Annotated in this window: 51 protein-coding genes (1 of these 51 only partly in view); 28 read left to right on the forward strand and 23 right to left on the reverse strand. The window is 59.2% G+C overall.

Going from position 1 to position 57671, the window contains the following annotated elements; genetic code table 11:
• Positions 1–161: 161 nt before the first annotated feature.
• The 9 genes from aqpZ (at position 162) to ligA (ending at position 12578) form a co-directional block, all read left to right on the forward strand.
• Complete coding sequence (gene aqpZ / locus AAE029_RS24595; RefSeq protein WP_371075531.1) at positions 162–848, forward strand: aquaporin Z; 687 nt, start codon at positions 162–164, stop codon at positions 846–848.
• A gap of 293 nt (positions 849–1141) precedes the next feature.
• Entirely contained in the window at positions 1142–2068 is a 927-nt protein-coding gene (locus AAE029_RS24600; RefSeq protein WP_371075532.1) for a D-alanine--D-alanine ligase, read from the forward strand.
• Entirely contained in the window at positions 2056–2988 is a 933-nt protein-coding gene (locus AAE029_RS24605) for a cell division protein FtsQ/DivIB (protein WP_371075533.1), read from the forward strand. The genes AAE029_RS24600 and AAE029_RS24605 overlap by 13 nt, the downstream gene beginning before the upstream one ends.
• Positions 2985–4316: a cell division protein FtsA gene (ftsA, locus tag AAE029_RS24610; protein ID WP_371075534.1), complete on the forward strand. Its 1332-nt coding sequence runs from the start codon at positions 2985–2987 to the stop codon at positions 4314–4316. Before AAE029_RS24605 ends, ftsA begins: the two co-directional genes overlap by 4 nt.
• Before the next feature lie 104 nt (positions 4317–4420).
• Positions 4421–6145 (forward strand): cell division protein FtsZ, encoded by a 1725-nt coding sequence (gene ftsZ / locus AAE029_RS24615; protein ID WP_371075535.1) that lies wholly within the window; start codon positions 4421–4423, stop codon positions 6143–6145.
• 302 nt (positions 6146–6447) lie between these two features.
• Complete coding sequence (lpxC, locus tag AAE029_RS24620) at positions 6448–7404, forward strand: UDP-3-O-acyl-N-acetylglucosamine deacetylase (RefSeq protein ID WP_371075536.1); 957 nt, start codon at positions 6448–6450, stop codon at positions 7402–7404.
• 296 nt (positions 7405–7700) lie between these two features.
• Positions 7701–8546, forward strand: coding sequence for an outer membrane protein assembly factor BamD (locus AAE029_RS24625; RefSeq protein WP_371075537.1), 846 nt, complete (start codon positions 7701–7703; stop codon positions 8544–8546).
• Positions 8547–8559: 13 nt separating this feature from the next.
• Complete coding sequence (gene recN / locus AAE029_RS24630) at positions 8560–10233, forward strand: DNA repair protein RecN (protein WP_371075538.1); 1674 nt, start codon at positions 8560–8562, stop codon at positions 10231–10233.
• 182 nt (positions 10234–10415) lie between these two features.
• The gene (gene ligA, locus AAE029_RS24635) at positions 10416–12578 is read left to right on the forward strand and encodes an NAD-dependent DNA ligase LigA (RefSeq protein ID WP_371075539.1); all 2163 of its coding nucleotides are present in this window, start codon (positions 10416–10418) and stop codon (positions 12576–12578) included.
• Between the two features lie 62 nt (positions 12579–12640).
• Here ligA and AAE029_RS24640 read toward each other — a convergent pair whose 3' ends face one another.
• The gene (locus tag AAE029_RS24640; protein ID WP_371075540.1) at positions 12641–13174 is read right to left on the reverse strand and encodes a GNAT family N-acetyltransferase; all 534 of its coding nucleotides are present in this window, start codon (positions 13172–13174) and stop codon (positions 12641–12643) included.
• A gap of 276 nt (positions 13175–13450) precedes the next feature.
• On the opposite strand from AAE029_RS24640, the gene AAE029_RS24645 reads away from it, so the two are divergent.
• The gene (locus AAE029_RS24645) at positions 13451–14041 is read left to right on the forward strand and encodes a 3'-5' exonuclease (protein ID WP_371075541.1); all 591 of its coding nucleotides are present in this window, start codon (positions 13451–13453) and stop codon (positions 14039–14041) included.
• Positions 14042–14129: 88 nt separating this feature from the next.
• Positions 14130–14621, forward strand: coding sequence for a CreA family protein (locus AAE029_RS24650; protein ID WP_371075542.1), 492 nt, complete (start codon positions 14130–14132; stop codon positions 14619–14621).
• A 390-nt stretch (positions 14622–15011) separates the two neighbouring features.
• Here AAE029_RS24650 and AAE029_RS24655 read toward each other — a convergent pair whose 3' ends face one another.
• Together AAE029_RS24655 and AAE029_RS24660 are read right to left on the reverse strand one after the other, a co-directional pair.
• Positions 15012–15476, reverse strand: a complete 465-nt coding sequence (locus tag AAE029_RS24655; RefSeq protein WP_371075543.1) for a chemotaxis protein CheW — start codon at positions 15474–15476, stop codon at positions 15012–15014.
• A 2-nt stretch (positions 15477–15478) separates the two neighbouring features.
• Entirely contained in the window at positions 15479–17443 is a 1965-nt protein-coding gene (locus tag AAE029_RS24660; protein ID WP_371075544.1) for a methyl-accepting chemotaxis protein, read from the reverse strand.
• A 355-nt stretch (positions 17444–17798) separates the two neighbouring features.
• On the opposite strand from AAE029_RS24660, the gene AAE029_RS24665 reads away from it, so the two are divergent.
• The 3 genes from AAE029_RS24665 to AAE029_RS24675 are packed head-to-tail and all read left to right on the forward strand — an operon-like array spanning position 17799 to position 20437.
• Positions 17799–18401 (forward strand): SCO family protein, encoded by a 603-nt coding sequence (locus AAE029_RS24665; protein WP_371075545.1) that lies wholly within the window; start codon positions 17799–17801, stop codon positions 18399–18401.
• Between the two features lie 7 nt (positions 18402–18408).
• Positions 18409–19536, forward strand: coding sequence for an FAD-dependent oxidoreductase (locus tag AAE029_RS24670; protein ID WP_371075546.1), 1128 nt, complete (start codon positions 18409–18411; stop codon positions 19534–19536).
• A gap of 22 nt (positions 19537–19558) precedes the next feature.
• The gene (locus AAE029_RS24675; protein ID WP_371075547.1) at positions 19559–20437 is read left to right on the forward strand and encodes a 50S ribosomal protein L11 methyltransferase; all 879 of its coding nucleotides are present in this window, start codon (positions 19559–19561) and stop codon (positions 20435–20437) included.
• Between the two features lie 284 nt (positions 20438–20721).
• On the opposite strand, the gene AAE029_RS24680 is transcribed toward AAE029_RS24675, so the two are convergent.
• Positions 20722–20895, reverse strand: coding sequence for a hypothetical protein (locus AAE029_RS24680; protein ID WP_371075548.1), 174 nt, complete (start codon positions 20893–20895; stop codon positions 20722–20724).
• 276 nt (positions 20896–21171) lie between these two features.
• Between AAE029_RS24680 and AAE029_RS24685 the strand changes: the two genes are divergently transcribed.
• Positions 21172–23007: an aminopeptidase P family protein gene (locus tag AAE029_RS24685; RefSeq protein ID WP_371075549.1), complete on the forward strand. Its 1836-nt coding sequence runs from the start codon at positions 21172–21174 to the stop codon at positions 23005–23007.
• A gap of 57 nt (positions 23008–23064) precedes the next feature.
• Here AAE029_RS24685 and AAE029_RS24690 read toward each other — a convergent pair whose 3' ends face one another.
• Together AAE029_RS24690 and AAE029_RS24695 are read right to left on the reverse strand one after the other, a co-directional pair.
• Positions 23065–23376, reverse strand: a complete 312-nt coding sequence (locus tag AAE029_RS24690) for an AzlD family protein (protein WP_371075651.1) — start codon at positions 23374–23376, stop codon at positions 23065–23067.
• Positions 23377–23378: 2 nt separating this feature from the next.
• Positions 23379–24101, reverse strand: coding sequence for an AzlC family ABC transporter permease (locus tag AAE029_RS24695; protein WP_371075550.1), 723 nt, complete (start codon positions 24099–24101; stop codon positions 23379–23381).
• Between the two features lie 133 nt (positions 24102–24234).
• On the opposite strand from AAE029_RS24695, the gene AAE029_RS24700 reads away from it, so the two are divergent.
• Both AAE029_RS24700 and AAE029_RS24705 read left to right on the forward strand, forming a co-directional pair.
• The gene (locus AAE029_RS24700) at positions 24235–24486 is read left to right on the forward strand and encodes a DUF2164 domain-containing protein (protein ID WP_371075652.1); all 252 of its coding nucleotides are present in this window, start codon (positions 24235–24237) and stop codon (positions 24484–24486) included.
• A gap of 190 nt (positions 24487–24676) precedes the next feature.
• On the forward strand, positions 24677–28420 hold the full coding sequence (locus AAE029_RS24705; protein WP_371075551.1) for a PAS domain-containing protein: 3744 nt from the start codon (positions 24677–24679) through the stop codon (positions 28418–28420).
• Here the strand turns inward: AAE029_RS24705 and panB are convergent, their stop codons facing one another.
• From panB to pncA, 3 genes are all read right to left on the reverse strand, one after another.
• Positions 28421–29248, reverse strand: coding sequence for a 3-methyl-2-oxobutanoate hydroxymethyltransferase (panB, locus tag AAE029_RS24710; protein WP_371075552.1), 828 nt, complete (start codon positions 29246–29248; stop codon positions 28421–28423). It abuts the gene before it with no gap.
• Between the two features lies 1 nt (position 29249).
• On the reverse strand, positions 29250–30125 hold the full coding sequence (gene panC, locus AAE029_RS24715; protein WP_371075553.1) for a pantoate--beta-alanine ligase: 876 nt from the start codon (positions 30123–30125) through the stop codon (positions 29250–29252).
• Between the two features lie 78 nt (positions 30126–30203).
• Complete coding sequence (gene pncA / locus AAE029_RS24720; RefSeq protein ID WP_371075554.1) at positions 30204–30848, reverse strand: bifunctional nicotinamidase/pyrazinamidase; 645 nt, start codon at positions 30846–30848, stop codon at positions 30204–30206.
• Positions 30849–31254: 406 nt separating this feature from the next.
• On the opposite strand from pncA, the gene AAE029_RS24725 reads away from it, so the two are divergent.
• The 3 genes from AAE029_RS24725 to AAE029_RS24735 all read left to right on the forward strand — a co-directional run bounded on the left by AAE029_RS24725 (position 31255) and on the right by AAE029_RS24735 (position 32816).
• Positions 31255–31575, forward strand: a complete 321-nt coding sequence (locus AAE029_RS24725) for a hypothetical protein (RefSeq protein ID WP_371075555.1) — start codon at positions 31255–31257, stop codon at positions 31573–31575.
• 151 nt (positions 31576–31726) lie between these two features.
• Positions 31727–32113, forward strand: a complete 387-nt coding sequence (locus tag AAE029_RS24730; protein ID WP_371075556.1) for a DUF488 domain-containing protein — start codon at positions 31727–31729, stop codon at positions 32111–32113.
• Between the two features lie 55 nt (positions 32114–32168).
• Positions 32169–32816 carry a cysteine hydrolase family protein gene (locus tag AAE029_RS24735; protein ID WP_371075557.1) on the forward strand — a complete coding sequence of 216 codons (648 nt, stop codon included), beginning with the start codon at positions 32169–32171 and terminating at the stop codon, positions 32814–32816.
• A gap of 32 nt (positions 32817–32848) precedes the next feature.
• Here AAE029_RS24735 and AAE029_RS24740 read toward each other — a convergent pair whose 3' ends face one another.
• Positions 32849–35314: an ATP-dependent helicase gene (locus tag AAE029_RS24740; protein ID WP_371075558.1), complete on the reverse strand. Its 2466-nt coding sequence runs from the start codon at positions 35312–35314 to the stop codon at positions 32849–32851.
• Between the two features lie 305 nt (positions 35315–35619).
• On the opposite strand from AAE029_RS24740, the gene AAE029_RS24745 reads away from it, so the two are divergent.
• The 3 genes from AAE029_RS24745 to AAE029_RS24755 all read left to right on the forward strand — a co-directional run bounded on the left by AAE029_RS24745 (position 35620) and on the right by AAE029_RS24755 (position 41315).
• The gene (locus AAE029_RS24745; RefSeq protein WP_371075559.1) at positions 35620–36786 is read left to right on the forward strand and encodes an efflux RND transporter periplasmic adaptor subunit; all 1167 of its coding nucleotides are present in this window, start codon (positions 35620–35622) and stop codon (positions 36784–36786) included.
• Positions 36783–39941 (forward strand): efflux RND transporter permease subunit, encoded by a 3159-nt coding sequence (locus AAE029_RS24750; protein ID WP_371075560.1) that lies wholly within the window; start codon positions 36783–36785, stop codon positions 39939–39941. The genes AAE029_RS24745 and AAE029_RS24750 overlap by 4 nt, the downstream gene beginning before the upstream one ends.
• 375 nt (positions 39942–40316) lie before the next feature.
• Positions 40317–41315, forward strand: coding sequence for a flagellin (locus AAE029_RS24755; RefSeq protein WP_371075561.1), 999 nt, complete (start codon positions 40317–40319; stop codon positions 41313–41315).
• A 29-nt stretch (positions 41316–41344) separates the two neighbouring features.
• On the opposite strand, the gene AAE029_RS24760 is transcribed toward AAE029_RS24755, so the two are convergent.
• The 3 genes from AAE029_RS24760 to AAE029_RS24770 all read right to left on the reverse strand — a co-directional run bounded on the left by AAE029_RS24760 (position 41345) and on the right by AAE029_RS24770 (position 43203).
• Complete coding sequence (locus AAE029_RS24760) at positions 41345–41680, reverse strand: PilZ domain-containing protein (protein WP_371075562.1); 336 nt, start codon at positions 41678–41680, stop codon at positions 41345–41347.
• 88 nt (positions 41681–41768) lie between these two features.
• Entirely contained in the window at positions 41769–42653 is an 885-nt protein-coding gene (locus AAE029_RS24765) for a DMT family transporter (RefSeq protein ID WP_371075563.1), read from the reverse strand.
• Positions 42654–42741: 88 nt separating this feature from the next.
• Complete coding sequence (locus AAE029_RS24770; protein WP_371075564.1) at positions 42742–43203, reverse strand: Lrp/AsnC family transcriptional regulator; 462 nt, start codon at positions 43201–43203, stop codon at positions 42742–42744.
• A 154-nt stretch (positions 43204–43357) separates the two neighbouring features.
• Here AAE029_RS24770 and ald point away from each other — a divergent pair, with 154 nt between their 5' ends.
• Entirely contained in the window at positions 43358–44476 is a 1119-nt protein-coding gene (gene ald, locus AAE029_RS24775; protein ID WP_371075565.1) for an alanine dehydrogenase, read from the forward strand.
• A gap of 35 nt (positions 44477–44511) precedes the next feature.
• Here ald and AAE029_RS24780 read toward each other — a convergent pair whose 3' ends face one another.
• From AAE029_RS24780 to AAE029_RS24800, 5 genes are all read right to left on the reverse strand, one after another.
• Positions 44512–45000, reverse strand: coding sequence for a DUF1203 domain-containing protein (locus AAE029_RS24780; RefSeq protein WP_371075566.1), 489 nt, complete (start codon positions 44998–45000; stop codon positions 44512–44514).
• A gap of 91 nt (positions 45001–45091) precedes the next feature.
• Complete coding sequence (locus tag AAE029_RS24785) at positions 45092–45655, reverse strand: GNAT family N-acetyltransferase (protein WP_371075567.1); 564 nt, start codon at positions 45653–45655, stop codon at positions 45092–45094.
• A gap of 4 nt (positions 45656–45659) precedes the next feature.
• A complete protein-coding gene (sseA, locus tag AAE029_RS24790) occupies positions 45660–46529 on the reverse strand; it encodes a 3-mercaptopyruvate sulfurtransferase (RefSeq protein ID WP_371075568.1) in 870 nt (289 codons plus the stop codon).
• 23 nt (positions 46530–46552) lie between these two features.
• Entirely contained in the window at positions 46553–47290 is a 738-nt protein-coding gene (locus AAE029_RS24795; protein WP_371075569.1) for an alanyl-tRNA editing protein, read from the reverse strand.
• Between the two features lie 6 nt (positions 47291–47296).
• Positions 47297–48337, reverse strand: a complete 1041-nt coding sequence (locus AAE029_RS24800) for a cysteine synthase A (RefSeq protein ID WP_371075570.1) — start codon at positions 48335–48337, stop codon at positions 47297–47299.
• A 303-nt stretch (positions 48338–48640) separates the two neighbouring features.
• On the opposite strand from AAE029_RS24800, the gene AAE029_RS24805 reads away from it, so the two are divergent.
• On the forward strand, positions 48641–49468 hold the full coding sequence (locus AAE029_RS24805) for an SDR family NAD(P)-dependent oxidoreductase (RefSeq protein ID WP_371075571.1): 828 nt from the start codon (positions 48641–48643) through the stop codon (positions 49466–49468).
• 65 nt (positions 49469–49533) lie between these two features.
• Here the strand turns inward: AAE029_RS24805 and AAE029_RS24810 are convergent, their stop codons facing one another.
• On the reverse strand, positions 49534–50184 hold the full coding sequence (locus AAE029_RS24810; RefSeq protein ID WP_371075572.1) for a class I SAM-dependent methyltransferase: 651 nt from the start codon (positions 50182–50184) through the stop codon (positions 49534–49536).
• 201 nt (positions 50185–50385) lie between these two features.
• Between AAE029_RS24810 and AAE029_RS24815 the strand changes: the two genes are divergently transcribed.
• On the forward strand, positions 50386–51498 hold the full coding sequence (locus AAE029_RS24815) for a sn-glycerol-3-phosphate import ATP-binding protein UgpC (protein WP_371075573.1): 1113 nt from the start codon (positions 50386–50388) through the stop codon (positions 51496–51498).
• A 126-nt stretch (positions 51499–51624) separates the two neighbouring features.
• On the opposite strand, the gene AAE029_RS24820 is transcribed toward AAE029_RS24815, so the two are convergent.
• The 4 genes from AAE029_RS24820 to AAE029_RS24835 form a co-directional block, all read right to left on the reverse strand.
• Entirely contained in the window at positions 51625–52182 is a 558-nt protein-coding gene (locus tag AAE029_RS24820; protein ID WP_371075574.1) for a chloramphenicol phosphotransferase CPT family protein, read from the reverse strand.
• Between the two features lie 67 nt (positions 52183–52249).
• On the reverse strand, positions 52250–53164 hold the full coding sequence (locus AAE029_RS24825; protein ID WP_371075575.1) for an ABC transporter permease subunit: 915 nt from the start codon (positions 53162–53164) through the stop codon (positions 52250–52252).
• 7 nt (positions 53165–53171) lie between these two features.
• The gene (locus tag AAE029_RS24830; RefSeq protein WP_371075576.1) at positions 53172–54056 is read right to left on the reverse strand and encodes an ABC transporter permease subunit; all 885 of its coding nucleotides are present in this window, start codon (positions 54054–54056) and stop codon (positions 53172–53174) included.
• 103 nt (positions 54057–54159) lie between these two features.
• Positions 54160–55512 (reverse strand): extracellular solute-binding protein, encoded by a 1353-nt coding sequence (locus AAE029_RS24835; RefSeq protein WP_371075577.1) that lies wholly within the window; start codon positions 55510–55512, stop codon positions 54160–54162.
• A 281-nt stretch (positions 55513–55793) separates the two neighbouring features.
• Between AAE029_RS24835 and AAE029_RS24840 the strand changes: the two genes are divergently transcribed.
• Together AAE029_RS24840 and AAE029_RS24845 are read left to right on the forward strand one after the other, a co-directional pair.
• Positions 55794–56711 (forward strand): helix-turn-helix domain-containing protein, encoded by a 918-nt coding sequence (locus AAE029_RS24840; RefSeq protein ID WP_371075578.1) that lies wholly within the window; start codon positions 55794–55796, stop codon positions 56709–56711.
• 277 nt (positions 56712–56988) lie between these two features.
• Positions 56989–57671, forward strand: the 5' portion of a protein-coding gene (locus tag AAE029_RS24845) for an NAD(P)-dependent alcohol dehydrogenase (protein WP_371075579.1). 403 nt of this gene lie beyond the right edge of the window; the window shows 683 of its 1086 coding nt (coding positions 1–683); its start codon is at positions 56989–56991; its stop codon lies beyond the right edge, outside the window.

A 57671-nucleotide genomic window follows, 5' to 3' on the forward strand; every position in this document is an offset into this window, starting at 1 on the left:
CGTCCTTTTCTTGGAAGGGCAACGATAACGCGAAAGGATGATGGTAGCGTTGCATCTATTTTCTATCTTAATTTGCAGATGTCGGATGGTCTTGGCCTTGACCGGAATCGCTTTGTGATGAACTTCTGAGCGATCATTTTGATCGCAGAGGGGCAAATACCATGCAAAAGAGTCTTGTTGCCGAATTTTTCGGAACGTTCTGGCTGGTCTTCGGCGGTTGCGGCAGCGCTGTTCTTGCAGCGGCTTTTCCGCAACTCGGGATTGGATTCGTTGGTGTTGCTCTGGCGTTCGGCCTGACCGTATTGACGATGGCCTATGCCGTGGGCGGCATTTCGGGCGGACATTTTAATCCCGCAGTGTCGGTCGGCCTCGCCGTGGCCGGCAAATTCCGCGCGTCACGGCTTATTCCTTACGTCGCGGTACAGGTGCTTGGCGCCATTGTCGCTGCGGCTCTGCTTTATCTCGTCGCAAGCGGCAAAGCCGGCTTCGAGCTCGGCGGGTTTGCCGCAAACGGTTATGGCGAGCATTCGCCGGGGGGCTATTCCCTGACTTCTGCCCTGGTGATCGAAATCGTGCTGACGATGTTTTTTCTCATCGTCATTCTCGGCTCTACGAGCAGCCGCGTACCTGCGGGATTTGCTCCGATTGCCATCGGCTTGGCTCTCACGCTTATCCATCTTATCTCGATCCCTGTGACGAATACCTCGGTCAATCCGGCGCGCTCGACCGGTCAGGCCCTCTTTGTCGGCGGCTGGGCCCTTCAGCAGCTTTGGCTGTTTTGGGCAGCACCCCTCGTTGGCGGTGCCCTCGGCGGCCTCATCGGGAAATTATTGGATAAGGAATCCTGAGCTCCGGATATTTCGGCTTTTGAGCCGAACCGCGCCGAGCTCTCGGCGCGGTTTTTTGATTCCTCAAGGTGCAAAAATTCTTGCGATCACCGCAACTCTCTGATTCCAAGGCGGAATCCGGCCGGTCATCTGATTCGATATGCGAAAAGTCCTGAACGGCTGCTGCGGTTAACCAAAGTAAACACTTCATTAACCATAATGTTGTTCTAATGCGCGTGACCTGTATTCGGCCGGAATCGTCGGTCGGGGATGGCAAAATCGAATGGCAGATCTCTGCGCGTTTGGGGGTATGAATGAGTGGCAAGCATGTAGCCGTCTTGATGGGCGGATTTTCCTCGGAGAGGCCGGTCAGCCTCTCGTCGGGAAAGGCTTGCGCGGATGCCCTCGAAGCGGAAGGTTTCAAGGTAACCCGTGTCGATGTGGGGCGTGATGTCTCGGCGCGTCTCGCGGAGTTGCGGCCGGATGTCGTCTTCAATGCATTGCACGGTCCTTACGGTGAAGACGGTACGATCCAGGGCATCCTCGAATATCTGCAGATCCCCTATACGCATTCCGGCGTGCTCGCCTCTGCGCTGGCAATGGACAAGTCGCGCGCCAAGCTGGTTGCCGAAAAGGTGGGTGTTCCGGTGGCTGAATCGCTGGTGATGAACCGCTTTGCTTTCACCAGCGAGCATCCGATAAGGCCGCCCTATGTGGTCAAGCCCGTCAAGGAAGGGTCGAGCTTCGGAGTTGTGATCGTACAGGAAGATCAGGCGCACCCGCCGCAGATCGTCACCTCTTCGGACTGGCGCTATGGGGATGAGGTCATTGTCGAGCGCTATGTCTATGGGCGCGAGCTGACCTGTGGGATCATGGGTGATGTCGCGCTCGGCGTTACGGAAGTCGTGCCGCAAGGACACAGTTTTTATGATTATGACTCCAAATATGCGGCAGGTGGCTCAAAACACGTCATTCCTGCGAAAATTTCACCGAATATTTACCAGAAAATACAAACATTGGCGTTAAGGGCGCATCAAGCAATTGGTTGCCGTGGTGTCAGTCGGTCTGACTTTCGCTACGATGATCGTTTCTCCGAAGATGGCGAAGTTATCTGGCTGGAGGTCAATACTCAGCCAGGCATGACCCCGACCTCCCTTGTGCCTGAAATGGCCGCGCATGCCGGCTATTCCTTTGGTGAGTTTCTCCGTTGGACGGTGGAGGACGCTTCGTGTTTGCGTTGATGGTCAAGAGGATGAGGCGGTCCCGCCATCGCGCGTCCATCGCCCTTGATGAGGTGGATAATCTATTCGTGTTGCCGCGCCCACTGCGTCGCGTCGTGCGTTTCCTTGTCAGTCTCGGGACGGGCCGCATCCAGATCCCTGCACACACCGGAACGCTTTCCGCGATCGGGTTCCTTGCTGCAACCGGCCTTTATGGCATGTCGCTCGGCGGTCATACCGATAGCGTCGCGCAGGCGACGACGACTGCTGCCGGTTTTGCCATCGAGGATGTGAAAGTCTCCGGCAACAACGAAACGTCCGAGATCGAGATCCTTCAACTGATCGGTCTCGATGGAACAACGTCGCTCGTGTCGCTCGATGTCGATGCCGCGCGTCAGAAAATCGCCAAGCTTCCCTGGGTCGAGAGCGTCGAAGTGCGGAAGGTCTATCCGAAGACGATCGAGGTCAATCTCAAGGAGCGCCAGGCATACGGCATCTGGCAGCATGGCTCTGAGCTCTCTCTGATCGAGAGGAACGGCAGCGTGATCGCGCCGCTGCGCGACAACAAGTTTGCTGCTCTGCCGCTGTTCGTCGGTCTCAATGCTGAGACCGCCGCTGCTTCCGTCGATGATGAGCTTGCCGCCTGGCCCGAGATCAAGAGCCACGTGAAGGCCTATGTCCGGATCGCCGGGCGCCGCTGGGATCTCTATCTCGACAACGGCATCGTCGTGAAGCTGCCGGAAGAGAACATCGACAAGGCTCTCGTCCGCCTGTCGGACTTCGACAAGAAGGAGCAGCTTCTCGAGCGTGATATCGCGGCCGTCGATCTTCGCCTGGATGACCGTACGGCGATCCAGTTGACGCCGGGAGCCGTGGTTCGCCGTCAGGCGATGCTGGATGCGAGAACGAAGGCCTTGAAGAAGGCGGGGCAGGATTCATGAATTTCTTTGGTTCTTCACATTTTGGATTGCCCCGTTTGAAACCGCTTTCGTCGAAGCGGTCGCACATCGTTTCGGTGCTCGATATCGGTTCGACCAAAGTCGTCTGCATGATCGGCCGGCTGACGCCCCGCGGCGAAAGCCAGGTTCTTCCGGGGCGCACGCACAATATCGAGATCATCGGCATCGGGCATCAGCGTTCCCGCGGCATCAAGACCGGCGTGATCGCAGATCTGGATGCCGTCGAAGGTGTCATCCGCCTGGCGGTTGATGCAGCCGAACGCATGGCGGGGCTGACGGTTGAAAGCCTGATCGTCAATGTTTCCGCCGGCCGCCTCGGCAGCGATGTCTATACCGCAACGATCGATCTCGGCGGTCAGGAAGTCGAGAGTAACGATTTGCGCAAGGTTCTGACGGCCGCCTGCCAGCAGTCGCTGCGTCAGGACCGTGCCGTCCTGCATTCGCTTGCGACCGGCTATTCGCTCGATGGTGAGCGCGGTATCCGCGATCCGCTTTCCATGTTCGGCGACGTGCTCGGTGTCGACATGCATGTGGTGACGGCCGAACGCGCGGCACTGCGAAACCTGGAGCTTAGCGTCAATCGCGCGCATCTGTCGGTCGAAGGCATGGTGGCGACGCCCTATGCCAGCGGACTTGCCGCCCTCGTCGACGACGAGGTCGAGCTCGGCTGTGCGGCCATCGACATGGGGGGCGGCACGACGACCATCTCCGTCTTTGCCGAGGGCAAGCTCGTGCACACCGATGCCGTCGGCCTCGGCGGCCATCACGTGACCACGGATCTGGCACGCGGTCTTTCGACGCGTATCGAGGATGCGGAACGCCTTAAGGTCGTTCATGCCACGGCGTTGCCGAATTCGTCCGACGAGCGCGAGCTGATTTCCATTCCGCCGATCGGCGAGGATGAGCGCGACCAGCCGACTCAGGTGCCGAAGGCGCTTGTTTCGCGCATCGTAAGAGCGCGCATCGAGGAAACCCTGGAGCTCATCCGTGACCGCATCCAGCGCTCGGGTTTCAGCCCGATTGTCGGCAAGCGTGTCGTGCTGACGGGGGGCGCCAGCCAGTTGACCGGTCTTTCGGAAATGGCGCGCCGCATTCTGGCGCGCAACGTGCGCGTCGGTCGTCCGATGGGCGTCTCCGGCTTGCCGACGGCGGCCAAGGGACCAGCTTTTTCGACCGCGGTCGGCCTGATGATTTATCCGCAGGTCGCGGACATGGAGACACATGCGGCGGGAAGCGGTCTGCTCTCGGCGCTTGGGGGCAATGACAGCCGCATCGCCCGGGTCGGGCAGTGGCTGAAGGAGAGTTTTTGATCGCATCGGCGTCGGAGCGCATGCCGCGCCCGAAACCAGGTGCAGGGAAATGAGTGAATTGGCCGGGCGTGGCGATGCGGCCATAAAGAGAAGGAACGAGTACCATGACTATCAAGCTGCAGAAGCCAGATATCACCGAGCTTAAGCCGCGGATCACCGTATTCGGTGTTGGCGGCGGCGGTGGCAACGCGGTCAACAACATGATCTCCGCGGGCCTCCAGGGCGTCGATTTCGTCGTCGCCAACACGGACGCCCAGGCGCTCACGATGACGAAGGCGGAGCGTATCATCCAGCTCGGTGTGAATGTGACCGAGGGACTCGGCGCGGGCTCGCAGCCGGAAGTCGGCCGGGCTGCGGCTGAGGAATGCATCGACGAGATCGTCGATCACCTGAGCGGCACGCATATGTGCTTCGTCACCGCCGGCATGGGCGGCGGCACAGGCACGGGTGCTGCTCCGGTCGTTGCTCAAGCTGCGCGCAACAAGGGCATCCTGACGGTCGGCGTCGTTACCAAGCCGTTCCATTTCGAAGGTGGCCGGCGCATGCGCCTTGCCGAATCCGGTATCGAGGAACTGCAGAAGTCCGTCGATACGCTGATCGTCATACCGAACCAGAACCTCTTCCGTATCGCCAATGACAAGACGACTTTCGCCGACGCCTTTGCCATGGCCGACCAGGTTCTGTATTCGGGTGTCGCCTGCATCACGGATCTGATGGTGAAGGAAGGTCTCATCAACCTCGACTTTGCCGACGTCCGCTCCGTCATGCGCGAAATGGGCCGCGCCATGATGGGAACCGGTGAAGCCTCGGGTCAGGGTCGCGCGATGCAGGCTGCAGAGGCTGCAATCGCCAATCCGCTGCTCGACGAGACCTCCATGAAGGGCGCACAGGGCCTGCTGATCTCCATTACCGGCGGTCGCGATCTGACGCTCTTCGAAGTGGATGAAGCTGCCACCCGCATCCGCGAGGAAGTCGATCCGGACGCCAATATCATCCTCGGCGCCACCTTCGACGAATCGCTGGAAGGCATCATCCGCGTGTCGGTCGTCGCGACCGGCATCGACCGTGGCGCAAGCACATCCGCAGACAGGACCATGGAATTCCGGCCTGCCGCAAAGCCGGTGGTCCGTCCCTCCGCGGCCGCTGCACCGTCGGCGGCCGCAGTTCATCCTGCTCCCATCGCGCAGGCGCCAAGGGCTGTGGATCCGATTGCCCAGACGATCCGCATGGCAGAAGCCGAGATGGAACGCGAGTTGGAAATCCCGCACGCGCGGCCTGCCGCTCCGGTTCAGCAGCAGCCGATGCGTGACGATGGGTTCCGTCCGCAGAGCCGGATTTTTGCAGGAGCTCCGGCCGAAGCTCCGGCTCCGCGTCCGGCGCCCGTCCATGCACCGGCTCCGGCCATGAGCCAGCCTGCGCAGCCGATGATAAGTCAGCCGATCGCTCCGGCGCCGCAGCCGATGATTCGTCAGTCGGTCGAACAGGTCCGCATGCCGAAGGTCGAGGATTTTCCGCCGGTGGTCCAGGCGGAGCTTGATCATCGCGCGCAGCCGGCTCCCCATGCCGAAGAGCGTGGTCCAATGGGCCTTCTCAAGCGAATCACCAATTCGCTCGGTCGCCGCGAGGAAGAGGGTGTTGCCGCAGACATGACTGCTGCGGCTCCGAATGCAGCTTCACAGCAGCGCCGTCCGCTTTCGCCCGAAGCAAGCCTCTATGCACCGCGGCGCGGCCAGCTCGACGATCACGGCCGCACGGTGCCTCAGGCCCGCATGACACAGGAAGACGACCAGCTCGAAATTCCTGCATTCCTGCGCCGCCAATCGAACTGAAAAAGCGAGTCGGATCAAAACTGTGGATGCCCGGGATGACAATCCCGGGCATTTTTGTTTCAGAACCCGTTTCTGATTGGAAAATCATAAGAAAATTCAATGGCATGGCTTCGTAACAATGCGAAAAAAACAGTGATTTGGAATGTGGCTGGAGCGCACGTATGAATGGAGCATGGTTACCGCCATAACGCTTGAAAAATTAAGTGCTTCCGGTGGTGAGGCAATGGCTGCAAACGGCATGCCGGCGAGATTGTTTTAATCGCTCGGCGCGAATGCAGCAGAAATATGAAGGCAGAATTTGAATGGCAATTGGATTGCTCAGTTTTCAGACCACGATCGCAAACCCTGTCACGCTTACAGGGATAGGAGTCCATTCGGGTGCGGATGTTTCAGTTACCTTTCATCCCGCGGAAACCGGAAGTGGCGTTATTTTTCAGCGCGTATTCGAAGATGGTGAAGTAGCGGAATTCAGAGCTGTTTCCTCGCAAGTCGGCAATACCGATCTTTGCACGGTGCTGGGTTTTTCGCCGGCGCGTTCCGTTGCGACCGTCGAGCATGTCATGGCTGCGATCTATGCCATGGGTCTCGACAACGTCCTCGTCGAAGTCAGCGGCGCGGAAATGCCGATCATGGATGGCAGCTCTCTGCCTTTCATTGAGGCGATTGAGCAGGCTGGTATCGTCTCGCTCGGGGTCAAGCGTCGCTATATCCGGGTCACCAAGCCGGTGCGCGTCGAAGCCGGCGGTTCCTGGAGCGAGTTCCGTCCCTATGATGGCACGCGCTTCGAGGTCGAGATCGATTTCGACTGCCCGCTCATCGGACGCCAGAAATGGGAAGGCGATCTGACGGCTGCGACCTTCAAGAAGGAACTGTCGCGTGCCCGTACCTTCGGCTTCATGCGCGATGTCGAGCGTCTCTGGGCATCCGGACACGCTCTCGGGTCCTCGCTGGAAAATTCGGTCGTCATCTCCGACGACAACACGGTCATCAACGTCGAAGGTCTGCGTTACGCTGGCGATGAATTCGTCCGCCACAAGGCGCTCGACGCCGTTGGTGACCTGGCGCTGGCCGGCGCGCAGTTCATCGGTTGCTACCGTTCCTATCGCGGTGGTCACCGGATGAATGCCACCGCCCTCAAAGCGCTCCTCGGCGATCCGACGGCCTATGAAGTTGTCGAAACCTCCACACCGCGCCAGCGTGTTGGAACTCGCGAGTTCATTGCTGTCGCGGCTTCGGAATTTGCCCCCTGGTCGGCATGACCTCCAGACTGAATTCAGGCCAGGACCGCCTCCTTCAGGAGGCGGTTTTTTTATGAGGCGGCGCGAACCGCGTCGCGGATGTCGGCAGCGTACTGATTGAAAAAACGGCAGAATCCCGTGGTGATATCTGTGAAAAGACCGTCTATCTGCTCCAGGCGCCACAAAAATGCGTTAATGCCTCATCATTGCGTTGCTCTGATGATGCATTTGTGGCTAGAAACGCCAGCGAGGGGTGCGGCCGATCAGTATATGGGGCGGCCGGAATCGGTTCCGATGAATATGCAAGGTCTGAAGGTATGATGAAAACAGCGCGGGCGCTGCTCGCATCGCTTATGTTGGTCAGCGTGGGCGCCTTGGTTTCCGCCTGCCAGTCGGATCCCGATATCGATATCAGCAAGCTTGGTCTGGAAACCGATCCGCCGGATGTGCTCTACACCCAGGGTCTGGCAAATATGAAGGCCGGCAATATGGCCGAAGCGGGCCGCAAGTTCGATGCCATCGACCGTGAGCACCCCTTTTCCGATTGGAGCCGCAAGGCGCTCGTCATGAGCACTTTCGTGAAGTACCGGCAGGGTCGCTACGACGATGCGCTTGCCGTCGGTAATCGCTTCATGAAGCAATATCCTCACTCAGAGGATTCCGACTACGTGCAGTATCTGATCGGTCTTTCCTATTCAAAGCAGATCACGGATGTGACGCAGGACCAGCGGGCGGCTTCGCGTACAGTCGAGGCCATGCAGAAGGTCGTCGATGAGTACCCCGATTCTGAATATGTCGATGATGCCCAGGCCCAGATGCGCTTTGCCCGTGACCAACTCGCCGGCAAGGAGATGCAGATCGGCCGCTACTATCTGGAGCGCAAGGAATATCTCGCCGCGATTTCCCGCTTCCGCGTCGTCGTGGAAAAATATCCGAACACGAATCAGATCGAAGAAGCTCTGGCGCGACTCGTCGAAGCCTATTATGCGATGGGCATTGTCGAGGAGGCTCAGACGGCAGCCGCCGTGCTGGGACACAATTACCCCGACAGCCAGTGGTATGCCGATTCCTATAAGCTGTTGCAGTCGGGCGGCACCGAACCGCGCGAAAACAAGGGCTCCTGGATTGCGCAGGCTGGCAGGAAACTTCTTCTTGGCTCGTGAGGCCTGAACGCCGATGCTGATCCAGCTTTCGATCCGCGATATCGTTCTGATCGAGCGGCTGGATCTTGCTTTTGAAGCCGGTCTTTCGGTCCTGACCGGAGAGACCGGTGCGGGCAAATCCATTCTGCTCGACAGCCTTTCGCTGGCGCTCGGGGGGCGCGGTGACGGCGGTCTTGTGCGTCACGGCGAGGAACGGGGACAGGTAACCGCGGTCTTCGATGTTGGCATGGATCATGCCGTCCGTAAGCTTCTGCGCGAGAACGGCATCGACGACGACGGTGATCTCATCTTCCGCCGCGTGCAGTCGGCTGACGGCCGCACCAAGGCCTATATCAACGATCAGCCTCTCAGCGTACAGCTCATGCGCCAGGCGGGCCAGTTGCTCGTGGAAATCCATGGCCAGCACGATGATCGCGCGCTCGTTGACACCAATGCCCACAGGACGCTGCTGGACGCCTTTGCCGGGCTTGGCCAGGAGGTGCAGGCGGTTTCTCATCTCTATCGCAGCTGGCGCGACAGCGAGCGTGCGTTGAAGAAGCATCGTGAGAAGGTGGAGAACGCCGCGCGTGAGGCAGACTATCTGCGCTCTTCCGTCGAGGAGCTGGAAAGGCTGTCGCCGCAGGATGGCGAGGAAGAGGATCTTGCCGAACGCCGCGCCAGGATGATGAAGGCCGAGCGCATCGCCGGCGACATTTCCGAGGCGGCCGAATTCCTGAACGGCAATGCATCGCCGGTGCCCCACATCGCCTCGCTGGTGCGCCGCCTCGAGCGCAAGAGCCACGAGGCACCGGGCTTGCTGGAAGATACCGTCGCATTGCTGGACGCGGCCCTGGATCATCTTTCAAATGCGCAGATGGAGGTCGAGGCCGCGCTGCGCAGGACGGAATACGACCCGAAGGAATTGGAGCGTGTCGAAGAGCGCCTGTTTGCCCTGCGCGCTGCCTCGCGCAAATATTCCGTTCCCGTCGCCGAACTTCCGGCACTTGCGGTGAGGATGATCGCCGATCTCGCCGACCTGGATGCCGGTGAGGAGAGGCTCGTCAGGCTGGATGCCGAGGTGGCGGCCGCCAAGGCGAGCTTTGATGCTGCCGCCCGTTCGCTTTCGGATAAGCGCCATCACGCCGGCGCAGCGCTCGCCGCGGCCGTCATGGCCGAACTGCCGGCGCTGAGATTGGAGCGCGCCCGCTTCATGGTGGAAATCACCAGCGACGCCGAGGAGGCGACGGCGGACGGCATAGACGTCGTCGAGTTCCATGTGCAGACCAATCCGGGCACACGTCCCGGACCGATCATGAAGGTGGCCTCCGGTGGTGAACTTTCTCGCTTTCTGCTGGCGCTGAAGGTTGCGCTTGCCGATCGCGGCTCGGCACCGACTCTCGTTTTCGACGAAATCGATACCGGCGTTGGCGGTGCGGTTGCCGATGCAATCGGCCAGCGGCTGAAGCGGCTTTCCGAACGCGTGCAGGTGCTCTCTGTCACGCATGCGCCGCAAGTGGCGGCGCGTGCTGAAACACATCTCCTGATTTCCAAAGGACCGCTGGCCGAAGGATCGGAAAAAATTGCGACCAGGGTTGCGACCATGGCGCCGAAGGACCGCACGGAAGAAATCGCCCGCATGCTCGCCGGAGCGTCTGTAACCGACGAGGCGAGGGCGGCCGCGGTCAGGTTGTTGGCAGGGGGCGGCTAGAAGCAATTCCAGGAAAAGTGCGAAGCGCTTTTCCCCTCGGCATTGCGTTAAGACAAAAGAGAAGAGGGATGCCGAAAGGTGTGCGCGGTTTTCGGACGACATCCCGCTCTAACCCCGCGGCCCCGTTTTCCATCACCGAAAATTGCTCTAAAACGACTCCGGAATCTGGAGAGTGAGCCCCTATGTCCGTTGAACCGATCACCATCGAGAACTTGACCATGGAAGAAGCCGCGGCCGAGCTGGAGCGGCTGGCAAAGGAGATTGCGTACCACGACGCGCTCTATCACGGTAAGGATCAGCCGGAGATCTCCGACGCGGAGTACGATGCGCTGAAGCGGCGCAACGACGCGCTCGAGGCACGCTTTCCGGAACTGATTCGCGAGGACAGTCCTTCGCGCAGGGTGGGAGCGGAGCCGTCCGTGACCTTCGCGCCGGTTGTTCATGCCCGGCCGATGCTCTCCCTCGACAATACGTTTTCGCAGGAAGACGTTCAGGACTTCGTTGCCGGCGTCTATCGGTTCCTCGGGCGTCTGCCGGATCAATCCATCGCTTTCACGGCTGAGCCGAAAATCGACGGGCTGTCGATGTCGATCCGCTACGAGAACCGCAGGCTGGTGACGGCTGCAACACGGGGTGACGGCACGACCGGCGAAAACGTCACCGCCAATATCCGCACCATCAAGGAAATCCCCAACCAGCTTCCCGCCGATGCGCCCTCCATCGTTGAAATACGCGGTGAGGTCTATATGGCGAAGAGCGATTTTCTGGCTCTGAATGCTCAGATGGAGGCGGAAGGCAAACAGACCTACGTCAACCCGCGCAACACGGCGGCCGGATCCCTGCGTCAGCTCGATGCGAAGGTGACGGCGAGCCGGAAGCTGAAATTCTACGCCTATGCCTGGGGCGAGATGTCGGACATGCCGGCCGATACGCAATTCGGCATGGTTCAGAAGTTCAAGGAGTGGGGGTTCCCGGTTAATCCGTTGATGAAGCGGTTGAATTCGGTGGCCGATATTCTTACGCATTACGATGACATAGGCCTCAAGCGCCCGGATCTCGACTACGATATCGACGGCGTCGTCTACAAGGTCGACAGCCTCGAACTGCAGGCTCGGTTAGGCTTCCGCTCACGCTCGCCGCGCTGGGCGACCGCGCACAAGTTTCCTGCCGAACAGGCCTTCACTGAAGTCGAGAAGATCGAGATCCAGGTCGGCCGCACCGGGGCGCTGACACCGGTTGCAAGGCTGAAGCCGATCACCGTCGGGGGTGTCGTCGTAACGAATGCTACGCTGCACAACGAGGACTACATCAAGGGTATCGGCAATAATGGCGAGCGAATCCGGCCGGAGGGGCATGACATCCGCGAGGGCGACACTGTCATCGTTCAAAGGGCAGGCGACGTCATTCCGCAGATCCTTGATGTCGTGATGGAAAAGCGGCCACAGGGCGAGGAGCGAGCTCCTTACAGGTTCCCGACGACATGCCCGGTCTGCGGTTCGCATGCGGTGCGGGAGGTCAATGAAAAGACAGGCAAGATGGACTCGGTCCGCCGCTGCACCGGCGGCTTCATCTGCCGGGCGCAGGCGACCGAGCACCTGAAGCATTTTGTGTCACGTTATGCGTTCGACATCGAGGGACTCGGGTCCAAGCAGGTCGATTTCTTCTTCGAGAACGAGGATCCGGCGCTGCAGATCCGTACGGCTCCCGATATCTTCACACTGGAGGAGCGGCAGAGAAACTCGCTGACGAAGCTGGAAAATATTGAAGGCTTCGGCAAGGTCAGCGTCTCGAAGCTCTATACCGCGATCAACGAGCGCCGCAATATCGCCCTTCACCGTTTCATCTATGCGCTCGGCATCCGCCATGTCGGTGAGACGACGGCGAAGCTGCTGGCGCGTTCCTATGGCACCTATGAGGCTTTCGCGACCGGGATGAAGAACGCGGCGTCGCTTGAAGGCGATGGCTGGAACGACCTCAACTCTATCGAAGGCATTGGCGAGGTCGTCGCCCGCGCCATCGTCGAGTTCTACAAGGAGCCGCGCAATGTCGAGGTAATCTCACGCCTGCTGAAGGAGGTGACACCGCAGGAGGCGGAGCAGTCCGTCTCGTCGGGCAGCCCCGTTGCCGGCAAGACCGTTGTCTTCACCGGTTCGCTGGAGAAGTTCACGCGTGACGAGGCCAAGGCGACCGCTGAAAGCCTAGGCGCCAAGGTCTCCGGTTCGGTTTCCAAAAAGACCGATATCGTCGTTGCCGGTCCGGGCGCGGGCTCCAAGCTCGACAAGGCAAGGGAGTTCAATGTCCAGGTGATGGACGAGGATGAATGGCTGGCGTTTATCGCCAGGTAGCGCCACTGGTGCCTGCGGCTTTGCCTGGCGGCTGATTAAATTCGGTCAGCCGCCACACTTGTTCACGGTCTCAAGCGCGCCATCGTATAAGCATCGACATAGCTGCCGGCACGGAAACCGAAGTTTCTGAGCAACCCCTCTTTCTCGAAACCGAATTTCTCGTAGAGGCGGAGGCCCGGTGTGTTGTCGATATACACCGTCAGTTCCAGCCGCTTGATGTCGAGCCAGTTGTCGGCCGAATCGATCAGTGCGCCGAGGAGTGCGGTGCCAATTCCTCTCCCGCAATAGTCGTCATGCACACCCATGCCAATGCCGGCGGCATGCAGCCTCCGTCCACTGTAGCGGGTCATGCTCGCATTACCCACGATCTCGCCGTCAAGAACGGCGACGAGATTGAGCGAATCTCCAGTGGGATTCTCAAGTTTGCGACGCACTTCCTCGATCCTCTGAAAAGGAGGACGCAATGTGCCGGCGCGGTAGCCTGGCAGGTTCATCAGCGCGGTAACGGCCTCAGTATCCGATGGCCGGACAGCTCGGATTTCCGCATTGGCGCGCCTTGGTTGCGGTTCGTCAGGATTTTCTGGTTCGGAAGTCAATTTGCTCTCCTTGATTTTCGAGGAGAGCCAGGTTTTCGAACCCTGCTCGCCTCGGCAGGGTTCGTCGGATGATCGCACTTAAATTAAAGCACCATCGATCCCACTCGCCCCGTAAGGGTGAGAGGTCACAATATGAAGCATCATGGTTGCGCTTGCTGCGATCATGGCGACAGCTTTCGATATCCCAATGAAAAAGTCAACCACGCGGCGAATTTGCCTCACCAGCGTGCGGCCAGTAATGCTTGTCGACGACAACACCGATTCGGGTTTGCGCCAGTGAAGACCATCGCGATTGATTTCGAGACCGCCAACGAACAGCGTGCCAGTGCCTGCTCGGTGGGGCTTGCCTGGATCGAAGACGGCAGGGTCACTCGGGTGGAAGAGCGGCTGATTCGGCCGAAGGACATGCGGTTTTCCAGCATGAACATCGCGATCCACGGTATCCGGCCTGAACATGTCGAGAATGCGCCTGAATTTCCCGAAGTCATGGACGAGTTCCACGACGACTTTCGCGGCGCCACCATGATTGCCCATAATGCGGCCTTCGATTTCAGCGTCTGGCGGGCAAGTCTTGATCTTTACCGGCAATCCTATCCCGAACTCACCTATGTCTGCAGCCTCAAGATGGCGCAGCGGATCTGGCCACATTTCCTGTCGCACCGGCTGAACCTGATTGCCGAGCATCTCGGCCTGCGCTTCATGCACCATAATGCTGCCGAGGACGCCGCGGTCTGCGCTGCTGCCGCGATAGAGATGGCAAAGGCGGTCAAGGCAGCGACCATCGATGCCATTCCGGCGCTGATCGGCATGAGACCCGGGCGGCTGACCGCCAGCGGCTACGAGCCCTGCACCTGCCGGAAAGTCTGAAGAGCTGATGCTTCCTCGAAGACCCCGTGTTTGCTTGTAAAGGCACGGCCCACGCTTATCTAAGCTGCGGATCATTCGAGGAGATGCCATGCTCAATCTGCGCAATTTTATGTTCGCCGCTTCATGCTTTATCGCGCTTTCGGCGGGCGCTGTTTCGGCTGCGGAAGTCGGACGAGTCGGCGTCGACTGGATCGGCAACGACATTATCGTAGATGCAGTAGCCGATCCGGAGGTGAAGGGGGTAACCTGCCATGTCACCTATTTCGATCGCAGCCTGATCGACAGGCTGAAGAATGGCAACTGGTTCGAGGATCCGTCGAACAATTCGATCGCTTGCCGTCAGACCGGTCCGATCGAGATCGGCAACATCGACCTCTCGAAGGACGGCCAGGAAGTCTTCAGTGCGGGACTGTCGTTGATTTGGAAAACGCTCGCCGTCAACCGCATCTACGACAAGAAGAATGACACATTGATTTATCTCGCGCATTCCCGCGAACTGACGGACGGTTCCGCCAAGATGTCGATCTCGACGATCCCGCTCTATGGACAAACCGTGACGTGGAAAAACGGCAGGCCGTGATGCTAATGCATGTCGCGCAAAAGTGTGCAGCGGTTTTGCGGCAACGACATGCATGAAAAACTATGAGCTAAAGCCTGTCGCGTGAATCTCTTTTCACGCGACAGGCTTTAGCCTCTTCCCCCCAAAATTGGTTGGTTTTGGGATGGGTGCCAAGGACTGTTTTGCCCTGAGGTGGTCTTTTGTCTTGACCCATTTTGGGGCAGTTTCACAGAGAACCGCGGGTTCGACTTGAACTTCGTCCTGCTGTTCATAGCTTGCCAAAAAGACGGCTCGCCGGGCACACCCCGCCTTGCAACGCCGATAAAAAATACCCCGGAGCCGCAAGGCTTCGGGGTCTTTATTGTATGTTCGTGATTGTATGTTCGTGCTGCTCCGGGCAGAAAGCGGACGTCAAGCCGCCTGCGCGAGCTCGTCGGCGATCACCGTGTCGAGGTTCAGGAAGCAGACCATTGTCTTTTCGAGCGCCACGATGCCGCGGCAGAAGGCGCGCTGCGCTTCCGGGATGATTTCCGGCGGCGGCTGCAGGTCTTCACCGCGGATCGTCATCATGTCGGAGACCTGTTCGACGAGCAGGCCGACGAGCTTGCCGGCGATATCGGTGACGATGATCGCCGAGCGCTCGGACGGTTCGGTCATTTTCATGCCGAGGCGGCAAGCCATGTCGATGACGGGGATCACAGCGCCGCGAAGGTTGATCAGGCCAAGGACGTAAGGCGGTGTGTGCGGCATCGGCGTCACCGGAGCCCAGCCGCGGATTTCGCGGATGGCCATGATGTCGATGCAGAACTCCTGATCGCCGAGATGGAAGGAGACGATTTCCAGATAGGCACCGGACTGTTTAATAATGTTCGTCATTGTCAAAATTCTTCCCAGTTGCCGCCCGCTGGAGAAGCACCTGCCGCGGCGGTCGCGTTGCCGTTGAATGCACCCGCAACTTTGCTGATGAGGCTCCGCGCGGGGGATGGTCTTGGATGCGGGACGGCGGTTGCCTCCTGCGGCGTTTTCCGGGCGATCATGCCCTCGCCAGTCCTGAACTGGCCTACCAGCTGAGTCAGTTTTTCCGCATCCATGGCAAGCGTGTGGCTGGCGGCGTTCGTCTCTTCCACCATGGCTGCGTTCTTCTGCGTGACTTGATCCATCTGGCTGATGGCCGAATTGATCTCACTCAGTCCTACGGATTGTTCGCGCGCAGAGGTTACGATTGATTTAACATGTTCATCGATGCGCAAAACATCTTCGCCGATCTGGCGGAGCGCTTCGCCGGCGGCCGTGACCAGTTCGCCGCCGTTGCGCACTTCCTGTCCCGATTTGCCGATCAGCGCCTTGATGTCCTTGGCAGCTCCCGCGGCGCGTCCGGCGAGTTCGCGAACTTCCTGCGCGACAACTGCGAAACCCTTGCCCGCTTCACCGGCCCGGGCTGCCTCGACACCGGCATTTAACGCCAGGAGATTGGTCTGGAACGCGATTTCGTCAATCACGTTGATGATCGTGCCGATCTCGCGTGAAGCAGTTTCGATCCGCTGCATGGCGGCCATCGCGTCATTGACGATGATGTCGGATTTCTCCGTGCTCTGCCGGGTATGGGCAACCATGTGACCGACCTCCTCGGCACGTGCCGTGGCGCTGCGGACGGTTGCCGTTATCTGGTCGAGCGCAGCCGACGTCTCTTCCAGCGAAGCGGCCTGCTGCTCGGTCCGTTTCGCAAGGTCATTGGCTGCTGCCTGCATCTGGTGGCTATTTGCCTGGATGGAGCGCGTATTACTCGCGATCGCGGTCATCGTCTGAAGCAGACGTGTTGAGGTTTGATTGAAGTCGGCCCTCAGCCTATCGATCTCTTGTCCAAAGGGCTCGTTTATCATCACGGTCAGGTCGCCGTCCGAAAGCCTGTTCAAACCTTGCGCCAGGGCGTCTACGGCGGAGTTGGTCGCCTCTGTCTCGGCAAGTTTCGTTGCCTCGCGTTCGCGCCGTTCCAGGTCGCTCTGACGGCGCTCGCTTTCGCTGCGTTGTTCGAGCGCCAGCTTTTCCATGGCTGCGATCCGGAACGTATCGGCCGCGCGCGCCATGTCGCCGATCTCGTCTCCACGCTCGACGCCTTCAATATTGCCGGCATAATCGCCGTCGACTATCCGCTGCATACTGAGACGGACCGCCGTGATGCCGCGGCGGATCGATCCGCCATGGATGAGTTGAAGGACAGCCACGAGAATTAGGGCGCCGATGCCAAGCGAAACCTGATAGTAGAGAGATCCTCTGGAAATGGCCGTAGCTTCGTTCACACGTTGCTCGGCCAGCGCGCTGCCGTCGGTCGCGAGTTTCTGCAGAGTGGCGCTCAGCTTTTCGCCGGCTCCGTCGATGGCGTCATCGATCTTGTCGAATGTGGCGTCATCGGCGCCTCCTTCGATCATCTTCTTCAGGTCGACCTGAATGGCCTGGCGCATGACGGCAACGTCGGAATCGTAGGATGCAAGGAAGTTCGGCATACCAAGTTCCGTCGCAATCAGGCCGAGTTCCTTCGATCCGGAGGAGAGGCTATCCAGCGACTTGCGGATCGTATCCAGGCGCTCAGGTTGAACGACACGCTCGTCTCGGTCGACGATCGTATCCATGGCCGCCAAAACAAGATCGAGATTGGCGAGGCGCATCTCGCTGATGTGGTCTACATTGTTCTGAATGTCGGTTGCCCGATGAAGCGCGGCATCGACCTGGACGCTTTCATACCAGCCGATCGCCAGCATTGATCCAATTCCCGCGAAGGCGGCAGCCGCCAATGTCCAGAGCCTTCGGCTAACCGAAAGGTTCCGACGCAACGTCGATTCCGACATGAAAATCTGTCCTCCCTGCCTCCGCGGCAGTCACCGTGTTTGCCGTTCATGCGGAAATCCGAGACGCAACACTTTCGGGCAGACGTCATGTCCTTGCGGCATCAAAGGCCGCTAACGCCCCCTAAAAATAGCTATCCGGCATTAAATTTTCGCTAACGCTGTTTGAGTCTTCGCCAGGTGGGTGGCGCGCGCGGACCATGCGTGTGAGAAAGGACGAAAGGTTGCAAAACCGAGACAAATGCGCGCGGCCTCGGCTAAAACGACTTGTTGAATTGCGCTTGCAAATCCGGGACGATATCACGCGGCATGAGGTGGACGGTGATCAAAGGGCTGTCGCCGAATAAGGACTGGGACGATGAAGATATTCCGTATTGTCATCTGGATTGCCGTGGTGATCCTGGCTGTCGCGTTGGGCGTGGCGACACTTGAGATCACAAAGACCAGGGACGTGGTAGCCGAAGGTCCGTTCGGCGTGCCTTTCACGCTGGTGGCCCAGAACGGTCAGCCGATCACCGAGAAAGCGTTTCGGGGAAAGCCGACGGCGCTTTTCTTCGGCTTCACCCATTGCCCGGAAGTCTGCCCCACCACACTCTTCGAACTGAGTGGCTGGATGGAGAAGGTCGATCCTGACGGTTCGAAGCTACAGGCTTACTTTGTCACCGTCGATCCGGAGCGTGACACGCCGGAGATCATGAACCAGTATGTCTCCAATGTTTCTAAGCGAATTGTCGGCATTTCCGGCCCGCCGGAGAAGATCGCCGATGTCATCAAGGGCTTTCGCGTATACGTAAAGAAAGTGCCTGTCGACGATAAGAATCCGAACGGCGATTACACTATGGACCACACCGCCTCGGTATTCCTGCTCGATTCCGGCGGTCGCTTTTCCGGCACGATCGCCTATGGTGAGAATCCCGATACTGCGGTGAAAAAGCTGGAGAACCTCATCACGAAGGGGTAGCGAAGCGATGGGGGTGGACGGACGAAATGTCCTGATTGCAGGTGCCGGCCCCGTCGGCCTGACCGCAGGCGTCGAATTGGCGCGGCGAGGATTTAAGCCGCGAATCGTGGACGATGCCGAAGGCCCGGTTCCTCTTGTGGAAAGCCGTGCTCTTGGGATCAACGCCCGAAGTCTGACATTGCTTTCGCCGTCTGGCGTCACTGATCTCATTCTCGAGAAAGCCCAGCCGATCAGGAATTTCCGCATAAAGGACGGCGGCAAGACATTGATATCGCTGGATACGGGGCAAATACCAGGCCGCTTCGGCGCGATCTGCGGTCTGCCTCAGGGAATGACGGAGCGGCTGCTGGTCAAAAGACTGGCCGAGTATGGCCTCTCGCCGGAATGGAATGTGAAGCTCGACACGGTTTCCGGTGACTTGCTTCGGCCGCAGGTCACGTTGCGTTATCCGGACAATGCCACCGAGGTCGTTGTCCCGGATATTCTCATAGCCGCGGATGGCGCCCATTCCGCCGCACGGCAGGCCGTGGGTCTTGGCTTTCCCGGCGAATCGCTGGAAAGCAATTTCTACCTCGCCGATTTCCGTTACGTGAGCCCAGTGGAGACGGATTTTGCCGAGATCTTACTCTTCAATCCAGGCATGGTGGGACGATTGCCGGTCGCGCCGGACACCTTGCGATTCATTTCGACGCTTTCCGATTTCGAAAGCCGGATTGTTCATCCGGTCGCCGTGGCCGATCGCGTCTGGTCTTCGCAATTTCGCATTCACTTCCGTCATGTCGAGCGCATGTCGAAGGGCAATGTCTTTCTTGCCGGCGATGCCGCGCATATTCATTCGCCTGCGGGCGCACGCGGCATGAACCTCGGTATCGAGGACGCCTGCTGGCTCGCCTATCTGATTGCGGAGGGCCGCGAACAGGAGTATTCGGATCGCCGGATGCCGGCCGTGAAGACGGTCTTGAAGCAGACCTATGGCCTGACGTCGCTCGTCACGATGAAGAATCCGATGGCAATCGGATTGCGCAATCTGGTCATCCCAATCCTGCTGCGCGTTCCACCCGTCACCCGCCGCTTGCTGCGTGCTGTCGCGGGCTATGATACCCCACCGCCGGTCTGGATCGACGGTGCCGAATGAACCATTGGAAAGACAGCCTGCCGTGAGTGAAATCCGCCTTTATGTGACGACGACCGAGAAGAAGGCCGAACAGATTCTTGATCTCATGACGCTTGCCTTCGAAGACGAGGACTATGCGATCGCCACCACCGAAGTAGACGAGAAGCGCGACGTCTGGGAGGCTTCGGTTTATCTCATGGCGAATGAGGAGAGCGCAATCCGCGGCCGCCTTAGAGACTTGCTGCAGCCTGCCTTTCCGGACGCGGTGATCGAGAAAGAAGTCATTCCCGATGTCGATTGGATCGCGAAGTCCCTCGAGGGGCTGAAGCCGGTCAGGGCAGGGCGCTTCCTGGTTCATGGCTCGCATGACCGGGACAAGGTGCAGCCGAACGACATTGCTATCGAGATCGATGCCGGCCAGGCCTTTGGTACCGGTCATCACGGCACGACTGCTGGCTGCCTTGAGATGATCGAAAAGGTCGTCAGGGCCCGGCCGGTGGCAAAGGCGCTTGACCTCGGCACGGGGAGCGGCGTTCTGGCGATCGCGGTCCGCAAGCTGAAGAACGTTCCGGTGCTTGCGACAGATATCGATCCGATTGCCGTCCGCGTGGCGCGGGAGAACGTTCGTCGCAATGGCATTGCCTCAGGCATTTTTATGGAAGTGGCGCCCGGCTTTCATTCGACGGCCTTTTCACGTCATGGCCCCTTCGATCTGATCATCGCCAATATTCTTGCCCGACCGCTGATGAAGATGGCTCCGCAACTCGTTGAAAACCTGAGCTCCGGCGGCTCGGTGATCCTTTCGGGAATTCTCGCCGAACAGCGCTGGAAAGTGCTCGCGGCCTATAATGGCATAAACCTTCGGCATGTACGCACGATCTGGCGCAATGGCTGGGTTACCATTCACCTCGATCGCCCCTAGAGCCGGATGATTTCAGGTCGAATCGACCTGAAATCTGAATCCGCTTCTAAATCAAAAGTTAGAGCGGGATGTCGCCCGAAAGCCGCACATACTTTTCGGCATCCCGCTCTAAACGCGCGGCTTATTCCGGAAAAGCAAAAGGCGGTGCCAAAGGCACCGCCTGCTGACCGGTTACCCGGTCTACCCGCGAGCTCGAGGAGGAGGAGGAGAATGCTCAAGCGGGTCCACCTGTTCTGCTCTTCTGTCCGGAGGAGGGAGGAGAGGAGTACCGGACAGACGATACTTCAGAACGGATAGCTCGTTGCGCCCTTGTGGCGAATATCCTTGCCGCCTGCACCGAGCATCTTGAGGCCGTCTTCCGCAAGAGGACGGCGCGAGCCGATGACATGGTGCACAGTCCGGCGTTCGCCAGCCAGTGCAGGGCTGCTGTAAGCGAAGCGGGAGAGTGAGGCGGTCATTTTCGTTTCCTTTTGAATTCAGGCTTGTTTTCAAACCCTTGCGATGCCGCCTATATAACGATTGCGAAACGCCGAGGCAGAGGGTTTCCTTCATGGGTGCCATGCGCCGGATGCATAAAGCATGCCAGATGACGAAATCTCGCCTTATTGCTGCCCGATTCCTGAACGGACCGCTGTTTGAAAAACATTCCTCTTTTGCTCCCATCGCCAGCAATTTGCGGATAACATGCCCTCCGGTTCTCGCGCGGATTCGCGCCAACTCATTCGGGTTTCAGCATGTTCCAGTCTTTTGAAGTGACGTCCACGCCACAATTCGGTCGCGACCGAGTTACGGCACTGCGGGCAAGTTTCTCCGATCTCGGCATCGATGCCTTTCTCGTTCCGCGCGCCGATGAGTATCAGGGCGAATATGTCCCGGCGGGCTCCGAGCGGCTCGCATGGTTGACTGGCTTCACCGGGTCGGCCGGCATCGCTCTGGTCACGCAGACTGAAGCCATTGTCTTCGTCGACGGACGTTATGTGACCCAACTCGCCGAACAGGTGGATCGCAATGTTTTCACCGGCGGTGATCTGGTGGGCGAGCCGCCGCATGTCTGGCTCGGCAAGCATGGAAAGAAAGGTCTTCGCCTCGGCATCGATCCCTGGCTGCACACGGGCGCAGAAGTGCGTCGGCTGGAGAAGGCGCTCGGCGAAATCGGCGGTGAGCTTGTTTTCCCGTCGCACAATCCGCTTGACCGGCTGTGGACGGATCGGCCGGCCGAACCGCTGGGCGCCGTGACCATCCAGAACATCGCCCAGGCGGGCCTGCTCGCCAGCGACAAGATCGCGGCAATCGCGACCGATCTCGGCAAGAAGAACGTCAATGCGGCGCTGATCACTGACCCGTCCTCGGTGGCGTGGATCTTCAACATTCGCGGCGCGGACGTGCCACATACGCCCCATCCGTTGGCCCGAGCGATCATCTATGCGGATGGTGAGGCCGATCTTTTTCTCGACAAGCGCAAGACCGGCATCGAGGCGGAAGCCTATCTGGCGCAGATTTGCGACCAGCGTGATCCGACCGAACTTTCCGAGAGGCTGGCGGCGGCTTCCAAGGACGGCGGACGCATTCTCGTTGATCCCGACCTCACGCCTTATGCGCTTACCGATCTCATTCGTCGCGAATGGGGTGAGGTGGTGGAAGGAACCGATCCGGCGAAGTTGCCGCGCGCCACCAAGAATTCGACCGAGATCAACGGTTCGGCCGCTGCCCATCTTCAGGACGGTGCGGCGATGGTCGATTTTCTCTACTGGCTTTCTGAGACCAAGCCGGGAACGATCACCGAAATCGCTGCGGCAGAGCGGCTGGAAGCCGCCCGCGCAAGCGTCGGCCAAAGCATGCAGAATCCGCTCAAAGACATTTCCTTCGACACGATCGCCGGCGCCGGCGAACACGCGGCGATCATGCATTACCGCGTCACGACCGCAACCGACCGGTTGATCCAGTCCGGAGAGCTTTTCCTGATCGATTCCGGCGGACAGTACATCAATGGCACGACGGATATCACCCGCACCGTCGGCATCGGAACGGTTTCCGAGGAACAAAGGCTGTTCTTCACGCTCGTCCTTAAAGGCATGATTGCTATCAGCATGGCGCGTTTCCCGAAGGGGACGCGCGGTTGCGATCTCGATCCGTTGGCGCGCATTGCGCTGTGGAAAGCCGGAGCAGATTTCGCCCATGGCACCGGCCATGGTGTCGGCTCCTACCTTTCCGTGCATGAGGGGCCGCAGCGCATTTCCCGCCTGTCGACGCAGGAACTGCTGCCCGGCATGATCCTTTCAAACGAGCCGGGTTACTATCGTCCCGGCAGCTTTGGCATCCGTATCGAGAACCTCGTCTACGTCCGCGGTGCGGAGGCGATCGACGGTGGCGATATGCCGATGCTTGGCTTCGAGACACTGACGTTCTGCCCGATCGATCGCAGCCTCGTCATCCCCGAGCTTTTGACGCGCGAGGAACTGCATTGGTTCAACGATTATCACCTGAGAACGCGCGAGGCGTTGATGCCGCTGATCCATGACCACGATGTCCGGGCGTGGCTGGAGAATGCGACCCTGCCGCTCGAATTTTGAGCGGCTCCGTCCCCCATTCCTTCTGCGTTCAAGCGGTTCTACTTGTGCCTAGAAGCCTTAGCCGCCAATGAAATGGCGCCAAGCCATGACGACCGCCCAGCCTGCGATGAGCATTTGGGTATGCGAGAAGCGCAGCCCTATGGCGAGTGCCACGAGCATGGAGATTTTTGTATCCCAGTTGCCGTCGAAGAAGTTCGGCGCGACGAGCGTCGTCAGCACGGCGGCGGGAACGGCGTTCAACGCCGCCTCCATCCGCGGCGGAATGCGGGTCATGCGCGTGATCAGTATGTAGCCGCCAATGCGCGTCATATAGGTAACCACGGCAGCGGCGAGGATGATGAGCACCATGTGAAGATCGAACTGTGCCATCATCAGACCTCGTGGCCTTCGGCGGCGATGTTCGGCTTGCGGTTCGACTTGGCCGGCGGAAGCAGGGCGGCCAAGACAATGCCGACAAGTGCCCCGAGGCTCACATGCCACGGCGAGCCGACATAGTGGTAGGCGACGGTGGAGCCGGCGGCGCTGGCGGCAACGACCGGCAGGAAATTGTCGCGCTTGCGGAAGTCGATGACGATGCCCATGAAATAGATCGGCAGCAGAATATCGAGGCCGATCGACTTCGGATCACCGATCAGGCTTCCGAGCAAGCCGCCGATGACGCTCATGATCACCCAGGGGAAATAGATGATCAGCGCGAAACCGAGATACCAGACAAAGGTAATCGGTTTTCTCGCTTCCGCGCGCTTGAGGGTCTCGGCAAATTGCGGGTCGACGAGCAGAAAGAAGGTAAAGAATTTCTGCAGCCCGGAGAAATGCCGGATATAGCGGGCAATTGCAGCGGAGTAGAGGACATGGCGGAAGTTGACGGCAAGGATCGACATCACAATCACCCAGGCCGGGACATTCTGGCCGAAGAGCTGCATGCCGACCATCTGGCTGGCGCCGGCATAGACGGTACCGCTCATGAGCGCCACTTCGCCAAGCGTCATGCCGTTGTCGACCGCAAGCGCCCCAAAAAGGGCACCGAACGGCGCTGAGGCGACGGCAACGGCAAAACCGCCCCGCAAGCCTTCCAAAAATTCTGTTCGACTCATATTCCGTACGCTCCGAGGATCGTCAGGAGCTCTACGGTCCATATGAGATGCCCGCAATTCAATTTACTTGATGAATCAATTGATTTGGCTGAACGATCCGCCAGAGAGCGACTTCGAAGATGAGGAGAAAAGAATGAAAAAGATCGTGTTTTCCAAGGAGGAAAAGGCGGCGATTGTCGCCCGCATTCGGCAATATTTTGAAAGCGAACTCGACCAGAGGATCGGCGACTTGCCGGCAGAATTCCTGTTGGATTTCTTTAGCGCCGAAATCGGAGTGCATTATTATAATCAGGGCCTGCGAGACGCCCATGCGGCTTTGGTCAGAAGGATGGAAGATGTTGCCGAAGATATTTATCTCCTCGAACGGCGGCCAGAGGACGAATAGGGCATCGGAACTTTATTCCTGCGCCTGCCGGGCGTTGGCACGTTCGCTGATTTTTTCTTTTGCCGGAGGAGATGAAGGAAGTACATTTTGACCAGACAGACAGAATACGGTCAGGACGACTTTCTTTGCGTTTTTGTCGAGACTGGATTCCTCTGCCGAATGCCGCACATTCGCGTTGCGAGGGGACGTCATGACGACTCTGAGGGAATACGCCAAGAATGCCACGGTCGCACTGCATCAAACCCTGCATCTCGATCCTGAAGCTTTCAACGATGACAATGCGGCTGCTGTCATCGAAGCGACCCTCAGGAAAGCCACACGCGATCACGAGAGCCGGGTGCACCGGCAACTCAAAGAGGTACAGGCTGAAGCCAATGAGCGCTTGGCACGCCTGCTCAGTTCGTCTCCGGCGGTGGTCTACAGCTTCAAGGCGGCGGGCGATTTTGCCCCGATTTTTGTCAGCGACAACATTCAGAATGTGTTCGGCTACCCGCCTGCCGACTATCTGAAAGATCCCTCCTTTTGGCGAGACCGCGTCCATCCTGACGACCTCGCTCGGGTCGAAGAAGCGATTTCAAAATTCTTCCAAAATGGCGTGCATGCAGTCGAGTATCGCTTCCGGCGGAAAGACGGCTCCTATTGCTGGGTCAATGACGAGCAGCGGCTGATCAGAAGTCCGAGCGGCATACCTCTGGAAATCGTCGGGTCCTGGAGCGATATCACCGCGCGAAGGGCCGCGGAGGCGGCGACAGCGGCAGCGCATGCGCGTCTGGCCCAGTTGCTCGCCAGCTCGCCGGCCGTGATCTACAGTTATAAGGCGACGGGCGATTTCGCACCGATCTTCATCAGCGAGAACATCCGGGATCTGCTCGGCTACGAACCGCAGGAATATCTCGAAAACCCCGATTTCTGGTGGCGCTGTGTCCACCCCGACGATGTCGCAGCGGTGGAGGCTCAGTCGGTTCAACTGTTCAAGAAGGGCCGCCACACGGTCGAGTATCGCTTTGCGAAGAAAGACGGCACCTATTGCTGGGTGGTGGACGAACAGCGCCTTATTCGGGACCCTGACGGCCAACCGGCGGAGGTCGTCGGCTCCTGGGGCGACATATCCGAGCGGAAGAAAGCAGAAGCAGCCGTAGCGGCCGCGCATGAGCGCGTCGAGCACCTGCTAACACGTTCTCCAGCTGTCATCTACAGCTTCAAGGCGACCGGTGACTATGCGCCGACGTTCATCAGCCGGAATGTGAAGGACCTCCTCGGATACGACCGGGAGGAATATCTCGATGGGCCGGATTTCTGGCGCAGCCGTGTTCATCCCGATGATTGCGAGCGGATCCTTGGTGAGTATTCGCGCCTGTTTGCCGACGGCCGGCTCAGCATTGAATACCGCTTCCGCAAGAAAGACGGCAGCTATTGCTGGATCAGTGATGAATTGCAGTTGATACGGGACGCGACGGGTGATCCGGCGGAAGTCGTGGGCTCGTGGAACGATATCACGGCGCGCAAGCAGATCGGCGAGGCGCTCGTCGCCGCCCAGGACCGTATTGTGCGCCTGTTGTCTTCTGCCCCTTCGGTGATTTACAGCTACCGGGCGACTGGGGATTTCGCGCCCACCTTTGTCAGCCAAAACATCCGCGACTGGCTCGGTTACGAGCCGCAGGAATACCTGGAAAGCGCCGACTTCTGGCGGCGCTGCGTCCACCCCGATGACCTTGCAGCGGTCGAGGCCGAATCCATACAGCTATATAAAAACGATCGCCACACGGCGGAATATAGGTTTCTCAAGAAAGCCGGCACTTACTGCTGGGTCAACGACGAACAACGCCTGATCCGGGACAAGAGCGGGCAACCCTTGGAAGTGGCTGGTTCGTGGAGTGACATCAGCGAGCGCAAGCGGGCGGAAGAAGCGGCCGCCGCCGCCCACCAGCGCATCGAGCATTTGCTCTCCAGCTCACCGGCGGTGACCTACAGTTTCCGGGCGACCGGTGACTACGGGCCGACTTTCATCAGCAAGAATGTGAAGGACTTGCTCGGGTATGAGCGTGAGGAATATCTCGATAGCCCGGACTTCTGGCAGAGCCGGATCCATCCGGAGGACGCGCCGCGTATTCTCAGCGCCTACGCGCGCCTCTTTGAGGAGGAGCGCCTCAGTAGCGAATATCGATTCCGAAAGAAGGACGGCTCCTTTTGCTGGGTGAGTGATGATCTGCAGGTGATCCGCACGGCAGCAGGCGATCCGATTGAAGTGGTCGGTTCCTGGAGCGACATCAGTCAGCGCAGACAGCTCAGTGAAGCTCTGGTCGCGGCACAACAGCGCCTGGTGCATCTCCTCTCCTGCGCGCCGGCGGTGATCTATAGCTACAAAGCGACGGGAGATTTTGCTCCTACATTCGTCAGTGAGAACGTTCGGGATTGGCTTGGTTACGAGCCGCAGGAGTATCTCGAAAATCCAGATTTCTGGTGGCGTTGCGTGCATCCCGACGACCGTGCTCGCATCGAGGCTAAGTCGGTCGAGCTCTACAAGAACGGGCGGCATACGATCGAATACCGATTCCTCAAAAAGGACGGCAGCTACTGCTGGGTGATCGATGAACAACATCTCATCCGGAACCGCGATGGCGAGCCGGTCGAGGTGGTGGGTTCCTGGAGCGACGTCACCGCACCGAAGGAGGCGGAGATCGCTTTCCGGCGCAGCGAGCAACGTCTGAGTGATGCCATTGAATCCATTCCGGAGGGCTTTTCCCTCTATGACGCGGAAGACCGTCTCGTTATCTGCAACAGCGTCTATGGCGACCTTCTCTATCCCGGCACGGGTACGCCCAAGCCCGGCACATCCTATGAGACATTGATTGGGAATGCAGTGAAGCAAGGCTTGGTGGAGGATGCCAAAGGATGCGAGGCCGAGTGGATCGCCGAGCGCCTGGCGAAGCATCGGAATCCCGGCGAGCCGCATCTTCAACGTCGTGCTGACGGCCGTTGGATCCAGGTGAGCGAGCGCAAGACGACGGAAGGCGGCACGGTGGCTGTCTACACCAACATCACCGATATCAAACGCGCTGAAGAGGAATTGCGCGAAGCCAACCGCAAGGCGGCGCTCGCCAATCAGCTCGTGAGCGAGCAGAAACGGGAACTTGAGGTACTCTCGACGAAACTGTCGAAGTATCTGTCGCCCCAGGTCTATTCGTCGATATTCCGCGGCGAGCGCAGCGTCGAGATTGCCTCAAGCCGCAAGAAGTTAACTGTTCTGTTTGCGGACATCGCAGATTTCACTGCGACGACCGATCGCCTTGAGTCCGAGGAGCTGACGGCGCTGCTCAACCACCATCTTACGGAGATGTCGAAGATCGCGCTCGAATATGGCGCGACCATCGATAAATATGTCGGCGACGCGATCATGGCTTTCTTCGGCGACCCTCAGACGAAGGGCATCAAGGAGGATGCTCTGGCCTGTGTGGAGATGGCAGTCGAGATGCAACGGCGGATGAGCGATCTCCAGTTCGAATGGCGCGATGCTGGTTTGGAAAAACCTTTTCAGCTGCGCATCGGGATCAGCACTGGCTTCTGCACCGTCGGCAACTTCGGAAGCGAGGACCGGATGGATTACACCATCATCGGCAGTCCCGTGAATCTGGCAGCCCGGCTCCAGTCCCATGGTCAGCCGGGCAGTATCCTGATGAGCCACGAAACATACTCGCTGGTTAAGGATGTGATCCTGGCCGAGGAGCAGCCCTCCGTTCAAGTCAAGGGATTCCCGGAGCCCGTTCGCAATTACAGGGCGATCGACCGGCTGGACAGGCAGAAGAGCCAGGCCAAGGTGCTTCGCGAGGAGCAAGCAGGGGTTCGCATCGTTCTTGATCTGAACAAGCTCGATAAGGCGAGCACCGTTCGGACCCTGCAGAGCATGATCTCTCTGCTTGGGGAAGACAGTGAGTAGCTAGCCCTGCCGCTTGATCTGGAACGTGTGCTCGGCGCCTGGGAAGGTCCGTGCCTTCACTTCGTTCGCATAGTCTTCCGCAGCCTTCGAGACGATAGGCGCAAGCTCGGCGAAATGTTTGACGAAGCGCGGCTTGAAATCATTGAAGAGACCGAGCATGTCGTCGGAAACCAGGATCTGGCCGTCGCAGGCAGGCGAGGCGCCGATACCGATGGTTGGGATCGACAGCGAGGCGGTGATCTCGCGGGCGAGCGGTTCGACGGTGCCCTCGATGACGATTGCGAAGGCGCCAGCTTCGCCGATCGCTGCGGCGTCACGGCGGATCGTCGCCACTTCCTTTTCCGTGCGCCCGAGCGAGCGAAAGCCGCCGGTGGTGTTGACCTGCTGCGGCATCAGGCCGACGTGGCCAAAGACGGGGATACCGCGGTTCGTCAGGAACGCGACCGTCTCGGCCATTTCTTCGCCGCCTTCAAGCTTGACGCCGTCACAGCCGGTTTCCTTCATGATGCTGGCTGCACTGCGGAAGGCCTGCTCCTTTGATTCCTGATAGAAGCCGAAAGGCAAATCGACGATGACGCAGGCATTTTTCACACCGCGCATGACACCCTGGCCATGGGCGATCATCATCTCCAGCGTGACGCCGACGGTCGTCTCCATGCCGTAAAGCACCATGCCGAGGGAATCTCCGACCAGCAGCAAATCGCAATGCGGATCGAGCAGACGGGCGATCGGCGTCGTATAGGCCGTGAGCGACACGATAGGCCGCGTGCCCTTCATGGCCTCGATTTCTGCGGGCGTAATGCGCTTCTTCCGGCTGGGCGTGCTCATCTCAGGCAGCCCTCACATTGTCGTTGGCCTTCCCGCCGATGACACGGTTGTCGAGAAGGCGTGTCGTTCCGATGCGCACGAAGAGTGCGACGAGAACCGGCCTGCCCTTGACCGATATCAGCGATTCCAGCGTCTCGGGATCGCGCACGGCGACGACCTCCGGCACAGTCAGCCGCTCCGTCTCGATGAAGGCGCGAATGGCGGCCTCGAGCACAGCGGGATCATCAGCACCCTCGAGGATAAGCCGTTCCGCCTCGGCAAGCGCCTTCGGCACGATGACGGCTGCGGCCCGCTCCTCTTTCGAGAGGTAGACATTGCGTGAGGAGCAGGCGAGACCGTCAGCCTCACGCACCGTCGGTACGGAAACGACGCGAACCGGCTGGGCGAGATCCTCCACCATTTGGCGAATGATGGCGACCTGCTGGTAGTCCTTCTCGCCGAAATAGGCGGCATCCGGCTGAACGATGTTGAAGAGCTTCGTAACCACAGTCGCAACGCCTGCGAAATGGCCTGGACGGACAGTTCCCTCCAACTCGCTTCCAAGCTTCGGCACGTCTACCACGGTCTGCATGGGGCGAGGATACATGTCCTCCACGCCGGGCGCGAAGATAATGTCGACATTGGCCGCCTCCAGCATGGCGCTGTCACGGGTAAGATCACGCGGATATTTCGCCAGATCCTCGTTGGCGCCGAATTGCAGTGGATTGACGAAGATCGACACAACCGTGACGTCGTTTTCGCCCCTGGCGCGGGAGACGAGTTCCATATGGCCGAAATGCAGATAGCCCATCGTCGGCACCAGACCGATACTCTTTCCGTCCCGGCGAGATTTCGAAAGGCGGGCGCGCAGCTCGGGGATGGTCTTGATGATCTCCATATCCGCTCCTCCAGTTTTCAGGGGAGCCTCTAGCCCGCGCGATGCAAAAATGCAAATCCGACTGCGGCGATCGGCCGGCTACGGCACGAGTTCCTGCCTGGTCGCGAGTATCTGCTCGCTGGTGACGATCTCAATGCCGTTTTGGCGCATTTCCTCCATCGCGGCCTGTACGCCTTCCGGCGTGATCCCGCGGCTCGCATCCTCGATGACACGGACTTTCACGCCAGGCAGCAGTTCAAGGGCGTCGAGCGCGGAAAACTTGACGCAATAATCGGTCGCCAGTCCGCAGAGATCGAGATGGGTGACGCCCTGTTGTTGCAGAAAATCGGCGAGGCCGGTCAGCGCTTCTTTGTCATTGTCTCGGAAGGCGGAATAACTATCGACCTCGGGACTCTCGCCCTTCTGCTGGATGAGATCGATCTCCTCTGCCTTCAGGTCGGGATGAAGCTCGGCGTCTGGGGTGTGCTGCACGCAGTGGTCCGGCCACAGCATCTGAGGCTTGCCTGAAAGCGTGCCCATTTCGAAGGGTTCCTTGCCCGGGTGAGAAGACGCGAAACTCCCATGGCCGGGCGGATGCCAGTCCTGGGAAGCGACGATGAGGTCATAGTAACCGCCCTCGATCAGCGCATTGGCGACAGGTACGACTTCGTGGCCTTCCGGAACCGGCAGATTGCCTCCGGGACAGAAGCCGATCTGGATATCGGTCAAGAGCAATGCCTTCATGCTAGATCCTTTTGCTTGCGCAACACGATGCCAAGCGACGGAAAAGGGATCAAGATAAAAGATTGCCATAAAGGCGGCGCTTTGCCGCAGTGCAGCGAACTCGAAAACCAAGACCCGGTCGAACTGCTCACTCACCACAATATATAGAAATGATCGGCGGCATCGACAAGGTTCGGAAGGTCCCGCTTGCTCCGTCGTGGAGATCGATCGCCGGCTTGTTCTACTCAGCCTTTCGGCCAGCAGATTTCCATCTTTTGGGCAGGGTGACTGCAACTTTCTACTCCGATTGGGCGTATTTTCTGAACAGTGCGTTTGCGGAACGGCCCTTTAAATGCCGGTGCTCGGATCTCACATGCGGTTGCACGCTGCGATACGGACCTGTCCCAACGGGCCGGGAGGGAATGTTATGGAAAATCGTGATTTCTACGGTTTGGACCAGGACCCCCGCGAATCCCATGCTGGGGAAGGCGGTGGCATTGGAGAGCGCGACTATTTCGATCACCTCCGTGCCCTGACGTTATCATTCGGCGAACGGATGATTGTACTGGCAGTGGTGGCGTTCATTGCCGGCATGGGCTTTGCGGGATATTTGGCGGATGCCGGAACATCGCTTCCGGTGACCATGGCGCCTGCGGCCGTTACGGACACCCCTTCGCATGGCCAGGTCCATCTACCAACCCACATCGAGTGTGATGAGTTTTCGCCTTACGCGGAACGCTCTTGTTGACGGTGCCGCGCGCGATCTAACCGAGACAATTCCGTCGATATTTGCACTCCAGACATTTTCGCCACGGAGAAAAAAGCCTTTTCTTGGCGAGCCTCACGCCGTAGCGTATTTTGTTGGCTTGGTGGATCTAAATCGGGACGGAGAAAAATCGGTGGCCATCAGTGTTGTCCAACTCGGTTCCCCGCGTGCCGTCGACGAGGGTTTGCGCATCGGCACGGTCCGCCGCCCACCGCGCGGCGTGCCGAAGAGCGAGTTCGCCAGCCGCAACTATTTCGATGTCTGGCTGCCAATGCTGGCGCCGAGCCAGGAATTGATGTCGAAGGGCCGTGCGTCCGAGACGCAGGCGGAATGGGATAGTTTCTTACGCGGCTATCTTAAGGAAATGAGCGCGCCGGACACGAGCAGGTTGCTGGATGTTCTGGCGGCGCTTTCTCATACAACCAACTTCGCGGTCGGATGTTATTGCGAGGACGAAAGCCATTGTCATCGAAGCATGCTGCGACGATTGCTTTCGGAGCGAGGCGCGAAATTCAGGTGAGATTACGGTCGACGATGCCCCGGATTACGCTGCGGCCGGCTCCGATGAGATGGAGATGACGGTGATTGCTTCCGTAACGATAGGCAAGACGATGGAGAATTTCTGCCATCCCGGCCGCATGGCGTTGATTGTCTACGACATGCAGGTCGGAATTGTCCGGCAGCTGGATGACGGTGATCGCATCACGACAAATGTGCTGAAGGTTCTGGAAGCAGCAAGGGCCGGCGGATTTCCCGTGATTTTCCTGCGCCATATGTCGGTGCCACGCCGGCTGATGGGAGCATTCCAGCTGCGGCAGGCGATGGCCTGGCAGAAAACAGACGACCCGGAAGCCGTGCGCCCCTGGTTCCTCCGCGGAACGCCAGGATTCGATATCGTTCCCGAACTTCGGCCGCGGGACGACGAAATAATCCTAGACAAGATCACCTTTTCGGCTTTCGAGGGTACGCCGCTTTCAATCATCCTGCGCGATCTCGGTCTTACTGCCTTCGCGATATGCGGCATTGCTACCGAAATTGGCATCGACCCGACGGTGAGGCACGCGACCGATCTGGGGCTGGTGCCCATCGTCATCCGCGACGCCTGTGGCACCGGGCACCTAGAGGCGGCGGAGCGATCCTTTGCCAATATGGCGTTCATGGGAGATGCCATCCTCTGCAGGATGGATGACATAGTGAGCGCGATGGGCAGCGCCGAAGGCTAATAAGCATCATTTGGACTACGGGCTGATTAGGATCACACCCGCTCCACGAACCCGTCGAGCACCCGCTTCTGCCCCGCGCGATCGAAATCGATCGTCAGCTTGTTGCCCTCTATTGCCGAGACATTGCCGTTGCCGAATTTGAGGTGGAAGACCCGGTCGCCAACGGCAAAGCGAGACGGTTCGGTGGATGTGGATTTGGCGACGAGCTCGCCCTCGATCGTGCGGCCCTTGGGGCCGCTTTCGCCGTAGCCGATGCGTTCGACGGCATAGCCCGAGCGATTGCCCCAGTTGTCGCGGGTGGCGTCGGTTTTGTTGGCCTGGGCACGTTTCCAGCCGGGTGTCGAATAGGAATTGGCGAAGGGATCGGCCTTGTCGAAGCGCGATTGGCCGTAGCCGCCGCGACCGTAGCCACCGTATGACTGTTCCATCTCCGCAACCTCGACATGGCTTTCCGGCAGCTCATCGAGGAAGCGCGACGGGATCGTCGATTGCCAAAGACCGTGGATGCGGCGATTGGAGACGAACCAGATGTGACAGCGGTGCTTGGCGCGCGTCAGCCCGACATAGGCCAGGCGCCGTTCCTCTTCGAGACCGGCGCGACCGGATTCGTCAAGCGAGCGCTGGTGCGGGAAGAGGCCTTCCTCCCAGCCGGGCAGGAATACGGTGTCGAATTCCAGCCCCTTGGCCGAATGCAGCGTCATGATCGAAACGGCATCCATGCTCTCGTTCTGGTCGGCCTCCATGACGAGCGCAACATGCTCCAGGAAGCCGCGCATGCTCTCGAAAGCCTCCATCGATCGGACGAGCTCCTTAAGGTTCTCGAGCCGGCCCGGGGCTTCGGCCGTCTTGTCGTTCTTCCACATGTCCGTATATCCGGACTCTTCGAGGATCTGCTCGGCAAGCTCGGTATGCGGCGTGTTTTCGAGCAGGCTCTGCCAGCGGCGGAAGGACATGACGACATCGAAAAGCGCCTTGCGCGCCTTCGGCTTCAGCTCGTCGGTCTCGACCATGTCGCCGGCGGCGGCAAACATGGGAATATCGCGGGCGCGGGCATAGTCATGCAGCGCGCGCACCGCCGTGTCGCCCAATCCGCGCTTCGGCGTATTGATGATACGCTCGAAGGCGAGATCGTCCGCCGGCTGGCAGACGAGGCGGAAATAGGCCATCGCATCGCGGATTTCGAGGCGCTCATAGAAGCGAGGGCCGCCGATGACGCGGTAGTTGAGGCCAAGTGTTACAAAGCGATCTTCGAACTCGCGCATCTGGAAGGAAGCGCGCACCAGTATCGCCATGTCGTTCAGCTTGTGTTGCTGGCGCTGAAGCTGCTCGATCTCCTCGCCGATCGCCCTGGCTTCCTCTTCCGAGTCCCAGGCCGCGTGCACCTGGACCTTGACGTCCTCGGATTCGTGCCGGTCTGTGAACAGCGTCTTGCCGAGGCGGCCTTCATTGTGCGCGATCAGGTGTCCGGCAGCGCCGAGGATATGGGCGGTCGAGCGGTAGTTGCGCTCCAGCCGGATGACCTTGGCGCCGGGAAAGTCCTTCTCGAAGCGCAGGATATTGTCGACCTCCGCACCGCGCCAGCCGTAGATCGATTGGTCGTCGTCACCGACGCAGCAGACATTCTGCGGTTCGCCCTTCGGCCGCTGCGCAAGCAGGCGCAGCCACATATATTGAGCGGTGTTGGTGTCCTGATACTCGTCAACGAGAATATAGCGGAAGCGAGCGTGATAATCTTTGAGCACGTCCGGATTCCTGCGGAACATGGCGATCGGATGTAAGAGCAGATCGCCAAAATCGCAGGCGTTGAGCGTCGTCAGCCGTGCCTGATAGGCGGCGTAGAGCTCGCGACCGCGGCCGTTGGCAAAGGCGCGGGCATCGCCCTCCGGGATATCGGCGGGTCCGAGCCCCTTGTTCTTCCAGGTGTCGATCATGCCGGCGAACTGACGGGCCGGCCAACGCTTGTCGTCGAGGCCTTCCGCCTGGATCAATTGCTTGATGAGGCGAACGACGTCATCGGTGTCGAGGATGGTGAAATCCGATCTGAGGCCGACAAGCTCTGCGTGGCGCCGCAACAGCTTGACGCCGATCGAATGGAAGGTGCCGAGCCAGGGCATGCCTTCAACGGCGCCGCCGACGAGATGGGCAATCCGCTCCTTCATCTCGCGCGCAGCCTTGTTGGTAAAGGTGACGGCGAGGATCTGCGATGGAAAGGCGCGGCCCGTGTTGAGGATATGGGCAATGCGGGTCGTCAATACCCTTGTCTTGCCTGTACCGGCACCGGCAAGCACGAGAACAGGTCCCTCCAGCGTTTCGACCGCCTCCCGCTGTTCCGGGTTAAGGCCGTCGAGATAGGAAAAGGAGTGGCGGATACTGTCACGGGCAGCCATCGCGCGGGCGGCAATGCCGCCGCGCGGAGCCGCTGCCGGAGCGGCCGGCTTGCGCGGCGCATTCTCCGGCTCCTCGTCGAAGAAGGGAATATCGTCGAAACTATTGCTCATGCCGCGTAATGTAGTGATTCGGTAGGGAAAGACCAGAAAAGATGTTCTGCTTTCATTCCTACGCCTTGCGAGGCGGGCAGATGTCAACAGATGCGTGTGGCTCGCAGCCTTTTTTACCGGTTTCCGGCAAAGGATGAGCACAATCTCGTTACCAATACTTCAGATTACATTTCTGTAATAACAGGCACCTATGCTTGCCGAGGGGCTTCAAAAATATGATATTACGGTGCCCGGGCGGGAAATGTTTCCTTACGCCTCTATAGACCGACGCCTGAACGACGCCCTGAGTCCTTTCGGAGACGTGAATGCCATTTTGGAAGCAGCTTGCTCTTTCTCTCGTTATTATTGCCATCGGCTTTGCCGCAGGGGTCATGTTCGTCCCCGGTGCCGGCGCCATACTGGAAAAAGCAGGTGTTCCTTCCGAACTGGTGGCCGCAATCGCTCCTGCAACGACAGAGCATGAAACAAAGGGCGATTCGGGGCAGGGCCGCCGCGGCGGCGGACGCAATCAGGCGCCGCTTGTGGTGACGCGAGCTGTCGTACAGGGAGTCGTCAATGACCGGCTGAACGCGATCGGCACGGGTGATGCCATTCGCTCCGTCGTCGTGACGCCGCAGGCCTCCGGCACCATTCGCGAAATCCTGATCAAGTCGGGTGACACAGTAAAGCAGGGACAGGTACTTGCCACGCTCGACAGCGAGGAGCAGATCATCGCCCGCGGCCAGGCGGAGGTGGCGCTGAAGAGCGCGGTCGAGAAGTCGCAACTTTACCACACCATCAAGTCGAGCGTGTCTCGCATGGACGTCTTTGACGCCGAGATCGCCGAGCAGGGCGCACGGCTGCAGCTTCAGGCGGCCGAACTCAATCTGGCGCGCCGCAATATAACAGCGCCGATCGACGGCATCGTCGGCATCGTGCCAGTCAACATCGGTGACAACGTCACGACCACATCGAACATCGTAACACTCGACGACCGATCCGAAATCCTGGTGGACTATTGGGTGCCGGAACGCTTCGCCAATACCGTCAGCGTCGGCCAGCCGGTCGAGGCGACCTCGGTTGCGCGCCCGGGACAGGTATTCTCCGGCGAGGTCGAGGCGATCGATAACCGCATCGACGCCGCAAGCCGGACGCTCAGGTTAAGGGCGCGCATCGACAATGCTTCCGACGAGCTGCGCGCCGGCATGTCGTTCAGCGTCAGCATGCGCTTTCCGGGAGAGAAATATCCGGCCGTCGATCCCCTCTCGGTGCAATGGGATTCGCAAGGTTCCTTCGTCTGGCAGGTCAAGGACGGGAAGTCGCGGAAGGTGCGCGTCAGCATCGTTCAGCGGAATCCGGATTTCGTATTGATAAAAGCCGATCTCAGCGACGGCGACGCAATCGTGACCCAGGGGCTCCAGCGTGTCCGGGACGGCGGCAATGTGCGCCTTGCCAATGATGCCGCCGGCACCGAGGAGGTCGCGTCGCAATGAGCGTGACCGATGAGATCCACACCCATCCGGCCTCCGGCAAACAGACATTCACGGCGCTTTTCGTCCGACGGCCGATCCTGGCGCTGGTTTTCAACACACTCATGGTGGTTGCGGGACTTGCCGCCTATTTCGGCGTCGAGGTCCGCGAACTGCCCGATGTCGACCGGCCCGTGGTTACCGTGCGGACCCTCTTCGACGGGGCGTCACCGCAGACGATCGACCAGGAGCTGACGAAGGTCATCGAAGGCGCGGTTGCCCGCGTCAGCGGACTGAAGTCGATCTCGTCGCGTTCCTCCTTCGGCCAAAGCCGGGTCACTCTGGAATTTTCCGACGCCACCGATCTTGCCGTTGCCGCCAATGACGTGCGCGATGCGATCGGCCGCATCACCGATCGGTTGCCGGACGACGCCGATCCACCGCAGATCGTCAAGGCAGACTCCGATTCCCAGGCGATCATGCGTCTCGCGGTCACTTCGACCAATCTTGACATGGACGACCTGACGCAACTCGTCGAAAACGAAATCAGCGACAGGCTTGCCGCCGTCGACGGGGTGGCGGATGTCGAGACCTATGGCGACCAGGAAAAGATCTTCCGTGTCGACGTGGATCAGAGTGCGCTTGCAAGCCGCGGCCTGACGATCGGCGACCTGACGCAGGCACTCGAAAGCGCGGCGCTGGATGTGCCCGCCGGTTCTCTCAAGAGTACCACTCAGGATATCGTCGTTCGCGCGACGGCAAACCTGCAGAAGCCGGAAGATTTTCTCAATCTGATCATCCAGGACCGCGTGCGCCTTGGCGACGTGGCGACGGTCACCCTCGGTCCGCGCGATGGATCGACCGCGCTCCGCTCCAACGGCGTGCAGGGCGTCGGCCTCGGCATCATCCGGCAGGCGCAATCGAATACGCTCAACATCTCGAACGGCGTGAAGGCGGCGGTCGAGCAGCTTTCCAAGACCCTGCCGGAAGGCACGCGCATCGCAATCACCAGCGATGATGCCGTCTTCATCAAGGGCGCGATCCATGAAGTCGTGCTGGCACTGGTGCTGGCGGCGGTGATCGTGACCGTTGTGATCTATCTGTTCCTGCGCGACTGGCGGGCGACGCTCATTCCGGCGGTGACCATGCCGGTGGCGCTGACGGGAACGCTAGCTGCGCTCTACATGGTCGGCTTCTCGATCAACATCCTGACGCTGCTCGCGATCGTGCTGGCGACCGGTCTCGTCGTCGACGACGCCATCGTTGTTCTCGAAAATATCGTGCGTCGTCGCTCCGAGGGAATGGGTCCGCGCGCGGCGGCCGTCCTCGGCACCCGCGAGGTCTTTTTTGCCGTCATTGCGACCACCGCGACGCTCGCTGCCGTCTTCATACCGTTGTCTTTCCTGCCGGGCCAGGTCGGTGGACTTTTCCGTGAATTCGGTTTCGTGCTCGCCTTCTCCGTCGGCCTGTCCTCGATCGTAGCGTTGACGCTCTGCCCAATGCTCGCCTCACGCATGCTCACCAAGGAGATGCTGGAGGATCATGGATTATTGGGTCGGTTCGGCGAGGCTTTCGCCGCTATCTATCGCAAGACGCTTCATGCCTGTCTTAATGCTCCGCTGGTGGTCATCGTCTTTTCGACGCTATTTGCCGCTGCCGCTCTCCTGGCGTTCGCGAACGTCAAGAACGAGCTGACACCGAACGAAGACCGCGCCATGGTGATGATGCGGATGACGACGCCGCAGGGATCGAGTCTCGATTACACGCGCGACCAGCTTCAGCGCGTGGAAGAATACCTGCAGCCGCTCGTGGACAGCGGCGATATCCGAAATATTTTTTCGATTTCGGGGCAGGGCGGCTCATTGAACAGCGGCTTCATGGTCCTGACGCTGGCGCCCTGGGACGAGCGCGAGCGCAGCCAAAGCGAGATCGTCGCCGATATCAATGCGGCTGCGGCAAAAGTACCGGCGCTGCGCGGCAACGCGATCTCCTCCAACAGCCTGCGCATCCGCGGCGCCGGCAACGGCCTGCAGATGGCGCTCGTCGGTAATGACTACGAGGCGCTTTCGGCAGCCGCGAGCAAATTGGTTCAGACGCTCGATGCGACCGGGCAATATGATACGCCGCGGCTGACCGACGAGCCGACGCAGGCGCAGGTCTCCGTTGCAATCGACCGCGAACGCGCATCCGATCTCGGGATAGATATCACCGGCCTCTCGACAGCCATGCAGTCGCTCCTTGAAGGGCGATCCGTGGTGGATGTCTTCGTGGCGGGCGAGGCCTATCCGGTGTTGCTCACCTCGACGACGCGGCCGATCGATGATCCGACCGACCTCGAAAACGTCTTCCTGAAGACCGGGGACGGCAAGATCGTGCCGATGTCCGTGATCGCCTCCCTGAAGGAGGGATCGGTCGCGCCACAGCTCAATCGCGAACAACAGCTTGCCTCGGTCGCCATAACCGTCGGCTTGAAGGACGGCATGTCGCTCGGCGATGCCGTCAAGCAGGTGACCGCGATTGCCGAGCCGCTATTGCCGCCAGGCGCGCGTCTCGTTCCGCTCGCGGAAGCAGCAACACTGGAAGAGAATTCCAGCGGCATGGCTCTGACCTTCGGCTTTGCCATCGTCATCATCTTCCTAGTGCTTGCCGCCCAGTTCGAAAGCGTGCTGAGTTCGCTCATCATCATGTCGACCGTGCCGCTCGGCCTTGCCTGCGCCGTCTTCGCGCTGATCATTACCGGCTCGAGCCTCAACATTTACAGTCAGATCGGTCTGGTGCTGCTTGTCGGTGTGATGGCGAAGAACGGCATCCTGATCGTCGAGTTCGCCAACCAGCTGCGCGATCACGGTGTGAATGTGCGCGAAGCGATCGAGAAGGCCTGCGCGCTGCGGCTGCGGCCGGTCATGATGACGATGATTGCCACCATTCTCGGCGGCGTGCCGCTGGTCTTCGCCCATGGCGCAGGGGCGGAAGCGCGCATCGCGCTCGGTTGGGTGATTGTCGGCGGGCTCGGCTTTGCGACGCTCGTCACGCTCTATATCACCCCGGTCGCCTATCTTCTGATCGCCCGCTTCGCCAAACCGCAATCCCATGAAGAGGCGCGGCTGCATGAAGAAATGTCCAACGCGGCGAGGGGGCGGCCGACAGCACCGCCTGAACAGCTACAGGCGGCCGAATAGATATCTTTTCAAGCCGTTGACCGGTCCCGGGCACGTATGGGCGCCCGCGGTGGAGACGGATGATTTCAGGTCGAATCGACCTGAGAATCCGTCTCTACATCAAAAAGTTAGAGCGGGATGTCGCCCGCAAACCGCACCCTTTCGGTATCCCGCTCTGGTTGAGATTTTTTAAAAATCAAGATAAATCGCTTCCGAACATTAGGCATTTTTTAAGCATAAACGCTAATTAATGTAAGCAGCAGATAGTAGAGTTTGGTCCTGCTTGCGTGAACAAACTCCCAATTCGCTGACGTCCTAAATTGCAGGCTGTGCGGTCTGCGATAGGGATGTGCTGTTCTTAGTAATTGTACTTTGTAATGTTGGAGTTAGATCGTCGTGAGTATTTTCTTGCGGACTTCCGTGGATGCGGCCCTTTATACGTTGCAGGCAACGCAGAAGAGCCTGACGGAAACACAGGCGCGCGTGACGACCGGTTTGCGTGTCCAGAAAGCGAACGACAATGCATCCTATTGGTCGATTGCCACGACCACCCGTTCGGACGTCAAGTCGCTTTCAGCCATTCAGGATGCCCTGGGTCTTGCCGGCGCAACGATGGACGTCGCCTATACCAGCGTTTCGGCCTCCGTGGACATCGTGACGAAGATCAAAGCAAAGCTGGTGGCCGCGACCGAGGAAGGTGTGGACAAGACAAAGATCAATGACGAGCTCGAGCAGCTCAAGGGCGAGCTGCGTTCGACGGGCGAAGCGGCGAGCTTCAACGGTGAAAACTGGATCGTGCTCGACACCGGCGACAACCCACTGCAGCCGCAGAAGATTCCCTCCTCCGTCATCCGCGGCGAGGACGGTAGCCTCAAGATCGGCAAGATGACCTATAATATCGACGATCCGGCGAACGGGCCTCTTTCGAGCAAGGATGCCCGATATCTGATCGATGACAGGGCGGATGGGACCGGTGGCTATGGCGTGCTGACTTCAGACAAATTCGCGATCGAGGCAGGCGTCGGCCAGAACTACGTTCTGCTGAAGAGCAGGAACGGCGACACCACCGGCCAGGTTGAAATCAGCCTCAGCGCCTCGACGACGAAGGATGAGGTCACCGACATGATAACGGTCGTCGACAAGATGCTCGGTCAGATGACAGAAGTCGGCTCCGCTTTCGGCTCCCTGCAAAAGCGCATCCAGCTCCAGGATGAATTCGCCGCCAACCTCAGCGATTCGCTGACCCGCGGCGTTAGTCGCCTGGTGGACGCGGACATGGAAGAGGAGTCGACTAAATTGCAGGCCCTGCAGACGCAGGAGCAACTCGGCCTGCAGTCACTATCGATCGCCAATGCGAGCTACGACACTATCCGGCAGCTCTTCCAGAATTTTTGAGCGCTCTATCGCAGGCGCTTAGTCGCACATCAGCGCGTAAGCACCGGTCTCACTTCCTTATGGAAGAACCGGAAGTAGGACGCCACCTGCGCCGTGGCGTTCGATGTCGGGCTGAACTGGATACCCACGCGACCATTATGCGACCAGCGCACGGTTCCCTCGAGCGACCCGAGATCGTCGCATTCGATGCGGACCTTGCTGCCCGTTGCGGCATAGAGGGGCCCCTTGAGGTCGAGTGCAATACCGGTGGCCGAGAGATCGACGACACGGCCGTCCACCTGCTTGTTGAGATATTTGACCGTGCCAAAAATTCGGCAGCGGCTCCGGGCGGTGGCCCGGGTTTTCATTTGCAGATTGTTTTTCATGTCCTTGCCCGCATTGTGACCATGCGAAGGATAGCGCCAAGATATTGAAATGCTTTTAGGAGCTTCTCTAAAATTCGAGTAAGGCGGGTTACGAAGCCTTGGCCGCCTGCCGTCGCGCGACCGCATGCTCGCGCCAGACCGTGAAGATGCCGGCTCCGGCAACGATGACGGAACCGATGACGACATTCAGCTTCAGCGTCTCCCCGAAGATCATAACTCCGATGATCGCTGCATAGACAAGCTGGAGATAGGTAAGCGGCTGAACGACAACGGCGTCGAGATATTCATAGGCCCGGATCAGCAGATAATGGCTGGAGACACCGGTGATGCAGATAAGGATCATCCAGCCCCAGTCGCCTGCCGGCAGCGCGGTCCAGTAAAAAAGGCCGATAAGGCTGATCGCCGCGGCGCCAACGGCACCGGTGTAGAAGAAGCTGGTCACGGCCGCATCGTCACGACTGACGAGGCGCGTGGCGATGACATAGAGCGCAAACAGCACGGATGCTGACAGCGGCAGCGCCAGTTTGATGTCCATCATGCCGCTTTCGGGCTTCAGGATGAGGAGCACACCGAACAGGCCGATCGAGATCGCAGACCAACGGCGCCAGCCGACGCGCTCGCCAAGGATCGGCATCGAGAGCAGCGCCACGAGGAGAGGGGTTCCGGAAAAGATCGCCTGCGACTGGGCGAGCCCGACCACTGCAAAGCTGGTGATCGCGATGACGATCTGGCTGGCGAGCAGGATCCCGCGAGCGACCTGCAGCCACGGCCTGGCCGTTCGTACCGAGACCGCAAGGCCGCCGCTCATTCTTGCGGCGAACAAGGTGGCGAAGGCAGCGAACGCCCAGTAACGGATCATGGTGACGAATATCGGCGGGTAAAGACCGGCCAGATGCTTCGATATGCCGTCCTGGATGGAAAAGATGGTGATTGCCAGAAGGGCGAATATGTAGCCGTGTGTCTTTGACCTCATGACTTGGTGATATAACAGCGGCCGAGGCGAACGCTATGCAATCTTGGCACGGAGGTGGCGCGTCAAGAAGCATTTCTGAAAGCCGTGTTCAAAGCCCCACATTCGGCCGGTCGATGATCTCACGCAGCGCAAAACTCGAATTGATCTTGACGACATGCGGAAGCGCCGACAGCCAGTCGCGATGGATGCGCTCATAGTCTTCCAGATCACGCGCCGCGACGCGAAGAATATAGTCATATTCGCCCGACATCAGGTAGCAGACGAGCACGTTCGGGCAGCGCTTCACCGCTGCCTCGAACTCGGAGAGTGTCTTGGCAAACTGGCCGGAGAGCGAGATGTGCACGATGGCGATCATCTTATAGTCCAGCGCCTTGTGGGACAGCCGGGCATGGTAGCCCCCAATGACGCCGTTCTTTTCCAGGATGTCGAGGCGGCGGGAGCAGGCTGATGGCGACAGTCCGACCTTCTCTGCCAGCTCTGCATTGGTGATCCGCGCGTTCTGCTGCAACACTCCCAGAATCGAACGATCCATGGCGTCGAGGTTTGTCATTCGTCATTCCTTCGAATTATCTGGTTGCTGCGCAATTATCTTCGAAAAAACCTAGCGTCCCAAATCGTCTTTGCAAGGACATTTCGCCGCCTTGGTGATTGGATTCATCTGTCCACAACAGATTGCAAACGAATATAAGATGAGAGGAACGCGAATGCGTGTCGGTTGTCCGAAGGAAATCAAAAATCATGAATACCGCGTTGGCCTGACACCGGCCTCCGTTCGTGAATATGTGGCCCACGGACACGAGGTCTGGGTCGAGACCAAAGCCGGCGCCGGGATTGGCGCAGACGACCATGCTTATGCTGCCGCGGGCGCGAAGATCGCTGCTTCGGCCAAGGAAATTTTCGAAAAGTGCGACATGATCGTAAAGGTCAAGGAGCCGCAGCCGTCGGAATGGAGCCAACTCCATGAGGGCCAGATCCTCTATACCTATCTCCATCTTGCGCCGGATCCGGCACAGACCAAAGGCCTCTTGAACTCAGGCGCAACGGCCGTGGCCTATGAGACCGTCACCGACGAGCGCGGCGGCCTGCCGCTGCTGGCGCCAATGTCTGAAGTTGCCGGCCGCCTCTCGATCCAGGCTGGCGCCACGGCCCTGCAAAAGGCAACTGGTGGCCGCGGCATTCTGCTCGGCGGCGTGCCCGGCGTGCTGCCGGCCAAGGTCGCGATCATCGGCGGCGGCGTGGTCGGCCTGCATGCTGCAAAGATGGCCGCAGGCCTTGGCGCGGATGTCACCATTCTCGACAAGTCGCTGCCGCGCCTGCGCCAACTCGATGATATTTTCGGTGGACGCGTCCACACCCGCTATTCCAGCATTCAGGCACTGGAGGAGGAGGTATTCTCGGCGGATCTCGTCATCGGTGCCGTGCTCATCCCCGGTGCGGCTGCGCCGAAACTGGTAACCCGTGAAATGTTGACGGGGATGAAAAAGGGCGCAGTTATCGTCGACGTTGCCATCGATCAGGGAGGCTGCTTCGAGACCTCGCACGCCACCACCCATTCCGAGCCGACCTACGAGGTCGAGGGGATCGTGCATTATTGCGTCGCCAACATGCCGGGCGCTGTTCCCGTAACCTCGGCGCATGCCTTGAACAATGCGACCTTGCACTACGGTCTGGCGCTTGCCGATCGTGGGCTCCGGGCCATCGCCGAGGACAAGCACCTGCGCAACGGCCTCAACGTCCACAAGGGTCGGATCACCAATAAAGCCGTTGCCGAATCTCTCGGCTATGAAATGCATGCGCCGGAGAGCGTATTGAACGTAGCGTAAATGAGTTTGCGTAACGTCATTTGGGCCGGGTCGACTCAGTCGCCCGGCCTTTCTTCTTTGTCGATCCGGCACTGGTAGCAGTTATTCCGCGCCGAGCGCACATGGACATAGGCAATGTCGGGACGGTCGAGCAGGGCTGCGGCATAGGCGGGGATCTGCTCGGTGCTCGTCACCGCGCCGCTGCCATAGACGATGCGGTCGTCCTTGCTATAGCCGCGGACGATGAAATCAGGACTGGTTGCAAGCACCGGCGGCAGGGCCTCTTCGGCAAGATAGCGGCGGCAGGGTTCGGCATGCAGGAAGATCGGGCCGGTCTCGGCATAGGGCTGTAGCGAGGGAAAAGGGCGATAGGCAAAGACCAGCACCTGCTCGCCGGCATCGATATTTCTCAGGCAATGGCGGCACGGATGGCCGGGTCCATCCGAAACAAAGACCTCCGGCACAAGGCCATAGGCATCGCGCCCGCCGTCCCAGAGCGCTTCGGCATCGGCTGTCGGCATGGCGGAAAAGCGGATGGCTGACATGGCAAATCTCCTTTTTGCCATGTGATGCGCCTTCGAAGGGCTGCAGGCCACCCGATTCTTGCTTCGCGAAGGCTTCAGCGTGTCCGGCCAGTCAGCTCTTCTTCAAAAGTTCCAGCCATTCCTTGTCGCTCAGCGGACGCACGATGCCCTCACCCGTCGAGACAGGAGAGAAACCGAACATCTGATAGAGTTGAAGCGCGCGAGGATGGTCGAGGCTGTTCGTCGTCGTGACGATGCGCTGTGGCTCGAGCACCCACATGGCATAGAGCGCCTGCAGCAGGAACCATTTGCCGATCCCGAGCCCGAGCGCGTGCTCGATCAGCCCGAAATGGGTCAGCTCGATCGTCTCCTCGTCCTGCCGAAAATATTCGAAGAAACCGGCCGGTGCGCCGTTGACGTAGAGGACGCTGATGTCATTGCGTACGTCATGGAGGACAGCCGCCAATTTTTCGTCGCTCATCCTGAGCCGTTCGACCCAATGCCAGCGCGCACCGACCTGTCTATAGAGGTAGCGGTAGAAGGGAAGCGGTATGCCCGGCGCCCGCATGATCGCAGTCTGGATATTGACGGGCACAGGAAGGCTTGCCTTGGGTGGCGCCGTCATTTCCAATCGAGTGATCTGGACCTTTTGCGAGGCAAGCATTTTGGTGGCCATGGCATCAGTCTTTGCGCGCGACCGCAGAACCGGTGGCGACGGGTGTGTCCGGGCGGCTACCCCATTCAGACCAGGAACCATCATAAAGCTTGTTGTCGGTGTGCCCGAGGGATTCAAGCGCAAGGGTAATGATGGCTGCCGTGATGCCGGAGCCGCAACTTGTCACGACAGGCTTATCGAGATCGACACCGGCGCCTTCGATGGTCGCGCGGAGCTCGGGCAGGGACTTGAACTTGCCGCCGTTGGAAAAGACCCCGGAAGGCAGACTTCTGGCACCCGGCATGTGGCCGGAGCGCATGCCTTCGCGCGGTTCGGGTTCGGTGGCGGCAAAGCGCCCGGCGCTACGGGCATCGGCGATCTGCATGGCACCGCTCGAGACGATATCGCGCATCGTCTCGAAGGAGACGACGCGGCTGGCGTCGAATCGCGTGTTGAACGTCGCAGGCTCTGGTTTGGGCACATCCGTTTCGAGCGGGCGTCCGTCCGCTTTCCAGCCGTCCAGACCACCGTCGAGCACAAAGACCTTTTCTGCGCCCATGGTGCGGAACATCCACCAGACGCGGGGGGCGGTGAATATGCCGGGACCGTCATAGACGACAATGGTGTCCGTGTCGCTGATGCCGAGCTTGCCGACCTCCGCCGCAAAGAATTCGGGTGAGGGAAGCATGTGGGGCAGGTTGGTCGAATGATCGGCGATAGCGTCCTGGTCGAAGAAGACGGCGCCCGGGATGTGACCCGCCGCGTATTCCGCCTTGCCGTCGCGCTTCTGCGTCGGCAGATACCAGGCCGCGTCGACGATGCGGATGTCAGGTGCCCCAAGTCTCTCTTCCACCCAATCGGCGGAAACGACGAAACGGCTTTTCTGGTCGCTCACTGGACGCTCTCCTGTCGCTGTGCCTACGCTTCGGCACCGGGCGAGCCGAAGCGGATGCGGAAGCGCCGGTTCTCCTTGCCCTTCTTTTCGATCTTGGCAATGTGGATAGACCCGACCTCCTGCGTCTCGGAGACATGTGTGCCGCCGCAGGGCTGGCTGTCAACTGCGGAATCCTTGCCGATGCAGACGAGGCTGACACGTCCGAGGCCCATTGGTGGCCGTACATTCTTCGATTTGACGATGCCCGGATTTGCCGCCAACTCCTCGTCAGTGATCCACTGCACATAGACCGGGTGGTTTTGATTGACGAGTTCCATCAGCTTGGCCGTTACTTCGTCCTTGTCGGCCGGATCCATGACGTCGAAATCAATGCGGCTTTCCTCTTCGCCGACGGCAGCCCCGGTCACCGGGTAGGGACAAATGACCGACAGCAGATGGCAGGCGGTATGCATGCGCATCAGCTTGTAACGGCGTGGCCAATCGATATGCAGAACGAGCCTTTCGCCAATGATTGGTCGTTGCTCGCCTTCGAGCGGCACGTGGATGATGACGTCCTTAGCAGAGCCGTGCTTCGTCGGACCAAGGGCGATCTTCGATCCGTCCGCACGTTCGAAGAAGCCGGTGTCCCCAGGCTGACCGCCGGAGGCCGCATAGAAACAGGTCTGGTCCAGCTCGATGCCCCCGTCCTCATGAACGGCGGTGACGACCGCCTCGCATGTCGAGAGGTAGAAATCGTCTCGGTAGAGGGCATTCACTGGCATAACGGATCACGCTACGGTTTCGTATGGTACGGAGATGTCGGACGTTGTGGTGAGCCATGCCGGCACCGGCAGGCCCTTCGATTTCAGGAAGTCCGGGTTGAAAAGCTTTGACTGATAGCGATTGCCATAGTCGCAAAGGATGGTCACGATCGTATGGCCAGGTCCGAGATCCTTAGCGAGCCGCACTGCGCCGGCAATGTTTATACCCGTCGAGCCGCCGAGGCAAAGGCCCTCATGTTCAACGAGGTCGAAGACGAAAGGCAGGGCTTCTGCGTCGGGGATCTGATAGGAGAAATCCGGCGTGAAGCCTTCAAGGTTCGCCGTGATGCGCCCTTGACCTATACCTTCGGTGATCGAAGACCCGGAGGATTTCAGCTCACCGTTCTTGTAAAATTCATAGAGCGCGGCACCTTCCGGGTCGGCGATGCCGATCTTGATATTCTTGTTGAAATCCCTGAGGCCTGCCGCAACACCAGCGAGCGTGCCGCCCGAGCCGACGGCGCAGATGAAGCCGTCGACCTTGCCGTTGGTCTCGTCCCAGATCTCACGGGCCGTCGTTTCGATATGCGCCTGCCGGTTGGCGACATTGTCGAACTGGTTCGCCCAGATCGCGCCGTTGGGATCGGCCTTGGCAAGCTGTTCGGCAAGGCGACCGGAAATCTTTACGTAATTATTCGGGTTCCGGTAGGGAACGGCAGGGACTTCCACCAGCTCGGCCCCGAGAAGCTTCAAGGCATCCTTTTTTTCCTGGCTCTGGGTTTCCGGAATGACGATGACGGTGCGATATCCGAGCGCATTGGCGACAAGCGCCAGTCCGATGCCGGTGTTGCCGGCGGTTCCTTCGACGATGACGCCGCCCGGCCGGAGAAGTCCCTTTTTCTCCGCGTCGCGAATGATGTAGAGGGCGGCGCGATCCTTGACAGACTGGCCGGGATTGAGGAACTCGGCCTTGCCCAGAATCGTGCAGCCGGTGGCGTCGGAAGCACCCTTGAGCTTGATCAGGGGGGTATTGCCGATCGCATCCAGGACGGAGGGGTGGAAACTCATGGAATCTGCCTTCTGTTTAGACCCTAGTTTAAGAACGGTCTTTTCCCTTCACAAGGCAGCCTTGGCAAGAAATTCTGTTCCATGCTCTCCTTCCCGACCGCAAAATTCCACTTGGCAATCCAGATCCCGCAGGTTGTGGTCAGCTTGCGGCCATTTTAGCCCTCGCTCACGAAGTTTTGTTGCCTGTCATGATAGTTGATCGGCCGAAAGCAGCCACAATGATGAGCTATTTATGAAAGGCTGAGGATGGAAACATCCGAGCCCCGTACACGGGTTGAACCGGTAGTTTCAGAGGAGCGAGCGATGCGTCAGTTTACGGCCCATCCCGAACATGGAATAGCGTGGATTTCCGGCGCCAGCTCGGGGATCGGACGCGCTCTGGCTCTGAAGCTGGCGGCGGAGGGCTACAAGGTAGCCGTCACGGCGCGCGATCACGCGAAGCTGGTGGAACTTCAGGCGGAAGCAAGTGATCTGCCGGGCGCCGTCATCGTGCTCGACGGCGACGTTACGGATCCCGAAGACATGGAACATGTCGTTGCCTCGATCGAATATCAGCACGGCAATCTGGCGTTGGCCATTTTCAATGCCGGCATCTATGTGCCTGTTCGTGGTGATCGATTGCAGCGCGAGGATTTCGAGAGGACGATCGCCGTCAATCTCTCCGGTGTCGTCAACTGTCTCGTGCCCGCCATCCGCCACATGAAGGCAAGAGGGCAGGGGCAGATCGCGATCGTTTCTTCAGCGACCGGCTATGGCGGTTTGCCGGGCGCTGCCGCCTATGGCGCAACCAAGGCAGGCCTGATTACAATGGCGGAGAGCCTGAAGTTCGATCTGGACCGAATGGGCATTCATGTCCAGCTCGTCAACCCGAGTGTTGTCGACACTGCCGCTGCGGAGCGGGAGTTCCTTGCTGCGTCGCCGCCGATGACGGCCGAAGAGGCTGCCAACCACATTGCCGCCGGGCTCAAGTCGCAAAGCTTTGAAATCACATTTCCGACACGTGCCAACCACCTGTTGAAGTTGCTGCGCTTTCTGCCCTATGGCCTTTACTTTCGCGCGATCGAGCGCTTCATGCGCGGAGGCGCACGGCCGCACGCGAACCATGGTGCTTCGCCGCATCCCGCGGAATAGTTCAGTTCTCTTGTCTCCGCTCGTTTTCTTAACTGAATCCTACGCCTGAGGTGCACTCACGCGCCTCAGGAGGCAAGGCCGCGATGCTTGAGCCGCATCAGCTTGAATAAGCCGCCCGGAAAGATCGGCCGGACGTCAATCACGTCGAAGTCGCCGCGCCGCTCGGCCCATTCGCAGATCTGCCTGATGCGGAAGGAGGAACTCCAGCCGACGCGGTGGACAAGAGGAGCGATCGCCTCCTCGATCGCCGCCTGCACGCCGGTATCGTCGCTGAGCTTGCTGGTGAGAATGATCTCGCCGCCGGTTCTGAGGACACGCGCGCATTCGTCGAGCGCCCGTTCCGGCTCGGGTATCAGTGTAATGACGAAGGGTAGACAGATGGCATCGAAGGATTTGTCGGAAAATGTCATTTCGCGCGCATCCATCACACAAAGCATCTTCACATGATGGAGGTTGTCGCGCGCAACCTTTTCTCTAGCCTTCGCCAGCATGTGCTCGGAAACATCTATGCCGGTGATGCGGCAATGACGGGGATAGTGCCGCAAGACGAGACCCGTTCCGACACCGACCTCGAGGATATCGTGACCTGCGCGGCCGGCGAACTCTGCAATCTTGCGGTGACCGTCGCGAAGGATGCTCCTGTAGATACGGTCATAGATCGGCGCCCAGCGTTGATATACCTTCTGCTGGTGTTCGATCGTATGCAGATTTCCCAAAGATGCGCCCTCCATCCCTATGCCCGTATTCCGGGAAACTCCGAACTGCGCATCCGGTTCCGAATTGGCAATGATTTTTCATGGAAACGCGCCAAGGGATGAAAGTCGATCCAAATATCATGCCGTGCCTTTGCGGCTGTCACGGTTCTGTAATGGTAGTTGGGTAGCAGTCTCCCGGACTGGCAAATAGGGAAGCATACCATGGCAGAGATCCGGATCGAGAGCGTCCAAAAGACCTATGGGCGTAATCAGGTCGTTCACGGAGTCGATCTGAATTTCCGTTCGGGCGAGTTCGTCGTGATCCTCGGACCTTCCGGCTGTGGCAAGTCGACCCTATTGCGCATGATAGCCGGGCTCGAAGACATTTCGAGCGGTGAGATTGCCATCGACGGCAAAGTCGTCAATCAGCTCGAGCCGCGGGAGCGCGGTTGTGCGATGGTGTTTCAGAATTACGCGCTCTATCCGCACATGGATGTCGCCGCCAACATGGGATACGCGTTGAAGGTGGCGGGCGTCCCGCGTGCCGAGCGCGATCGCCGTATCAAGGAAACGGCGCGGATCGTCGGCCTCGAAGACTATCTCGACCGCAAGCCGGCCCAGTTGTCGGGCGGTCAGCGCCAGCGCGTTGCGATGGGCCGAGCCATCATTCGCGAGCCGAAGGTCTTTCTGTTCGATGAGCCCCTCTCCAATCTTGACGCCAAGCTCCGTGTGCAGATGCGTGTCGAAATTCGCCGCCTGCATAAGCGCCTGTCCGCAACCTCCGTCTTCGTGACCCACGACCAGGTCGAAGCCATGACACTCGCCGACAAGCTGGTTGTCATGAACAAGGGCAATGTCGAGCAGGTTGGCACGCCGCTGGAAATCTATAATCAGCCGCGCACCCGCTTCGTTGGTTCGTTCATCGGCTCGCCGGCGATGAATTTCCTCGAAGGTTCCTTCTCCAGCAATGGTGAAAACTTCCTCTTCGACGGCATTCCGCTTTCGATCGACCCTGCTCTTGGCAAGCGCCATGCGGGACAGCCAACCGCTCTCGGCATCCGTCCGGAACATGTCCGTATCGTCCCGCCCGGAACTTCGGACAGCATTCCCGCAACGGTCGATTTTGTCGAAGAACTGGGAGCAGGCCGGGTCATTCATTCCGACATTAACGGATCGAATTTCGCCATCAGTGTTTCCGATCACACCACGGGCACGACCGGTCAGCCGATTGCGCTACAACTGCCGCGGCAGCATGTTCACCTATTTTCGCATGATACCGGTCTTCGTCTCGATGCCACGACTTCGTCTGCACCTGTAAGGGATCTTGTGTCCTGAGCCTGCCAGTGCGGCAAGGTTCTATGATTTTTTCATAAAGAAAAGCGTTTCATCAAGAAAGAACCCGGAAATCGGTTGCGATTTCCGGGTTTGTTTTTGTCCGTTGTTCGGCCGTTGCTGGCATGCTTACAGAAGAAACTTCTCCTTTATGAGCACGGCACATTCATGGGGCGTGGCAAGGTCCGTTTCGATTTCAAGATCGTAGTTGATATCCCTGTGCACACGGTCGAATTGCCATCGTGCCAAGCCGGGCAGCCGGTCGCCGCGCCGGCGTTCACGCTCTTCGAGAACATCGAGCGAAGCAAAGACGCCGACGGCATGGAAATCGAAGTCGGAGAGGAGTGCACGATATTCGAGCATCTCTCCATCACATAGCACATCGTCCACGATGAGGTTGTTTCCCTGCCTTGCCATGGCGACAATTGCATGCCGCATCCCGCGCAAGACCTGCTCGCCGACTGGGCCGGTCTTGATGACGACGAGCGGTTTTCCGTCGTCAATGACCGTATCGTAGGAAAAGCCTGGCAAATGCTCCTGGTAGGTCTTGGGCAGCATTTCGATGAAGACGTCCATCGAAACATGCAGGAGAGGCTGCGAAGCGACCTCCTGCAGCGCCTTGGCTATCGAGCTTTTACCCGCGCTGCCGACACCATTCAGAAGCACGATTTTTGCGGTCCTGCTCAATATTCGCCTTCTCCGGGCCTGTATTGTTGCTGCCGTGCTTTCGTCGCCGGAAGCACGGCAGCGGTGCTCATTTCTCGGTAGCGATAAGACCGCGAACGAACCAGCGCTGCATCAGGACGACGATGGCGAGCGGCGGCACCATGACGATCAGCGTGCCGGCCATCGCGATGTGCCATTCTGGCAGGCCACCTATATTTGGGATGAGCTGCTTGAGTTCGGTCACGGCGGTTGCATGCGCCGGATCGGTGGTGACCAGCAGCGGCCACAGGTATTGGTTCCAGGCCCATAGGAACATGATGGTGCCGAGAGCGGCCATATTGGTGCGCGATAGCGGCAGGAGGATGTCGATGAAGAAGCGCAGCGATCCGGCGCCGTCCATGCGTGCGGCTTCGGTCAGCTCGTCCGGTATCGTCAGGAAGAATTGACGGTAGAGGAAAGTACCGGTCGCTGTGGCGACCAGCGGCAGAATTAAGCCTGGATAGGAATTGAGCAGCCCCAGGCTCAACGAGACCTGAACGCCTGAAACCTTTTCTATGAGCCAGGTAATGCCGGTAAGGTCGAGGATCGCCTGGTAGGGCGACAATACGTTGGCGGCGACGGCATAGGTCGGCACGATACGCACTTCGAGCGGCAACATCAGCGTGACGAAGATCAACCAGAAGATGAAGTGGCGGCCGGGGTACCGAAAATAGACAAGCGAGAAAGCGGTCAGCGCCGAAACGATCACTTTGCCTGCCGCAACGCCGCTAGCGAAAATAAGGCTGTTCAGCAGCTTGGGGCCGAGATCGGCCGTGGTCCACGCCGTCTTGATATTGACCCAGAAATCGGTGCCGGGGACCAAGGACATCGGCACGCGATTAACGTCGGCGAGATTGTGGGATGCGGCAATCGCTACGATAGCCAACGGTCCCACTGCCACTATGAAGCCGATGAACAGGATCAAATGGGTGAAGAAATTGAGAATTGGGGTGCGCTCGACCATGTCAGCCTCAACGGTAATGCACGCGACGCTCGATGAAGCGGAACTGGAAGATGGTGAGCACGATGATCAGCAGCATCAGAATGATGCTCTGCGCCGCCGCGCCGGAATAGTCTAGACCTTTGAAGCCGTCGAAGACGATCTTGTAGACCATGAGGTTCGTGGAATTGTGCGGGCCGCCGCTGGTCATGATGTCTACGATTCCGTAGGAATCCTGGAAACTCTCGGTGATGTTGATCACCAGCAGGAAGAAGATCGTCGGCGTGATCAGCGGGAACTGAATGTCCCAGAGGCGCCGAAGCACGCCGGAACCGTCCATCGCTGCTGCTTCGATCAATGAGCGCGGAATGGCCTGGAACGCAGCAAGGAAGAAGATGAAGCTGTAGCCGGTATATTTCCACGAGAAAGCAGCAATGATGCTGGCCATGGCGTCCGCGCCATTGAGGCCCGGGTCCCAGAGGCCCGGCCAATAATGGTTGACGACGGACATGAAACCGGCTTCCGGCGCCAGAATGAAACGGAAGGCCATTGCCGAAGCCGGGGCCGCGATGCCGTAAGGCCAGATGAGCACGACGCTGTAGAACTTCGAACCTCTGAGCTGCCGGTCTGTCAGTGCGGCCAGCATCAGCGCGACGCCCATGGAAAGGCTGGTGCTGATCGCCGCGAAGATGATGCTGATCGTCACCGAGTTCCAGTAATCGGCATTGGCGAGAATCGATTTGAAGTTGTCGAGCCCGACCCAGATATTACCGCCGCCCCAAGGTTGCTGTAGCGTCAGCGACCAGAAGATCGCCTGGCCAGCAGGCCAATAGAAGAAAGTGAAGATAAGGAGGAGCTGCGGCACCGCGAACAGGATGCCGATCCTCCATTTGCTGAAAGTTGTGCGCTTTTCCATCGATCCTTCCCGGCTTGGGCGTGTGAACCGGTGCTTCGTCCCGTGATAAAGAAAACCGCCCGCCGGAAATATCACGGCGGGCGGCGCATATTGCCATGACCGATTACGGGAGCTGCTTGCCCTTGTAGGTGGCTTCGAAGCGCTCCAGAACAGCGTTGCCGTTCTTGACCAGGTTGTCGATGCCTTCCTGAACGCCGACCTTGTTGGCGAAGATGGCCTGCATCTGGTTGCCGAACTCAGCGCGGATCTGGGTGAAGTTGCCGAGGCGGATACCGCGGGTGATCGCGGTCGGCTCGGAAGCCGTCAGGCTCGCGATGGCGACTTCGCGGCCCTTGAACGGAGCCTTGTCGTAGAAGCCACTGGACTTCATGAACTCGAAGCCCGACTTGGTAACCGGGATGTAGCCGGTGTTGGTCGACCAGAAGAGAGCGGTCTTCGGATCTGCGATAAAGTGCAGGAACGCGGCGGCGCCCTTGTATTCATCGGCCGACTTGCCGGAGAGAACCCAGAGCGATGCACCGCCGACGAGCGAGTTCTTGCGCTCGGTGCCGGCATAGACCGGAAGCTCGGCGACATCCCAGTTCAGGCCCTGCTTCTGCGTCTTGCCGACCGTGCCGTGGTCGCCGACCGAAGTCATGATCATCTGGCAGTCGCCGGCGGCGAAGGACTGGACCATATCCTGGCCGAGATCCTTGGACTTGATCTTGATGAGACCGTCGTCATACCACTTCTTGAGGTCAGTGACGAACTGGACGAACTTCGTCTTGTTGACCTCGAGACGGGCGTCGAGACCGTCATAGCCGTTGTTCTTGGTGGCGATCGGCTGATTGTGGATGGCAGAGAACTGCTCCATCAACTGCCAGCTTTCATTGCCGGAGATGTTGATGGCCATCGGGCATTCGTAGCCGGCAGCCTTCATCGCCTTCATGTTTTCGGCAGCTTCTTCCCAGGTCTTCGGAGCTTCGGTCTTGCCGATCTTGGCGTAGGCGTCCTTGTTCCAGTAGAGAAGGGCGGTGGAGGAGTTGAAGGGGAAGGAAAGAAGTTCGCCCTTGGAGGTGGCGTAGTAGCGAGCGATGCCCGGGAAGTAGTCGTCCCACTTCACCTGGTAGCCGTTTTCGCTCATCAGCTTGCTGACCGGATAGTAGGCGCCCGACAGCATCATGGTAGCCGTACCGACGTCATAGACCTGAACGATGGCGGGCTGCTTGCCGGCGCGGAAGGCGGCAATCGTGTTCTGGAGTGCTGCGTCGTAGTTGCCCTGGCTGGTGCAGACAACTTCGTAATCGCTCTGGGACTCGTTGAAGTTCTTGCACAGTGTCTGGACGACGCGCTCGAGATCGCCCGACAGGCCGAACCAGAAATCGAACTTGGCCGGTGCTGCGGCAGCCGGCATCGCCAGCGCAAGGCTCATGGCACCTGCAGCCACCGCCGAGAGGGCGTGCCGCAGATTAGGCATAATCTTCAAAGAAGGTTTGTTGCAATTGGGTTGAGACATAGTCTTAAATCCTTTTCGAGCGCGTATCCAATGGCCTTGGCTAGTCCACGGGTAGCGGCTTTATAGACAAGCTATATGACAGTTTATTGTGGGGGATTTCCGCCGCCTGGGAACGGCTGCGCCTTAGTCTGGAATGTAGAGGTAGGGAGCAAAAATGACAGGTTCTGCCGCTTTCGGATTGAAAGGCCGGGTTTCGTGAGAAGCGGCTTTTTGCAGTGGCACAGAGCCAGGTAAGATATCGAATGCGCAAATTCGATCCGTCGCTCGAAATCATTCTTCATGAACCGGAACATTCGTTCCGCTGGGCGAGGCATGATTATCCGAGCCACCTGGCAAAATGGCACTTTCATCCGGAATACGAACTTCACCTCATTGAAAGCTCAAGTGGAACGATGATGATCGGCGACTTCATCGGTTCATTTGCCCCGGGCTGCCTGGTTCTGACCGGGCCGCACCTGCCGCATAACTGGATCAGCGACACGGCGTATGAGGGAAAGATCGCCGGACGTGACGTGCTCATTCAGTTCACGCCTGAATTTGCCGATCGTCTTTGCGACGATTTCGCTGAGCTTTCGCAGTTGCGCGGAATCCTGACTGCGGCCGCCTACGGCGTGGTGTTTTACGGCGAAACCGCTCGCGAGGCAGGAGCACTTCTCAAGGCGGTTGGCGAGGCATCGGGCATAAGACGGCTCGTCCTTTTCCTGGAAATCATGAGGACGCTCACCGGAAACGAGAAGGAGCGATCCGTTCTGTCCCATGTGGCACCGGCCCTTGGTATTCACAGCGCGCAATCAAAGCGGCTGCAGGAAATCGTGACCTTTGTTCAGGAACATTTCCGCGAGAATTTGACGCTTGTCGCCACGGCACGTCTATTCAATATGGAGGAAAGCGCCTTCTCACGCTATTTCAGGAGAAGCACCGGGCATACCTTTGTCGATTTCGTCAATCACCAGCGCATCCATTTTTCCTGCGATCTCCTAAGCAGGACGAGTAAGGCTATCACCGATATCTGCTTCGAGGCGGGTTACAACAACACCGCCAACTTCAACAGGCAGTTCTATCGGATATGCCGGGAAACACCCTCGGAGTATCGCCGGCGCACCCAGCACTTTTCGCAGAAGGGACGGGATACTGTTGCGGCGGAGGAAAGTGCAGCTTGAGCAGCACTGATTTGCCTTCGCAAAGACATTGCGCTCGCAATTCAGCGGCGTCATATCTCTGGTTCCTCGATCCGATTACTGCAAAGATAGTTTGCAAACTTGCCAGATAAGGCGTGGCGGCCACACCTCAGCTGGCATTATTCATTGTCTCGCTACTGCATGTTTCCTTAAATCGGAACCGATTTAAGGATAAGAACGTGCAGCAATTCAAAGTGCTACAGCGTCCCTTGTGCGTCTGAAAAGACGCACGGCGCTGTCGTGGAACCGGAGGTGGGAGATGACGGCGACATTCAACGAAACGCATTTTATCGGCGCTGACAATGCGCTGGCACTCGTTCTGGAGGAGAAGGGGCGGCTTTCGCTCCGGGAATTCGCGCTCCACGAAGAACTCGGTCCCAAGGACGTGCGCATAGCCATCCATACGGTTGGGATTTGCGGCAGTGATGTTCACTATTATACGCATGGTGCGATCGGTTCCTTTGTGGTTCGCGAGCCGATGATCCTCGGACATGAGGCTTCGGGCGTCGTCATAGAGACGGGAAGCCAGGTAAGCAGCCTCAAAGTCGGCGACCGTGTCTGCATGGAGCCCGGTATTCCCGATCCCGACAGCCAGGCGAGCCGGAGAGGCTTCTACAATCTGGATCCCGCCGTTCGCTTCTGGGCAACTCCTCCGGTGCACGGGATACTGCGCTCGCGTGTCGTTCATCCCGCGGCCTACACCTACAAGCTGCCGGATAGCGTTTCCTTCGCCGCCGGCGCGATGGTGGAACCTCTGGCGGTCGGCGTGCAGGCGGCAAAACAGGCGCGCATCAAGCCGGGCGACGTCGCAGTTGTCACAGGCGCCGGTCCAATCGGCCTTGTCACGGTATTGGCGGCGCTTGCAGCTGGTTGCGCCCGAGTCATCGTCTCCGACGTCGATCCGACGAAACTGGAGAAGGCAAGACTTCTCGGACCGGTCAC

The organism is Sinorhizobium sp. CB7, from assembly GCF_041357635.1.
Classification (GTDB): domain Bacteria; phylum Pseudomonadota; class Alphaproteobacteria; order Rhizobiales; family Rhizobiaceae; genus Rhizobium.

What these genes read in the sequence shown, in the direction of transcription:
- aqpZ (WP_371075531.1), top strand. Translation starts at nt 162, where the DNA reads ATGCAAAAGAGTCTTGTTGCCGAATTTTTCGGAACGTTCTGGCTGGTC.
- AAE029_RS24600 (WP_371075532.1), top strand. Translation starts at nt 1,142, where the DNA reads ATGAGTGGCAAGCATGTAGCCGTCTTGATGGGCGGATTTTCCTCGGAG.
- ftsA (WP_371075534.1), top strand. Translation starts at nt 2,985, where the DNA reads ATGAATTTCTTTGGTTCTTCACATTTTGGATTGCCCCGTTTGAAACCG.
- ftsZ (WP_371075535.1), top strand. Translation starts at nt 4,421, where the DNA reads ATGACTATCAAGCTGCAGAAGCCAGATATCACCGAGCTTAAGCCGCGG.
- lpxC (WP_371075536.1), top strand. Translation starts at nt 6,448, where the DNA reads ATGGCAATTGGATTGCTCAGTTTTCAGACCACGATCGCAAACCCTGTC.
- AAE029_RS24625 (WP_371075537.1), top strand. Translation starts at nt 7,701, where the DNA reads ATGATGAAAACAGCGCGGGCGCTGCTCGCATCGCTTATGTTGGTCAGC.
- recN (WP_371075538.1), top strand. Translation starts at nt 8,560, where the DNA reads ATGCTGATCCAGCTTTCGATCCGCGATATCGTTCTGATCGAGCGGCTG.
- ligA (WP_371075539.1), top strand. Translation starts at nt 10,416, where the DNA reads ATGTCCGTTGAACCGATCACCATCGAGAACTTGACCATGGAAGAAGCC.
- AAE029_RS24650 (WP_371075542.1), top strand. Translation starts at nt 14,130, where the DNA reads ATGCTCAATCTGCGCAATTTTATGTTCGCCGCTTCATGCTTTATCGCG.
- AAE029_RS24655 (WP_371075543.1), bottom strand. Translation starts at nt 15,476, where the DNA reads ATGACGAACATTATTAAACAGTCCGGTGCCTATCTGGAAATCGTCTCC.
- AAE029_RS24660 (WP_371075544.1), bottom strand. Translation starts at nt 17,443, where the DNA reads ATGTCGGAATCGACGTTGCGTCGGAACCTTTCGGTTAGCCGAAGGCTC.
- AAE029_RS24665 (WP_371075545.1), top strand. Translation starts at nt 17,799, where the DNA reads ATGAAGATATTCCGTATTGTCATCTGGATTGCCGTGGTGATCCTGGCT.
- AAE029_RS24670 (WP_371075546.1), top strand. Translation starts at nt 18,409, where the DNA reads ATGGGGGTGGACGGACGAAATGTCCTGATTGCAGGTGCCGGCCCCGTC.
- AAE029_RS24680 (WP_371075548.1), bottom strand. Translation starts at nt 20,895, where the DNA reads ATGACCGCCTCACTCTCCCGCTTCGCTTACAGCAGCCCTGCACTGGCT.
- AAE029_RS24685 (WP_371075549.1), top strand. Translation starts at nt 21,172, where the DNA reads ATGTTCCAGTCTTTTGAAGTGACGTCCACGCCACAATTCGGTCGCGAC.
- AAE029_RS24690 (WP_371075651.1), bottom strand. Translation starts at nt 23,376, where the DNA reads ATGGCACAGTTCGATCTTCACATGGTGCTCATCATCCTCGCCGCTGCC.
- AAE029_RS24695 (WP_371075550.1), bottom strand. Translation starts at nt 24,101, where the DNA reads ATGAGTCGAACAGAATTTTTGGAAGGCTTGCGGGGCGGTTTTGCCGTT.
- AAE029_RS24700 (WP_371075652.1), top strand. Translation starts at nt 24,235, where the DNA reads ATGAAAAAGATCGTGTTTTCCAAGGAGGAAAAGGCGGCGATTGTCGCC.
- AAE029_RS24705 (WP_371075551.1), top strand. Translation starts at nt 24,677, where the DNA reads ATGACGACTCTGAGGGAATACGCCAAGAATGCCACGGTCGCACTGCAT.
- panB (WP_371075552.1), bottom strand. Translation starts at nt 29,248, where the DNA reads ATGAGCACGCCCAGCCGGAAGAAGCGCATTACGCCCGCAGAAATCGAG.
- panC (WP_371075553.1), bottom strand. Translation starts at nt 30,125, where the DNA reads ATGGAGATCATCAAGACCATCCCCGAGCTGCGCGCCCGCCTTTCGAAA.
- pncA (WP_371075554.1), bottom strand. Translation starts at nt 30,848, where the DNA reads ATGAAGGCATTGCTCTTGACCGATATCCAGATCGGCTTCTGTCCCGGA.
- AAE029_RS24725 (WP_371075555.1), top strand. Translation starts at nt 31,255, where the DNA reads ATGGAAAATCGTGATTTCTACGGTTTGGACCAGGACCCCCGCGAATCC.
- AAE029_RS24735 (WP_371075557.1), top strand. Translation starts at nt 32,169, where the DNA reads ATGACGGTGATTGCTTCCGTAACGATAGGCAAGACGATGGAGAATTTC.
- AAE029_RS24740 (WP_371075558.1), bottom strand. Translation starts at nt 35,314, where the DNA reads ATGAGCAATAGTTTCGACGATATTCCCTTCTTCGACGAGGAGCCGGAG.
- AAE029_RS24745 (WP_371075559.1), top strand. Translation starts at nt 35,620, where the DNA reads ATGCCATTTTGGAAGCAGCTTGCTCTTTCTCTCGTTATTATTGCCATC.
- AAE029_RS24750 (WP_371075560.1), top strand. Translation starts at nt 36,783, where the DNA reads ATGAGCGTGACCGATGAGATCCACACCCATCCGGCCTCCGGCAAACAG.
- AAE029_RS24760 (WP_371075562.1), bottom strand. Translation starts at nt 41,680, where the DNA reads ATGAAAAACAATCTGCAAATGAAAACCCGGGCCACCGCCCGGAGCCGC.
- AAE029_RS24765 (WP_371075563.1), bottom strand. Translation starts at nt 42,653, where the DNA reads ATGAGGTCAAAGACACACGGCTACATATTCGCCCTTCTGGCAATCACC.
- AAE029_RS24770 (WP_371075564.1), bottom strand. Translation starts at nt 43,203, where the DNA reads ATGACAAACCTCGACGCCATGGATCGTTCGATTCTGGGAGTGTTGCAG.
- ald (WP_371075565.1), top strand. Translation starts at nt 43,358, where the DNA reads ATGCGTGTCGGTTGTCCGAAGGAAATCAAAAATCATGAATACCGCGTT.
- AAE029_RS24780 (WP_371075566.1), bottom strand. Translation starts at nt 45,000, where the DNA reads ATGTCAGCCATCCGCTTTTCCGCCATGCCGACAGCCGATGCCGAAGCG.
- AAE029_RS24785 (WP_371075567.1), bottom strand. Translation starts at nt 45,655, where the DNA reads ATGGCCACCAAAATGCTTGCCTCGCAAAAGGTCCAGATCACTCGATTG.
- AAE029_RS24795 (WP_371075569.1), bottom strand. Translation starts at nt 47,290, where the DNA reads ATGCCAGTGAATGCCCTCTACCGAGACGATTTCTACCTCTCGACATGC.
- AAE029_RS24800 (WP_371075570.1), bottom strand. Translation starts at nt 48,337, where the DNA reads ATGAGTTTCCACCCCTCCGTCCTGGATGCGATCGGCAATACCCCCCTG.
- AAE029_RS24805 (WP_371075571.1), top strand. Translation starts at nt 48,641, where the DNA reads ATGCGTCAGTTTACGGCCCATCCCGAACATGGAATAGCGTGGATTTCC.
- AAE029_RS24815 (WP_371075573.1), top strand. Translation starts at nt 50,386, where the DNA reads ATGGCAGAGATCCGGATCGAGAGCGTCCAAAAGACCTATGGGCGTAAT.
- AAE029_RS24825 (WP_371075575.1), bottom strand. Translation starts at nt 53,164, where the DNA reads ATGGTCGAGCGCACCCCAATTCTCAATTTCTTCACCCATTTGATCCTG.
- AAE029_RS24830 (WP_371075576.1), bottom strand. Translation starts at nt 54,056, where the DNA reads ATGGAAAAGCGCACAACTTTCAGCAAATGGAGGATCGGCATCCTGTTC.
- AAE029_RS24835 (WP_371075577.1), bottom strand. Translation starts at nt 55,512, where the DNA reads ATGCCTAATCTGCGGCACGCCCTCTCGGCGGTGGCTGCAGGTGCCATG.
- AAE029_RS24840 (WP_371075578.1), top strand. Translation starts at nt 55,794, where the DNA reads ATGCGCAAATTCGATCCGTCGCTCGAAATCATTCTTCATGAACCGGAA.